This is a genomic window from Parabacteroides sp. ASF519 (assembly GCF_000364265.2).
Lineage (GTDB): Bacteria > Bacteroidota > Bacteroidia > Bacteroidales > Tannerellaceae > Parabacteroides > Parabacteroides goldsteinii.
In genome coordinates, this window is record NZ_AQFV02000006.1 from 576,716 (window position 1) to 634,386 (window position 57,671).

Annotated in this window: 31 protein-coding genes and 2 pseudogenes (1 of these 33 cut by a window edge); 20 read left to right on the plus strand and 13 right to left on the minus strand. The window is 41.1% G+C overall.

Annotation, left to right across the window (positions count from 1 at the left end; genetic code table 11):
* Together C825_RS02320 and C825_RS02325 are read left to right on the plus strand one after the other, a co-directional pair.
* A protein-coding gene (locus C825_RS02320; protein ID WP_010801259.1) for a SusC/RagA family TonB-linked outer membrane protein crosses the window boundary here: on the plus strand, positions 1-1,650 show its final stretch. Its footprint begins 1,671 nt before the window's first position; the window shows 1,650 of its 3,321 coding nt (coding positions 1,672-3,321); the start codon falls outside the window, past its left edge; the stop codon is at positions 1,648-1,650.
* A gap of 12 nt (positions 1,651-1,662) precedes the next feature.
* Positions 1,663-3,324: a RagB/SusD family nutrient uptake outer membrane protein gene (locus tag C825_RS02325; protein ID WP_010801260.1), complete on the plus strand. Its 1,662-nt coding sequence runs from the start codon at positions 1,663-1,665 to the stop codon at positions 3,322-3,324.
* Between the two features lie 281 nt (positions 3,325-3,605).
* Here C825_RS02325 and galA read toward each other — a convergent pair whose 3' ends face one another.
* The 10 genes and pseudogenes from galA to C825_RS02375 form a co-directional block, all read right to left on the minus strand.
* The gene (gene galA / locus C825_RS02330) at positions 3,606-6,440 is read right to left on the minus strand and encodes a beta-galactosidase GalA (RefSeq protein WP_010801261.1); all 2,835 of its coding nucleotides are present in this window, start codon (positions 6,438-6,440) and stop codon (positions 3,606-3,608) included.
* A gap of 16 nt (positions 6,441-6,456) precedes the next feature.
* Complete coding sequence (locus tag C825_RS02335) at positions 6,457-7,404, minus strand: alkaline phosphatase family protein (RefSeq protein WP_010801262.1); 948 nt, start codon at positions 7,402-7,404, stop codon at positions 6,457-6,459.
* A 121-nt stretch (positions 7,405-7,525) separates the two neighbouring features.
* A complete protein-coding gene (locus tag C825_RS02340; RefSeq protein ID WP_010801263.1) occupies positions 7,526-9,940 on the minus strand; it encodes a glycoside hydrolase family 95 protein in 2,415 nt (804 codons plus the stop codon).
* A 582-nt stretch (positions 9,941-10,522) separates the two neighbouring features.
* Positions 10,523-13,183 carry a beta-galactosidase gene (locus C825_RS02345; RefSeq protein WP_010801264.1) on the minus strand — a complete coding sequence of 887 codons (2,661 nt, stop codon included), beginning with the start codon at positions 13,181-13,183 and terminating at the stop codon, positions 10,523-10,525.
* Between the two features lie 26 nt (positions 13,184-13,209).
* A complete protein-coding gene (locus tag C825_RS02350) occupies positions 13,210-13,671 on the minus strand; it encodes a DUF5018-related domain-containing protein (protein ID WP_010801265.1) in 462 nt (153 codons plus the stop codon).
* 34 nt (positions 13,672-13,705) lie between these two features.
* The gene (locus tag C825_RS02355; RefSeq protein ID WP_010801266.1) at positions 13,706-15,451 is read right to left on the minus strand and encodes a RagB/SusD family nutrient uptake outer membrane protein; all 1,746 of its coding nucleotides are present in this window, start codon (positions 15,449-15,451) and stop codon (positions 13,706-13,708) included.
* A 29-nt stretch (positions 15,452-15,480) separates the two neighbouring features.
* Positions 15,481-18,857: pseudogene (locus tag C825_RS02360) on the minus strand (SusC/RagA family TonB-linked outer membrane protein).
* Between the two features lie 167 nt (positions 18,858-19,024).
* Positions 19,025-19,990 (minus strand): FecR family protein, encoded by a 966-nt coding sequence (locus C825_RS02365; protein ID WP_010801268.1) that lies wholly within the window; start codon positions 19,988-19,990, stop codon positions 19,025-19,027.
* A gap of 94 nt (positions 19,991-20,084) precedes the next feature.
* Positions 20,085-20,648, minus strand: coding sequence for an RNA polymerase sigma-70 factor (locus C825_RS02370; protein WP_010801269.1), 564 nt, complete (start codon positions 20,646-20,648; stop codon positions 20,085-20,087).
* A complete protein-coding gene (locus C825_RS02375; protein WP_009860572.1) occupies positions 20,645-21,253 on the minus strand; it encodes an HU family DNA-binding protein in 609 nt (202 codons plus the stop codon). Before C825_RS02375 ends, C825_RS02370 begins: the two co-directional genes overlap by 4 nt.
* Positions 21,254-21,578: 325 nt before the next feature.
* Here C825_RS02375 and C825_RS02380 point away from each other — a divergent pair, with 325 nt between their 5' ends.
* Positions 21,579-22,922, plus strand: a complete 1,344-nt coding sequence (locus C825_RS02380) for a S41 family peptidase (RefSeq protein ID WP_009860573.1) — start codon at positions 21,579-21,581, stop codon at positions 22,920-22,922.
* Positions 22,923-23,251: 329 nt separating this feature from the next.
* On the plus strand, positions 23,252-26,743 hold the full coding sequence (locus C825_RS02385) for a helix-turn-helix domain-containing protein (protein WP_010801270.1): 3,492 nt from the start codon (positions 23,252-23,254) through the stop codon (positions 26,741-26,743).
* A gap of 49 nt (positions 26,744-26,792) precedes the next feature.
* On the opposite strand, the gene C825_RS02390 is transcribed toward C825_RS02385, so the two are convergent.
* Together C825_RS02390 and C825_RS02395 are read right to left on the minus strand one after the other, a co-directional pair.
* Positions 26,793-28,619 carry a SusD/RagB family nutrient-binding outer membrane lipoprotein gene (locus C825_RS02390; protein WP_228100161.1) on the minus strand — a complete coding sequence of 609 codons (1,827 nt, stop codon included), beginning with the start codon at positions 28,617-28,619 and terminating at the stop codon, positions 26,793-26,795.
* A gap of 24 nt (positions 28,620-28,643) precedes the next feature.
* Positions 28,644-31,955, minus strand: a complete 3,312-nt coding sequence (locus C825_RS02395; protein WP_010801272.1) for a SusC/RagA family TonB-linked outer membrane protein — start codon at positions 31,953-31,955, stop codon at positions 28,644-28,646.
* A 369-nt stretch (positions 31,956-32,324) separates the two neighbouring features.
* Between C825_RS02395 and C825_RS02400 the strand changes: the two genes are divergently transcribed.
* The 14 genes from C825_RS02400 (at position 32,325) to C825_RS02465 (ending at position 51,689) form a co-directional block, all read left to right on the plus strand.
* A complete protein-coding gene (locus C825_RS02400) occupies positions 32,325-33,872 on the plus strand; it encodes a PD-(D/E)XK nuclease domain-containing ATP-binding protein (protein WP_044215109.1) in 1,548 nt (515 codons plus the stop codon).
* Positions 33,873-34,365: 493 nt separating this feature from the next.
* The gene (locus C825_RS02405; RefSeq protein ID WP_044215021.1) at positions 34,366-34,797 is read left to right on the plus strand and encodes a 6-bladed beta-propeller; all 432 of its coding nucleotides are present in this window, start codon (positions 34,366-34,368) and stop codon (positions 34,795-34,797) included.
* A gap of 954 nt (positions 34,798-35,751) precedes the next feature.
* A complete protein-coding gene (locus tag C825_RS02410) occupies positions 35,752-36,705 on the plus strand; it encodes a glycosyltransferase family 2 protein (RefSeq protein ID WP_009860581.1) in 954 nt (317 codons plus the stop codon).
* Positions 36,706-36,730: 25 nt separating this feature from the next.
* Positions 36,731-38,026, plus strand: coding sequence for a hypothetical protein (locus C825_RS02415; RefSeq protein ID WP_010801274.1), 1,296 nt, complete (start codon positions 36,731-36,733; stop codon positions 38,024-38,026).
* Positions 38,027-38,054: 28 nt separating this feature from the next.
* On the plus strand, positions 38,055-38,459 hold the full coding sequence (locus tag C825_RS02420) for a hypothetical protein (RefSeq protein WP_010801275.1): 405 nt from the start codon (positions 38,055-38,057) through the stop codon (positions 38,457-38,459).
* 94 nt (positions 38,460-38,553) lie between these two features.
* Positions 38,554-39,750, plus strand: a complete 1,197-nt coding sequence (locus C825_RS02425) for a DUF4934 domain-containing protein (protein WP_009860584.1) — start codon at positions 38,554-38,556, stop codon at positions 39,748-39,750.
* Between the two features lie 115 nt (positions 39,751-39,865).
* Entirely contained in the window at positions 39,866-41,422 is a 1,557-nt protein-coding gene (locus C825_RS02430) for a DUF4934 domain-containing protein (RefSeq protein ID WP_010801276.1), read from the plus strand.
* A gap of 21 nt (positions 41,423-41,443) precedes the next feature.
* Complete coding sequence (locus C825_RS02435) at positions 41,444-42,067, plus strand: hypothetical protein (RefSeq protein WP_009860586.1); 624 nt, start codon at positions 41,444-41,446, stop codon at positions 42,065-42,067.
* Positions 42,068-42,093: 26 nt separating this feature from the next.
* A complete protein-coding gene (gene lepB / locus C825_RS02440) occupies positions 42,094-42,771 on the plus strand; it encodes a signal peptidase I (RefSeq protein WP_010801277.1) in 678 nt (225 codons plus the stop codon).
* A 288-nt stretch (positions 42,772-43,059) separates the two neighbouring features.
* A complete protein-coding gene (locus tag C825_RS02445) occupies positions 43,060-43,614 on the plus strand; it encodes an RNA polymerase sigma factor (protein ID WP_010801278.1) in 555 nt (184 codons plus the stop codon).
* A gap of 59 nt (positions 43,615-43,673) precedes the next feature.
* Positions 43,674-44,867: a FecR family protein gene (locus C825_RS02450; protein ID WP_010801279.1), complete on the plus strand. Its 1,194-nt coding sequence runs from the start codon at positions 43,674-43,676 to the stop codon at positions 44,865-44,867.
* Positions 44,868-45,010: 143 nt separating this feature from the next.
* Positions 45,011-48,403, plus strand: a complete 3,393-nt coding sequence (locus C825_RS02455) for a SusC/RagA family TonB-linked outer membrane protein (protein WP_009860590.1) — start codon at positions 45,011-45,013, stop codon at positions 48,401-48,403.
* Between the two features lie 19 nt (positions 48,404-48,422).
* Positions 48,423-50,309 (plus strand): RagB/SusD family nutrient uptake outer membrane protein, encoded by a 1,887-nt coding sequence (locus C825_RS02460; RefSeq protein WP_009860591.1) that lies wholly within the window; start codon positions 48,423-48,425, stop codon positions 50,307-50,309.
* Positions 50,310-50,345: 36 nt separating this feature from the next.
* Positions 50,346-51,689 carry a BT_3987 domain-containing protein gene (locus C825_RS02465; protein ID WP_009860592.1) on the plus strand — a complete coding sequence of 448 codons (1,344 nt, stop codon included), beginning with the start codon at positions 50,346-50,348 and terminating at the stop codon, positions 51,687-51,689.
* A 124-nt stretch (positions 51,690-51,813) separates the two neighbouring features.
* On the opposite strand, the gene C825_RS02470 is transcribed toward C825_RS02465, so the two are convergent.
* On the minus strand, positions 51,814-52,701 hold the full coding sequence (locus C825_RS02470) for an AraC family transcriptional regulator (protein WP_044215019.1): 888 nt from the start codon (positions 52,699-52,701) through the stop codon (positions 51,814-51,816).
* A 161-nt stretch (positions 52,702-52,862) separates the two neighbouring features.
* Between C825_RS02470 and C825_RS02475 the strand changes: the two genes are divergently transcribed.
* Together C825_RS02475 and C825_RS02480 are read left to right on the plus strand one after the other, a co-directional pair.
* Positions 52,863-54,236 (plus strand): sugar porter family MFS transporter, encoded by a 1,374-nt coding sequence (locus tag C825_RS02475; protein ID WP_010801280.1) that lies wholly within the window; start codon positions 52,863-52,865, stop codon positions 54,234-54,236.
* Between the two features lie 10 nt (positions 54,237-54,246).
* A pseudogene (locus C825_RS02480) lies at positions 54,247-57,533 on the plus strand (tetratricopeptide repeat protein).
* Positions 57,534-57,671 lie beyond the last annotated feature (138 nt).

The following is a 57,671-nucleotide window of genomic DNA, read 5'->3' on the forward strand; positions in this document are numbered from 1 at the left end:
CAACAGAAGCCTTTTGGCGTGACGGTTATGACCAATGGTGGAGATGCCACACGTGAAAACTGGAAAACAACTTCTGTTACATGGAATAACTTGCTGACTTGGAATCGGTCTTTCGGCGAACATAATTTGGATGTATTGTTGGGGCATGAGTTATATTCTTATAACCAGCAATATAATTATGGTTATGGTGAGGGCATCATGCAAATGGGACAGTATGAACTGGAATCAACGACTGCAAACTGGAGCGTAAGTTCTTACCGTAATCGTTATTCTTTGTTGTCTGTTTTTGGCAAGATAGATTATAATTTCCAAAACAAATATTATTTGTCCGGTTCTATTCGTCGCGACGGCTCTTCACGCTTCAGTAAAGACAGTCGTTGGGGTAACTTCTTCTCCGTAGGTGCTTCTTGGAGAATTTCGAAGGAGAATTTTATGGAAGATATCGATTGGGTTGATAATTTGGCGTTACGTGGTAGTTATGGTACTTCCGGTAACGATAAGTTGGTGCCTCGTAATACAAGTAGCGGTACTGCAGGAGATGAAATTTTATATGCTTATCAAGCCTATTATACTTCTGCTGATTTTTATGGTGCTGCCGGATATAAGCCGCGTACGATTGCTACACCTAATTTGAAGTGGGAACGCAACGAACAGTATAATATAGCGTTAGATTTCAGTGTCTTAAGTCGTTTGAGCGGAACGATTGAGTATTATTCCCGTAGTTCGAAAGATTTGTTGTATTACAGGAATTTGCCGTTATCCGCACAGGTAGGTGATGCTGCCGGTTATAACACCAATATGGGAAATGTGCGTAACAGTGGTTTGGAATTGACACTGAGTGCAGTAGCCGTCAAGACCAACGATTTTCAGTGGAACATTGATTTTAATATGTCTACCTTGAAGAACGAGGTGACATATCTGCCGGGTGGCTCTTATACGTATGCGAACCGTGGTGCAACATATAAATTGGAAGAAGGACGTTCTTTATATGAATTTTATATGCCGAAACATGCCGGAGTAAATCCGGATAATGGTAACAGAGTCTATCTGATTAAAGACGATAATGGTGGTTGGAAAACTACGGAAAATTATTCAGACGTCACGATGGACGATTATCAATGGTGCGGCTCTGCGATACCGAAGGCATTCGGTTCTTTGACTAATACGTTTACATATAAGGGATTTGATCTTTCTTTTATGTGGTATGCTTCTTTGGGGTCGAAAATGTACGATTATGTATGGTTGGAACGTACTGCCGGTTTGGATGGAGTAGGCATGATTATGGATCAGGTGGAAAGCAGATGGGAAAAGCCGGGTGATGTGGCAGAATTCCCTCGTTTGTCTTCTGCGAATGCCTCTTTGAACGTAAAAAGAACGGATTTCTTTATTCATAATAATGATTTCTTGCGTTTGAGAAACCTCAATTTAGGATATACCTTACCGAAGGCTTTGACCAAAAAAGTCGGGGTTTCAAATGCCCGCGTATATATTTCAGGCGATAACCTGTTGACGTTTGGTCCTGCCGCAAAACGTCATTCGGAACCGGAAACAGGTGTTATGGGTAACAACTATAATGGTAATACCGAAACAGACAACGGTATCCAGGGGTCAAGACGAGTTTATATGTGTGGTATTCAGGTTTCATTTTAATAAGAGTTTGATATGAAAAGAATATATAAAAATATGAAGTTTGTTGCTGTTGCTCTGTTGGCTTTTTCTTTGAGTAATTGCAATGATGAATTGACAACAAATTCATCGACTGATATAGATGAGAATACGATTTTGGGAAGCACTACGGGGCTGAACATGGCTTTGAATTCGGCTTATAAATATTTGTTGATGGGTGAACAAGGTGGAAGTAGCCAGAACGATGCTTGTTATGCTGGCGTAACCGGTCTGTGCATGTATTACGATTTGCCTGGTGCGGATATTATGAGTACGAAGAACTATGGCGGTTCGGTAGAGGATAGCTATCGCTTGACGGAAGGACGTACACAGGCCGCAGGAGATTATTCTAAACGTATTTGGACGAATATGTATAAGATTATCAACCAGGCGAATATTATTATCGATGCACTTCCGGAGGCTTCGGGTGATGAATCGGAAAAGCCGGTTATTAAAGGACAGTGTTTGGCCATGCGTGGAATTTCTTATTTTAACCTGTTGTTAAATTATCAGCAGACTTATGCGATAGCCAAGGATAAAAGAGGAGTTATCTTGCGGACTTCTTCCAGCGAGCCTGATTCCAAAGGGTTCTCGACTGTGGAAGAATGTTATAAGCAAGTGCTTGATGACTTGACGGCAGCCAAAAGCTTGCTTGCTTCATATGACCGGGAGGAACAATGGAAACTTAATGTGGATGTGGTTTCCGGTTATTTGGCTCGTGTTTATCAGGTAATGGGTGATTGGGATAAAGCTTTGGCTGAGGCTAAAAGTGTTTATGACAAGTATAATACGTTGATGAGCAAAGAGGAATGGTGCAGCGGATTCGATAATTTGTTATCGGATGGTTGTAAAGAAGTTATTTGGGGGCTGAATTTTACTAATTTGTCGAATATTAGTTCGAATACTGAATTCAATTACTGGTATAATCAGGATCCGAGTTATGGAGAAGGTATGACAGACGGTCCGATTTATAGTTTTATCAATTTGTTTGTAGACGATAAATTCGTTCAATTGTTTGATGAAACAGATTTTCGTGGCAGTAAATGTACAAAGACCGAAAGCGTAACGGACGATGATGTTAAGTCGGTAATGTTCTGGCACCGTACAGCTAATGGAGACAAAGAGATTGCTGCTAAATGGGCTTACAATAAATTTAAATATTATGGAGATGCCAATGGTGCTCCGCAGGGACATACTTATCCGGAGTTTTCATTAATGCGTTCTGCTGAAATGTTATTGATTATGGCAGAAGCGGAAGCGAATCTCAATAATACGGCAAATGCATTAACTTATTTGAATACACTGCAGAGTGCACGTAACGTTGCGAAGCCTACAACTACAACGGCTAAAACAGAGTTGTTGGAAAGTATATATGTAGAACGCCGTAAAGAATTGTTGGGCGAAGGGGTGACTGGTATGTATGATTTGTTGCGTTTACAAAAACCTTTGTATCGCTATGGTGCAACAGCTTCAAATCCGGCCGGGCATTTTTCTTTAGGTATGACTTATTTGGATAACTATAATGCAGCAGATGCTGAACCTTATGGATATCTGCCGTCAAATGATTATCGTTTTCTTTGTCAGATTCCTCAGTTAGAGTTTACTAATAATGACGCAATAGATGCTTCAAAGGATCAGAATCCTTTCCGTGGACAATAATAATGTTGGAGTATGTTTTAAAAAGGAAGATGGGATAAATTAAATAACGTTTTCTATAACGGGGCTGGTTTTCATTTGAGACAGCCCCGTTTTTGTTTTTCTTTCTTTGCATCCTGACATCTGACCTGCGAGTCCGAAATTACCCAAGAATACCAGATGTACATTTTCTGACGTAACATAAGATATTTTGATTGTGGATGGATACGCACGGCCATATGGCGATCGTCCTCCTCTGTCATGATCAATTCCGGAACTATCGGGCGTAACCTGGATGATCTTGATTACGGAATCATTCGTTTGGTACGTACCGTCACGTTTCCTTTTAGACCGACGGCTTCGCCTGTCGTGCCGTTCAGCAGAACGCGCAGGTCACATCTCTCTTTTGCGGCAGGGAATTCAACGGTGAAGTCTTCTTGCTTATCTGTCGTTTTTGAACCGATCAGTTGACCGTTGAGCCAGATTTCGGCTTTTCCTGTCAGTTGTTTGAAGAGGATACTTCCGCCTTCTTCCCGATGAGCCTGGTAAGGATTGAATGTCGCACGTAAAATAACGAAATTGGCATTCTCCAGTTTGATCAGGTTGCCGCCTGAAACGGGTTGCCAACTGTTCATATCATTATCGGCTATCTGACGGGTGGCGTCGGGTTTCTCGGTGGAAAGGGGAGAAGCTACCCATCTATTCAGTAACATCGGTGGATTTTCTGCCGCAATGGAGGGGATAGGGGGTACCTGCTCAGCATTGATCGTGATCGTAGCCGGTTTTAATCCCGGAGTAGAGGCTGTCAGGGTGATTGGACCCGAACCTTCTTTGCTCTGTATGATGACCTGTGCCAGTCCGTAGAACAGACTACGTTTATTTCCCTTTTCCGGCTCGTGACAGTTCGGATTACCGTTTCCTACACCGATGATTTCGGCAGGGCCTGTCAGGGTGAGTTCCATCATGTTATTGGCTGTCGGTACGTGACGACCTTTGGAGTCTACAACCTCCACGGTTATCGGCATAGCGTCCCGGCCATCACCTGCCAGGCTGTTACGGTCAGGCGTCAGGCGAACCTGGACGGGGTCTTTAGTTGTCTCTACTTTGGTACGTGAGACGATCTTTCCGTTCTTGTAGCCGATGGCTTCCAGCTTGCCAGGTTTATAAGGAACAGACCAAGTATTCATTTCGTACGGATCTACCACTTGTTCGGATATTACTTTGCCGTTCAGTAATAACTTTACTTTATCTGCGTTGCTCAATGCCATTACTTTGATAGGCTTTCCGATGGAGTCGGCAGGCCAGTTCCAGTGAGGCACCAGTTCCAAGACATCTTTATCCTTTACCCATTGTGCCTGATGCAGGTAATAAGCCATTTTGGGGAATCCGCATAAATCCATGATACCGAAGAAAGAGCTGACTGTAGGCCAGCGATGCGGAGTCGGTTCGCCATGATAATCGAATCCGGTCCAGTAGAAGCACCCTGCCATCCAGGGGCGTTCAGCCACGGCTTTCCAGGCTCTGCGGTGGGTAGCTCCCCAGTCCGCACATTGTGTATCGTATGAATCCATCAGGTTTTTCGACCTGTCTGTTACATATTCACCCCGGATCATAAAGGCGGAACCATCTTCTGAACTGGTCAGAGGCAGGTCCGGGTTTTCTTCGTGGAAACGGTCGTAACTTTCGATCTGATAATTGAATCCTCCGACATCTACCGCCTGCGATACATTATATTCAGAGAAGAATCCTCCGTTCATCGCAGCTGTTATAGGGCGTGTCGGGTCCATCTTCTTCACTACGTCGTACATGCGGCGAACCATTTCAACCCCGTTTTCCGTGCCCTGCATCGGTTCTTCGTTGAAAACGGACCAGAGGATTACGCTCGGACAGTTACGGTCGCGGCGTACTTGCCACTCCAGTTGACGAACATATTCGGGTGAAGTGTTGAACAATCTGTTTTCATCCAGTACCATGATACCCATGCTGTCGCAAGCAGCCATAAATTCTTTGGCAACCGGATTATGAGCAACACGATAGGCATTGACTCCCATCTCTTTTAGTTTGCGCAGGCGGAATTCCCACAAAGCATCCGGAACGGCGACACCCACACCGGCATGATCCTGATGGTTACAAACGCCTTTTATCTTGATATTCTCTCCGTTCAGCCAGAAACCGGTGTTATTATCGAAACGGATCGTGCGGAAACCACATTTGGTTTCGGCTTCGTCCGTTACAATGCCGTTTTGCTTTACAACGGTTTTGACTGTATAAAGAGCGGGGCTGTCCGGTGACCAAAGTTGAGGGGTTGAAACTGTCATTGATAAGTTTGCGATCCCTTCTCCCAATGCTCCGACAGAGAGTTTCTGGGTTTGTGTCGTGATCGATTTGCCATCCGGGGCAAACAAAGAAACTTCTACTTCACTATTGGCAGGTAGTTTACCTGAGTTATATAAGGAAACCTCTACAGGTATTTCCCACTGGCTTTCGGTCTTCTTTACAGGATTGGCAAAGACACCATCTGTGATAATATGCAGCGGCGAGCGTTTTACCAGCCAGGTGTGGCGGTAAATTCCTGCTCCTTCATACCACCAGCCTTCCTGGGCTTCTGCATCTACACGTACGGCAATGGTATTCACATCGTCACCATATGTTGCATACGGCGTGATATCGATATACATGGATGTATAACCGCACCAGTTGCGATGCAGTACGGTTCCGTTAACCCAGATCGTGGCATGTGTGGCAATACCGTCGAACTGTAATTCCAGGTGCTTCCCTTTATCTTCGGGAGACAGTTTGAATTTACGGCGGTACCAGCCGAAACCGCGGTCGTAGTAACCCTGCGAAAGGTTGGCTTCCGGGTTTACCCGTCCTTCGATCGCCCAGTCATGGGGGATGTCTACGATACGCCAGGAGGAATCATCGTAGTTCGGGGAGGCGGCTCCACTCACGTATCCGGCTTTAGCGTTCCGGTAAGTCGCGTTATGTCCTTTAATGACCGGATAGGGGATATCTCCCTTATGAAAACTCCATCCTTTGTCCAGAGACAGAGTTTCCCGGACGGTTGCTTTTTCCTGTGCATACACCTGTAAAGAAAAACTGATACACAAAAGAAGTAGAAGACTTTTGAGTGTTGTCATAGCATTTATTATAGAATTATTTGAATATTGTTTCGATCACTTCACCTGTCCAGGATAAGGGTTGTTTAACCTTGAACAGGTGCAGGATGATAGCTGCTGTGTTCACCGTGTTATTGGTTTCCGTGATCTTGAATCTTTTCTTTATTCCTGGTCCGGCGATCCCCCAGGGGACGATCATTTCATCCGTACTCACTCCGCCATGTCCGTAGTTAATGCCGCCATGATCTGTCAGGAACATGAAGTGAGTATCTTTGTATAATCCTTCCTGTTTCATCTTCTCGATGAACTTTCCGATCTCTACATCGGCTTCCTCAATGGATTGTATGTATTCCGGAGACATCCATTTATGTTTGTGTCCGGCATGGTCGGTATGTACGGAATAGAGGAATACCAGTGTCGGGTTTTTCCGGTTCTCCATCAGAAAAGAAAGCGCTTTCTCGTAGTTCGGCACGTAGGCATCTTCTTCCAGGTAGCTGACTTCATCCAGATACTGTTTATTGTATGGGTAGAACAGGTTGATCCAATTGTAATAGAAAGCTGTTTTTGCCTGTGGAAGTGCCTCTTTCAACACTTTGAATACGGAAGGGTAATATCCTTTGCTATCTGTTTCAATCGCAGGTAATACGAATTTGGAGATTTCCCAGCTATTATCGACTACACCATGCTGTTCGGGGCCGCTTCCGCAAAGATGGCTGGTCCAGTTAGGCAATGTCACCGAAGGCATGACCACACGTGTATCCAGCGAGAGTGAACCTTCGGCCATCAAGGCATCCAGATTCGGAGTTTTTGCCTTCAGGTATCCGTCTACACAGATTCCGTCGAGTGATATTAAAACAATACGTTTTGCAGTAGGCGCATTTACTTTGGCAGTAACTGCCGATACAGGTTGGGTAATGGAGGCAGTTCCTAATGCGACAGCTCCCGCCAGTCCTTTTTTGAAGAAGTTTCTTCTTGAGTTTTTCATATTTTCCATGCTGTGTTTATAAGTATAAGTAAGAAGATCAGTCTTCAAAGGTAGTGGAAAATGTTATTTTGAAGACTGATTCTTTTCGTAAAAAGTACGCAAAGGTTTGCGCTTTCAGTAACTATTTATTCCATTTCCAGATTTCCCCTTTTTTCAAACCGTTTGCCTGCAAATAATTACCGTTATACCAGATACGGAATTTATTCCCCTGTAGCGATTTAACGGAAGCATCGACTATTTGTCCGTTTTCCCATTTTACCGCCACTTCAAATCCTCCCCGGGCTTTTAAGCCTGAGAATTCTCCTTTTTTCCAATCGGCAGGAAGGGAGGGAAGTAATTGAATGATATAACCTCCCTGATCGTACACATGACTCTGTAACAACATTTCGGCTATCCCTGCCGTTGTTCCGAAGTTAGCGTCGATCTGGAAAGGAGGACATATTGTGAAGAGGTTCGGGTTGATGCATTTCTTCATGACATCGTCCAGATTCTCTTTCGCTTTTTCGGCCTGATGCAAGCGGGCATATTGGCTGATGGCCCATGCCGAACTCCAACCGACATAGCCTCTGCGATGCTGGATGCGGTAGTCCAGCGATTTGTTGGCAGCCTCGATCAGGTCGGGAGTTTGCAGCATATTGATCTGCGATCCCGGATGGATGGCGAACAGGTGGGAGATATGACGGTGACCAGGTTCAACTTCAGGGAACTCGTCGGCCCATTCCATGATGCGTCCGTCAGAACCAATTTTCGTATCGGCCAAACGATCTTTTGCATCAGCAACCTGGCGTGTAAAATCATCGTCGATGGATAATTCGCTGGATATCATGGCGAAGTCGTCAAACAGTTGCCAGATAGTTTGCTGGTCGTGTGCCGGTCCCATGCTGATCTGGCTATGGCTGCCATCGGGAGCGACAAACGTATTTTCCGGAGAAACAGCAGGACCGGAAACTAGTTCTTTTGTTTTCGGGTTCTCTGTCAGCCAATCCATATAAAACTCGATAGCTCCTTTCAGTACAGGATATGTTTTGCGTAAAAAGTCTTTATCGCCTGTAAACCGATAGTGTTCACCGATATGTTGGCAAATCCATGCCGGAGCACCGGTGTGCATACCCCAGGAAGCTGCTTCGCCCGGAGAGGTATATCCCCATACGTTCGTGATAGGGTGTACTACCCAGCCCTTCTTATTGTATTGGATTTGTGCGGTCTTGCTCCCTGGTTCAACTAGCGAAGCAATCAGGTCGAACATTGGCAGATGCATTTCCGACAGGTTGGTTACTTCCGCAGGCCAGTAGTTCATTTCGATATTGACGTCGGTATGATAATCGCCGTTCCAGGCGGTCTGAAGCTTGTTTGCCCAGATACCTTGCAGGTTGGCGGGCATAGTACCCGGTCGCGACGACGAGATCAGGAGGTAACGGCCATATTGGAACATTTGTTCATATAGGTGAGGGTCTATCATGCCTTTTCGGGCATTCATAACCTTAATGTCGGTAGGGATCGTATCAGGCGTATTTGTCAGTTGCAGATTTGCTCTTTGGAAATAGCCGGTATATTCTTTTACATGTGTTTCATAAAGCTGATTGTAAGATTTGTTTATGGCTTTATTTAAAGAAACTTCGGTAATACTGCTGAAATCCCGTCCTTTGTAGATGGGATATTCCAGCTTATAATCTGTCGATGCGGTTAAAAACAGAAGAACTTCATCCGCATCTTTCACTGTCAAAGTAGAATCAGAATACGTGACGGAGCCATTCATCGGTACAGCTTTTAACCTTGTCATGTATTGAAGTCCGTCACCTCCTTTACCGTCCGAAAGTGCCCCGGCCATGATCAGTTGCTCGTTTTCCGTATAGGTAGAGTAACGTTCCGGCCGGTTCATCTGGCAAGTAAAAGAGAGTTGCTGCTTTTTATCCGCAGATATTCTCATGACCATGGACTGATCCGGGTGGCTGATAAAGATTTCACGTTTGAAATTTACATCTCCTTGTTTGTAGGAAACCCTGGCTGTCGCATCGTCCAGATTCAGTTCCCTGCGATAATCGGTGTAGGGCGATTTATTATCGAAGTCGATCCACAAGTCGCCCATCGTTTGATAACATCCGAAAGGGGCGTTGCTGCCTTGTCCGTGCCCGGAACCTTTTCCGGTACATATTTGTGTACGGTTTGTCAGGTCTGTGGCTTCTTTATATTTACCGTCAAACAATAGTTGTTTGATTTCTTCTATATGTTTGGCCGCTTCCAGATTGTCGCTATCCTGTATGCTTCCTGACCACATGGTCTCTTCATTTAGTTGGATACGTTCTTTGTGTACATCTCCAAAGACCATAGCACCGAGTGAACCGTTTCCTAAAGGTAAGGCTTTCAGCCACTCTGCATCATCGTCATATCCTTTATTTGGATTATCCGTGGCGGTTGCGTCGGCGGGAGTATTGTACCATAATGTTAATGGTACTTCTTTATGTTCCACGGAACAGGCGGTAAAACATAAAGAAAAGAGGCCTATAACAGAAACTATGCTTCTAATTTGTTTTTTCATGACTTATAAGTTCTTATAAATATAATCGGTGGAATTTCTTCACAGTCTTTAATATTACTTCTGTACGGAGAAAGTAAAATAAAGACTGTGTAAAATTAAGGAACAGACTTCTATTATAGTTGATAAAATGAGATGAATACTTTGCATAATTCGATATTATCAGGATAATGATAGTTGTTTTATTATTGTATAGAGTGCTAGTTGAAATTAAGCTGTATCCATCCGGCTACGTCTCCGTCTTCGGCGATATATGAATCCAGATATCTTGTCCTGTTGGAGTCGTAATTAAAGTAGAACTCATTACCTGCATCAGAATAATTGGCAACCAGGAAGGATATAGCATCGGGTAAAACCCAAGCTCTGGAATGTTGCTTTCCATTCGACTCGATTGTTACGACAACTTCGATTTTTGTTTTTTTTGGTGTATATTCAATGTTTTATTAAAATGGAACTTCTTCGAAATATTGTTGGAGATTTAGGAACAAAAGTAAAGAATTCTGTAAGTATCGCGAGGTATGGTGGTACTTACAGAATTCTTTTTACTTTGTTCTTTACGGGAGAGCAGTTATAGATATCTATGATTTATTGATTATTTAGTTCGAATCGATATTCCTGTTTTACCAGTATATCGGAAATAGTCGGAACGACACAATCTGCCGGAACGACATTTTTCTCGAAATAAATAGGAACATCAGCCGATTTCAGCCCGTCGATACGTATCACCATCGGATTGGTATCGATAGATTCTTTCAGGCGGCTTAAGCTGAGAATCCACTCTGTGCCATCATAGAAGGAGTCGCCGATCAGATTTCCGTTCAGGTAAGCGTTGGCTACATCTCCTTTATAAGAAATATACATACGTGTTTCCTCGTTGCCACAAGTCGCAGCCGGAGCTTTTACTTCATAAAGGCCTATATGTTCTTCAGGAGCAAAGGCGGAAGGCTTGTTCTTTCCGGTAGTTGTTGCAACAGGTTTGTTGTCTGCCGATAACCAGGTTGCATCTGTATTCCAGAGGATACGTTTACCATTCTTCAAAAGAACTTCTATTTCCGCAGTGATCTCTTTTCTATTAGAAAGATTAAATTCGATCGTATTGTTGCCGTTTTGAATGAAGTCGGTTACATTAGCATAGGAATAACTGCCCATAGATGTCGTTTTTGTTTCTTTTCCGTTGATCATACAACTGATTGGATCGGATGATACATAACGTAAATAGGCACGTTCTACTTTTGAGAATGTGTTCAAAGAGAACTGACGTTTTGCTATATTACCTTCTGTTGGACGTATCCACAGGCTTTTTTCCATCGGAGTGATCGGACGGAATTCTGCTTGCAGATTATGCGCGCTGCTTTGGAATGTTTGTTGCTTGAAATTACCGTCCTCATATGTCCATATCTCTGTTGACGGTTGATCGTCAATCAGAGTGATCTTATCGTTATCGTAGATTAATGAGGAATTAGTAATAGCAACAAACTTTTTACCTTTTATCGTACCTTTCCAGATATGATCCGATTCTTCTTCAGTCAGCGTGACAAAGCGTACTGTGGAACCATTTTCTTTTGTAATCTTTATGATACATTCTTTCCCCGGGGTCAGTTGGTTGACGAAATACCTGTCTTTCTCTTTCCGGTAAGAGCCATTCTTTACTTCGATATTCCGGATGTCTTTATTTTCAATTAAATATTCTCCCGGTATGGCATCGTCTTCAAAGAAGAAATAGGTATGGTTGTTGCCTTCTTTTAAGGAACAAACAGGTTGGGTTGTTGAATATTTCAACAGTACATTACTTAGTTCCTGATTGAACGGCCAGAGAAAGTAAGTTCCGTTTTTCACCGTTACTTTCTGGCGTGGTATACGGATAGTCTCGTCTTTCAGCTTTATGGAGAACTGGACATTTTTATAGTCTTTCCGGCTATGTTTGTATAAATAATTGGAACAGAATAGATAACCGGTATTCCCGTTTAACCGGACGGCCCATTGCAAGTTGTCTCTATCCTGGTTAGTGGTAGGCAGGTAAGCGACAGCCGGAGCCAGCGCTGTTCCGAAATCATTCATGAAATAGTTATATTTCTTCGTTTCCTGCATGACTGTACCCAAAGTTCCGAATTCACGGATGGGGGCCTGGTAGTCGTAACTGATGCGAGGACCGGATGATTGGTATGTACTTATTTTCCCGACAGGATTAGTACCACCGGTGTACATATAATATCCCATCATATTGGCTCCGCACCCCAAGCGTAGATTGATGTTTTCTCCCGCCATTTCTTCCGGTACGACGGCACGACGTTGGTAGAATGCTGTGGTTCCAACGCCTATTTCACAGGTGAAGAAAGGGGAGTCATTATTTTCTCCGCTTAAAGATTCTACATCTCCTTCGATCTTGATAATATCGGTACCAATATTGTCAGAAAGACGGTTGTAAGTGAAAAACTCAAAGTTGGATGTCGGTATTTCATCCTTTCCAGATGCAGTCCATGGAGCCTCGATATAGAACCCGGCATAGGGCACGATTTCCCCTTTCGGATACTCGCTGTCCATCCAGTGGGTCATCGAATAAAGAGGAACATCGAATCCTATTTCTACTGCCATCTTTTTCAGGTTGAGAAGATGCGAGACGATCATTCCCGGGCGTACGTATTCGTTTTCCAGTTGAAGAGCCATGACGGGGCCTCCGTCTTTCCATAATAATCCTTTTACCTGGTCGTATACAGCCTGATACCAACGCCGTGTATATTCGAGATACAAAGGATCGTTTGAGCGGGTTATCAGATTTTTATTATTGACGATCCAGTCAGGTAATCCTCCGTTTTTGATTTCCGCATTACAGTAAGGACCGAAACGCAAGTGCACTTTCATGTCCAGTTCCTTGCACAATTCGATAAAACGGCGGAGATTGAGATGACCTTCCCAGGATAGTTCACCTTCAAATTCCTCGTGCAGCGACCAGATACAATAAGTGGCCACAATGTCAATGCCGGATGCTTTCATTTTCAATAAGGCATCGCGCCAGTATCTCGAATCCATCCGGTTATAATGAATTTCTCCCATTACGGGGAGTTGAGGAATGCCACCTTCTTCCAGATACAGGTTATTAATGCGGATTTCTTTTCCAACTGGGCCGAAATGGCCCAGTTGGAGGTATTTCACAGTGGGAGGAGTTACTTTACCCAAATCTATTTTGTACTGGGCAAAGATACTTCCCGCGGCAAAGAGTAGCGCAGATAATAGAATTTCTTTTCTCATTTATAAGTCGTATTTTTATGTGCGTACTACTTATTTAAGTCAGTGATCCTGATCGTCCAGTTAGCATCGTCCCCGTTTCCTGCCGTTACTTTATATACAAATTCCTTTGCGGAAAAGTCTGACGGGAAAATCCCCATTGCGGGAGCATTACCTACCGGGCTAATGCGGGCGGAGGTCGATGCGTCAACGTTGATCGCTAATGTACTTAATGAAACCTGATTTCTGATTTCAGTTGTAAATGTCTGTGTGGCTTCAGGCACTTTGATCGTACAAACGATTTCTTTTGCTTTATTATCAATCGTTTTCTCCGTAGTCATTTCCATTACACGCAGTCTTTGACCACTTTCATCCCACCATCTGTATTCGAAACGGACATTTGTGATGTCATTCTGGTTGTACGTTTCCAGATCATCCAAACCGGCTTTCAGACAAGATGTGTTCAGCGCAATCAATAAAAGTAGAACTAAATAATTATACAGTGCTTTCATTTTCTTGTTATTTTTATAAGACATTTATAATCGGTTACCAACCTTCGTTTTGATCGAGAGACGGGTTGTTTACTCTTTCGCCTTCCGGAACAGGGAACAAATATCTTTTCTTTGTAAAGACACGTTCGTTGAAAGAAGTTTGGTAAGGCAAAGGTATGATTTCAAAACTTTTTCCGTCTTCGGAAATACTGATAGAATGATGTACTTTTGTCAACTCTTCCACTTTGTCTTTTCCATCGGCTTTTCCCCATCGTAATAAACTCCAGTACCTGTCACCTTCATGCACAAGGTCGATGCGACGTTCGCGTTTATAGGCTTTCCAGGCCGCATCAGAAGAGAGATTCAATGGCAACTCAGGCATTCCGCCGTGCACGGTACGGGTTTTATTGATATATTCGATTGCCGTGCTGATATTGCCTTGACGCAACATTACTTCCGCATAATTCAGATAAGAACGTCCCAGGCGCAGAACTATATAATGATAGTAAGTCGGATCTGAATTTAATAGCGGTTTTGCCGTATATACACCTTTGCGGTAAAGATAGCCGCTCAGGGCCATTCCCCAATCGCCACCTGCTTTACTGTCCCAATGCATATTCCCTTTGGTACGCATAGTTACGAGGCTGTTGAAATATCGGCTCGAATCCTGCACGACAGTCGCATAGAAGCGATTGTCACGGTTCTGATAAATGGCAGTTGAGACATAGCCACCGTTCTGTTGATAAGCCTTATAGAAACTGCTTTGATCCCAGTCTTTGGCCGTTCCGTCTACATCTTTGACTTCGTAGTCGTTGACCAAATCGACAGAAGGGAACATTCCGATCCAACCTTCAAAGCTATCATTTAGTTTAGGGTTAGCGATGTCTTTCAGTTTATCGTTGTTAACGTTTGGAACAAGATACTGCATCCATGTATCTCCGAATTTTGTGTTGTTCTCATGTCTGAACTGTGCCAGGATAATTTCTTTGGAACTTAACGCATAATCGAATTCGTTGAACATCTTCTCGTAATCGGTATCCAGACTATATTGTCCGAGAGCGAAAAGGTCTTCGCTGGCTTTCTTTGCAATGTTATAGTATTCATCCTGTCCCGATTCGATATAGGCAGCGCCGTGAAGTGCTACTTCTGCCATTAGTGCATAGGCTGCCCCTTGAGTCAGCATACCAGTTTCAGAGCTTTTTATGGAAACAGGTAGGTTGACGACTGCATCCTGCAAATCTTTTAGAATAAAATCGTAGGTATCTTTGATCGTCTCCGTTCTAGGTAATTCCATCTTTTCCTCCGGATCGAGTACGCGGTCTACAATCATCAGTTTCCCGAATAAACGGGCACGGCTGAAATAAATCATGGCACGTTGCATTTTGGCCTGTGCGATCAGATAACTTTTTTCCTGTTCCAAAAAGGAAGTGTTTTCTTCCATTTTCTGAAGCAGAAGATTGCATTTTCGGATGTTTGCATAAACTTCCCCAGCTTTTTTACTATCTCCACCTGGATAAGGATTCCATCCTACATCGTAGTAGCGGTCGATCTGTTCTTTATTCACATTGGAAGCGCCTCCATCATCCTGGATAACATCATTATCTGTCCATTTATCATTCCAGACTAATTGTCCGGTAGCATAACTCAGCGAAGGATATAAGAAAGCCTGTGCCAGTTCTGCACTTTCCCATACATCATTTTCCGAAAATTTGTCTAACGGGCCTTTATCCAGAACGTCGCTGCAAGCTGTACATCCCATTACCAATGCCAATGATATTGTTTTGATACTTATATTTTTCATATTATTAAAATTCAATTGTTATACCATTATTAAAATCCGACTGTTACACCAACTGAATAAACACGTTGTACCGGGTACCCCCCGTTCGTAGAAGTCGTTTCCGGATCGAAATAGTCTGAAACTCCCGATATTGTGAATAGGTTGGCCCGGTTACATTCACTTTACACATGCTGAGCCAGTTGGCATTTTTCAACAACTTATATTTGAAGTCGTAAGCAAGTGATAAGTTCTTTAAACGCAAGAAAGATGCATTCTTTACCCAAAAGCTGGATTTTTCCTGGTTGTTTCCTCCGTTTACACTTGAGGATAATGATTTTCTCGGGAAGGTTGCATCTCTGTTGTCCTCTCTCCAGTAATCTAACTGATATTCGTTTTTCACGTGGACAGATTCGTCTTTTTTGTTATTGACCCCAAACTCCATATTGCGTTTACCTGTCCCATAAAACAGACCGGAAAGAGAAAATCCTTTATAAGAGAAGGCAAAATCCACACCATAGGTAAAATGAGGAGCGGTAGGCATTCCGTAACGGACTTGATCTTCGGCATCGATTTTACCATCGCCATTAAGATCCTGATAAACAATGTCACCTAACTTTGTTTCAGAAGAAGACAATCTGCGGGGGACGCCCAACACTTGTTCCGGGGATTGATACAAACCATTGTCGATAAGTATGACATCATAATAGTCTGTTTGATGTGTGCTACGTTTATACGGATTCATTAGGGTAGACAGAGCTTCTTCCTGCTTTACCACATACAGATTGTTATAATAGGTCATGTTTGTTCCGACTTCATAATGGAAATCCGAACCGATATTGTCACCCCATCTCATAGACAACTCAAAACCTTCACGACGATGTTCATTCTTCGATTTGATCTGTGGCAACTTTGTTCCCAGCGGAGTAGTGTAACGGTCTGCCGGACTTACCAAACCACCTTTGGTCACATAATAGAAATAGTCGGCAGAACCTTTTAAACGATAGTTGAAGAATGCAACATCAATACCATAGTTTAACGAATTACGTGTATACCAACTTAGTAATTCGGGAGAAGTCAATTCGCCTTCATTAAATCCGGATAGCAAATTTCCACCGATACAAATTGAATTTTCGACCATGTTATAAGTTGACAAATAACCGAACTTGTTTACTCCTGATTCTGTTCCCATTTGTCCGTAGGATCCGCGTAGCTTTAGCAGGTCAATGTTTCCCCGATTCCAGCTTTTGAAGAAAGGTTCTTCTGTAATATCCCATCCCAGTGCGACAGACGGAAAGAATCCCCAGCGATGTCCCGGAGCAAAGTTATCCGAACCGTCGTAGCGGAAGCTACCTTCGATATAATAACGGTTTGCATAATCATATTTCAAACGTCCGACCAATCCCATTCGTCCGCCTTCTTCCGAGTTTCCTGCATTTTGCATGGTCGTACTGGAACCGGCAAACAGCTGATCGACGGTGGTTGAAAGATAATCTCTGCGTGAAGCCCAGAAATTATGACCGGTGTTTTCTGCGGCAGTGAAAACGAATTTAGCATCGATTGAATGAACATCGGCAAACGTCCGTAAGAATGCAGCGCTTAGTTCGAACTGATAAGATTCGCCGAAATAAGCCTCTTCTTTTAATGAAGGTTTTGTTACATCTAATAATGTTCCATCTTTGCCATATTGAGGCGCACGAGCCGAAAGTTTTTTTAAATGGCTAGAATTTACGCGATAGTAAAGCATGGTACCGAGTGACAACCCTTTTACCCAGGGTAATGCCCAGTCTGCAACAAATTGAGTATTCAGATACATTCCGTCGTTTTTATCATATCCGGAACGTTCGTCCATTTCCATCAGCGGATTGTCTGATACCGTACTTAAAGTTCCGTCTTCATTATAAGCTAGATCCAGCGGTGATTTCGCATTCAGGTGATCCCAGATAGAATTAGCGGCAAATGAAGGATATTTTTTCTTCTCCATGGCTGCATTAATGTTTAGAGATACTTTTAGTCCGATCTCATCAAAGGTGGTGTTCACATTACTGCGGAGATTGTATCTTGAATAATTCAGGGCATCAGAGGTATATAAACTACCCTGGTCGAATAAGCCTAAAGACAGGTAATAGTTTATATCTTTCTGATTGCCTGTCATAGACAAAGAATGTCTGTATTCCGGAGCGAAATTGTTTAATCCCAAAGAATACCAATCCGTATTCGGGTATAAGTATGGGTCAGATTGGTTTCTGATAGCATCCATTTCCTCTTTACTGAATTGATGGTATTCACCATATCCGTCCGAGATTGCTGCCTGGTTTTGAACGTCTGCATAGGTATAAGAATCCAGTTTTTTCGGTAAGACGGTCGGCTGACTATACTGTGCGTTGAAAGAGTAGACAATAGATCTTTTCCCCTTACGGCCCTCTTTTGTTTTAACCAAAACAATACCATCTGCTGCCCGTGAGCCGTAAACAGCCAGTGAAGCTGCATCTTTTAAAATGGAGATACTCTCTATATCCTCGGAATTTAAAGTTTTGAACTCCCAGTCTGTGGTAATTATGCCGTCGATAACATATAGCGGATCGCCGCCACCACGGATGGATATTTTAGGTTCGCTACCCGGTTCCCCTCCCTGGTTCTGAACGATAACACCTGAGGCCCGTCCTTGTAGGGTGGATGCAACGTTCGGGAATGGCAGGTCTTGCAGTTTTTCGCCTTTTACAGCTGTAACGGCAGAGACCATTTTCTTAGCCGAAGTGGTTCCGTAACCAATTACGACAACTTCATCCAATGTCTCGCTATCTTCTTTTAACTGGATAGAAAGATCAGACCTGTTTCCAACAGCGATTTCTTGCGTCAGATAACCTATATAAGAAATTGTCAGGGTTGCGTTTTCCGGAATCTCCAGATTGAAACGACCGTCTATGTCTGTGACATTACCGATAGTGGTTCCTTTTACTACGACATTGGCTCCGATAACAGGAGTGCCGGTCGCATCTTTAACGGTTCCTGATATTTTTCTCTTATTCTGATTGATCGAACCTTTTTCCGCTTTCCTCAGGGAAATATATCCTTCGTTAAAATTATATTTGATTGGACTGTTGTCGAAAGCCTCTTCCAATACCTGTGAGACGGGCTTATTCTTTGCATTGACCTGAATTTGTTCCTGCAGGTCGATCTCTTTTTCGCTGTACATGAAAAGATAATCGGTCTGCCTTTCTATCTCATTGATAAATTCTTTGAGTGGCAGATTATTCCTGCTGATGCTCACTTTTGCATTTTGCGAATGCAAAGAGGTTGCACTAAGCTGGAAAATTGCAATTAACGTGAGAACTGTTGTTATTTTCATAATACGAATTGTATGCTTTAATTCAATATAATTGACACAATTGAACAATAGCAATAAGTTTTTTTTCATAACTTTGCTCATAGCTTTAAAAGTTAATACTGTTTTTGAATGTTTGTGGAATACATGAAAGAAGGAAGGTATTGACTTGGGGTGAGTGCTGGTAACACTTGCCCCTTTTTTATACCATTCCTGTGTAATGATCTGGCTTTACTTCATAGGCATTCTATTTTTAGGTGAATATGTTGTATTTAATATATTTCGATCTCTTCGTTATTGATTATCTTATACTGGAAATGATGCACCCCTTGTAACGCTTTCAGGATCCTTTCAATTTCATCACTCTGGCGGAACTTACCAGATACATACTGGTCGATCCGGGCAGATGATTTCACATCGAATTTTACGTTATACCATAACGTGAGATAATCCAGTATTTCCGAGAATTTCTTGTTGCTGAAATAGAATATTCCGCTTTTCAGATATTCTTCGTTGTTGAATGAAGCGGCTGTTTTTATCAGATTCCCATTCGACAAGGATACCATCTCGTTGGGTTTCAGTATAATGTTTTCCTCCGGCTTACTGTTGTTTGTGACTTGTACACTCCCTTTCACCAGATTTGTTTCAAACCGTTCGCTTTCTGAATAAGCAAATACATTGAAGCGGGTTCCGAGTACCTTTATATCGTAACGTTGTGTTTTTACGATAAAAGGGCGTTTGGAATCTTTTGTTACCGAGAAAAATCCTTCACCATCCAGTTCAACCGAACGTTCATCCTTGCTGAATTCATTCGGTATTTTGATAACGGAGCGGGGGCTTAACCAGGCTTCCGTACCGTCTTGCAGGGTCATAAAGATACGTTGACCTTTAGGGACTTCTATCTTTGTATAGAGCGGTGCTTTTTCTTCCGGAATGAATTTGTCGGTAAGCAGCCAGATGTTAATCAGTAAGATGGCTACGACAGCGGCATATTTTGCCAGATTGAGATAAAGCCGGCGAGCCTGTTTCCGGTTGATGCGACTTCCCAGTTCTTCTATTTTGAGTGAAGCCCATTTATCGTCTCCATTCTGTTCTCCCAGCTTTGAAATAGTTACCGTATTTTGCATACGGATAAATTCAGCTTTCTTTTCCGGACTGGATTCTATCTGGTCGAAGAGATCTTTCTTTTCTGTGTCTGAAAGTTCCCCAAGGAAATATTTATCTAGTTGTTCGTTCATGATACTTTATTACTCTTTCTATTAGTATGACGAAATACTTCCGACCATCTACTAGTCGGAAACAGAAAAAAATAAATTTTTTTTGGAAAAGATTTTAGATAATGAAAATAAAGAGAGGGAGGTAGTCTTTCAATTCAACCTTTAATTTACGTATAGCGGTTACGATGTGATTTTGTACGGTATGGACAGAAATATTCAGTTGCGTGGCTATTTCCTCATGCTTTAATCCGTTCATTCTGCTCAGAATGAACACCTGCCGGCATTTCTCCGGCAGGTGTTCAATTGCCTGGGCTAATAAATTTTCTATTTCTTTTTCGGTAAAAATGTTTTCATCGAATTGCATCAAGGCTTCCATCTTCAGTTTCAGTTCTCTGTTCTGTAAACTGTCTAGTGATTCTTTTTTGCTGTCTATAAATGTTTGATGACGATAAAAGTCAATGCATCTGTTTTTAGCCAGTGTGAACAGGAAAGCGTTGAGGTTGGTCAGGGACTCCAGCATATCGCGGTGTTCCCACAAATACATGAAAATATCCTGTACGATGTTTTCGGCATCTTCGATGGATACAACATATTCGCGTGCGAACCGTACCAATTTGGGAAAATATATCAGATATATTTTCGAAAAGGCATGTTTCTCTGTCCCTGAAAAGTTATTCATATTTTTTCCTGTTTATTAATGGGCACATATAATACAGCCTTTCCATATCCCAGCTTTTTTATTCTGCCGTCTTCGATCAGCTCTTTCAGGTCGCGCACGGCTGTGGACCGGTTACATCCGTTTAACCGCATGTATTGTGCCGCAGTGAAAAACTCTTTTTCTTCCGATGCGATCAGCATACGGCCTTTCCGTTGTTCAGGAGAATAGCTTGTAGCACAGGCATCGGAGTCCCTTTCCAGGTCTATAGACTTCAAACGATTTTTTAATTTTTTACTCCCTTTGAAATGCACATTCCCGAAATTTACGGACCAGGAACGTATTTCTTTTTTATCCATCACCGGGCGACTTTTCAGGGAGATGGAAAATGATCCCAGGTCATCTAACTCGACGGTATATCCGTACCGCAGATTTTTCGAAATAACTTTGGCCAGCGCATCCAGCATTCCTTTGGTGGTGGCCGTGGAATAGCCGCAACTATCGGCTATCTCTTCTGCGATCTCCTGTGTATGGATCGTTCCTCTGGGTACAATCCGGGCATGTAAAGGTTGTTTCTTTCCGTCGCCTTTGGGGTTCGGATTCTCATATAACGCATATTTTGCTCCCATAATAGTCGTTGTAAAAAGGTAAATTTCAGTTTAGTATTGCATATCACAGTTGTCTTCCTTTCATATCACAGTTGGATTCCGTTTGTTTCACAGATGGATTTCTTTTGTTTCACAACTGTGATACGAAAAGAGGATTTGTACAAATGTATAATATATCTCGGGAAAATCACTCTGTCCGGCAGGTAATTTTTTATTCCCGGCGGGTAATTGGGATTATCTTCGGGGAACTTTCGATGAAATGAATTAATAAGATATACTGTCGGATTATAGAATTAATGCCTATATTTGATGAGATTCAAAACATGACTGTAAATCCGGTGTTATTATGAGAAACTTGATAATAAGTATTTTGATGTGGTTATCCTTTATAGGATGTTCTGATAAGGATGGGTTGTTAAGTCCGGCTGAGATGAAAGAGGATATCCGGTTCTATTTTCATATGATCAGGGATATTCATCCGGATCCCTATCAACGTTATGATTCGCTGACTTTTGTCAGGCTGGAGGCTGAGATGATAGAATCTTGTTCTGAGCCTATGGCGAGAGAGGATTTTGGATTCAGGTTGATGAAGACCCGTAAATTCCTGGATGGGCATGTCGGGGTTTTCGATTTCTTTTCTCCTCCGGGGCGCTATCATTTTCCGACTGTAGAATTTCAGGGAAATCTGATGTTGTTAGGGAATGATACTTTATTGGCTGTGAGAGATTCTTTCGCTTCTTATACAGCCCTGGATGTAGATTCTATGATTCCGTGGGACCAGCCTTCGAAAATCCGAAATGAGAATATGAATTTGTTGTTGAATTTGTTATTGTCTCCAGCAAATAAGAGTACAATGACCTATACCGGCGTATTAAAGACTGCGAATGGAACTCGCGATACGCTTATTTGTGTGGATACCCGTAGGGTAAAGAAGAATCCTATTTATACCCAGCCTTATTCTTCAAAAGTTTATCCGGAAGATTCAATAGCGGTTCTTTATTATAATAGTTGTATGATTTATGGCGAAGAAGATGTGAAGCGTTATAAGGAATACGTGGATACCTTTTTTGACGAACTGAAAAGTAAGGGGATAAAAACGTTGTTTATAGATGTCACGCATAATGGAGGCGGATCGGATGGTAATAATTCTGTCATAATAAATCATTTAAAAGCAGATGCGTTTACTTCCAAAGTAAGGATGACGGGTAAGAAAGCAGGGGTGGAGGAATTCATCAATTCAGATCTAATCAAGAAGTTCTTTAATGAGAATCAAGAAGAAAAGAATTACTGGATGGAGACATTTGGGAATCCTATTATGGAAAAGGGTGTTGCATTTCTGGAAGAATATACGCCAGGCAGGGAATCCGGTTATGATGGAAATGTTTTTGTGATTATGGGAAATAGAACGTATTCTGCCGGAGCTGATTTTTGTTTGACAATAAAATTGTCGAATGCAGCCATATTAGTAGGGGAAAAGGCAGGTCAATATTATCCGATTTGTGGAAACGTTATCAAAGGGACTTTACCTAACTCGAAGATAATATATCAGGTACCTTCAACAGAGGGTTTTCATGAACCGGAAACTTTATTTGAGGATGGGTATATCTGTCCGGATATTTCATATCCGCTGAAGGAAGAGATGGGGGTGGAGGATTATAAGAAGGTGCTTAGTATTTCTTCAGCATCTTGATTAATTATATATCCGGAATTTTGACACAGTCCTAGCAGAACTATGTATAAAAATAACAAAATATAATAAGATTATTTAAAAATACGTTAAATTCATTCATATTGTAGTCTAAAATTTAATATGTGAACCAAACTTAGCCATAAGCGGTGTTATTTTTTTCTTGTTTATTCATCCTTTTTTCTTTTTAGGCATGAGTTCTGCTAGGACTATGTTAGTTAAATAATGTATAATATTGGGCTTCAAGATATTAGATGTTTTTAAGATACGGGAGAGGATGATGATATGGAGCTTTGTTAACTTGTTCGCTGTATTAATATTAAGCAGATTTGATGGATAGAATCCGTTTGGCTATTTGGACTTTTATGCTTCTCTTATTCTCTGTTACTATATGGGGAGACGAAATCTATTTCCGGTCTTTGGGTGTAAAAGACGGATTGTCTCAGCCTTCCTCTATAGCAATATGGCAGGATCGGCTGGGGAGAATATGGCTCGGTAATAATGCTGTAAATTGTTATGATGGCATATCTACTAAAGTAATTCGTTTGTCTGAATATTTCCCGTCTCTTGAAGATGCCAATATTCATAATTTCTGTGGAAATGATTCTACACTATATCTTTTGGCAGAAAACAATATAATCTGTATTGATTTACAGATAAGGCAACCTTTCATGCCGGAGATTACAGCAACGGCTATTTGTTATTCGGATAATCAGCTTTATACTGTTGAAGGACATTCACTTTATAGATGTAATATCCGGTCGGGAGAAAAAGAGGTTTTGTTTTCTGATGAAAGATATGTTTTTACTCTCATAACTCCGATTGGTGATAATCAGTTTTGGATAGGGACGACTACCGGTGTATTGAAAGTTGATCTGACGGAAAAACGGATTATAACCACCTGTTTTCAGAAAGAGAACATAACTACTCAGTTCCTGGACTCGGAATCTCGTTTGTGGCTGTCGGCTAAATCAGGTTTAGCTGCTGTTGTTTCACTAAATGGTGAATCTATCGTTTTTAATGACTCGGGAGGTTCTTTCATTCCCTATATCCATTGCTTTACTGAGGATACACGGGGGATAATATGGGTGGGAACTTTGGCAGGTCTTTATAGGATAGAAATGAAAACAAATGGTATTCCGGAAATAATGAGTAACCAGCCGTATATGGCGGAAACTTCGATTACTGCATTATTTACTGATCGGCAAGGAAATTTATGGATTGGACCCTATTATGGTGATATCCGGTATGGAAATATAGATTTGGATGATTTCAAATGTTTTTATAGCGACGAAAAAGTTGAGGATCGTCTGCATGGAACTGTTATCGGTTCTATGGCTGAAGATAAAGAAGGTAATTTGTATGTAGCATCTGAGGGCAGTGGTATAAACGTCCTGAATAAGAACAGGGAAGTAATCCGGCATATCACCAAGACTACCCACCGATTGCCGGATAATAAGATTCGTGCACTGTGGTATGATGAGCAGACGGATAACCTGTTTATCAGCGTCTATAAAAATGGACTTTATGTGCTTGACAGGAAAACAGGCCGTATCAAGCAGATCGATTTTTCGTTTTTCGATTCGGCTTCTCAGCTGACAATAGAAGATATTGTTCCTTATCGGGATATGCTGGTGTTACCGTCTACCCAGGGTATTTTTAAACTTGACAGGGAAAATCTGCATACCTCTTATTTGTTGGATGATTCGTTGCTGCAACAAAAATGTTCCGGAAATATTCGTACCGTATATATTGATGACAAGGACCGCTTATGGGTGTCTTCACTGGAAGAAGGATTGTTTTCTGTAGATCTGAAATCGCAAAAGGTAATCTCTCTCTATGGAGATGGCTTGCAAAAAGGAAGTCGTATTCCCAGTGCCGTTAATTCGATTTGTGGTGATTCCAGGAATGGTTTATTCATGTCTACCCTGAATTCCGGACTTTTATTATATAATGAGGAAAAGAATGATTTTTCATCTTATAGGGAACAGGATCATTTTTTACTGAGTGATGTATGTTATAGTGTAACCCGCTCGTTTTACAGGAACCTGATCGTAACAACAGACAAAGGTGTTTCTATTTTGGACATGTCGGTAAAAAAGAAACCTCTTTCTGCATTTCATATTCCTTTAAGTAATCTGCCTGCCCCGCTTTCTCTCAGTGGTGATTGTGGCATTTATGTCTCACCGATGGACCGGAATGTTTATGTGGGTACCATATGCGGATTATTTTCTTTTAATGAGCAGAATCTAAATCGTCCGGGTAGGAATTACTCTTTGTTTTTCTCTTCGATCTCTGTGAATAATCAATTGTTGACACCTGCGAATTCGGATTTTCTTCAACAGGATATCGCCTTTTCCCGAAAAATAAAACTGCCTTATAACCTGAATACGATTAGTCTTACCTTTTCGACAAGTAACTATCTGCTTTCTAATTACGGACAATATGAATATAAGATGGAAGGTCTGGATGAACTGTGGATAACGACTTCCAACAGGACGATTACTTATTCTTCCCTGCGCCCCGGTAGGTATAATCTGATTGTCCGCGAGCTGGATAATCCTCAGAATGAAGTTTTGCTGGAAATTATAATTATGTATCCGTTCTGGCTTTCGTGGCCAATGATATTACTGTATGTTTGTGTAACGATTTCTATTATAGCCAGGCTGGTTTGGTTCAATAAAACAAAGACTCGACTGATGCTTTCCCTGGAGATGAAAAAGAGGGAGGTGGAGCAAATGGATAAATTGAACCGGGATAATCAGCAGTTCCTAACTAATATTTCCAATGAGTTCAGAAAACCTCTGACTGTAATTATTGCTATATTGAATAATATTGTTGCTGATGCGGCAGTTGTAGCCGGTAAAAACCGAATCGGGAAAGTATTGAAGCAGGTTGTTTATTTGCAAGGGTTAATTACCCGGTTACAGACGTTCAACAGAGAGGAACAGGAAGACGTTGCGTTTAGTTTCGGAAATCCTGTCTACGATGCGGAATCGCCTGTGGAAGAGGTAATTGGAACAGAAGATAACACTCTTTATACGATGTTGATAATAGACAGTGACAGCGAGATAAGGGCTTCGCTGAAAGAGACATTTTCGTTTGCCTATCGTTTGATTGAAGCGGAGGATACAAAGGAGGGTTATTTGATCGCATTGAGAGAACTCCCGGATATTATTTTGAGTGAGATCGATATGGCGGACGGTTCCGGGATAGAATTGTGCCGGATGATTAAGGCGCATGTAGATACATTACATATTCCTGTTATTCTGATGACTTACCAGCCATCTCCGGAACAACAGATTCAAAGTATTCGTTCCGGTGCTGACGATTATGTGGTCAAACCTTTTTTTATGGATTTACTTCAGCATAGATGTAATTCTCTGGTAAGAAACAGTAAACGTATTTTGTCAAGGTATATCAAGCAGAAAGAGGAACAGGATTACGTGCCGCTATTGGCAACTAACGTACAGGAAAAAAGACTGTTGGATACGGCTACCCGTGTTTTGGAAGAGCATCTGGAAGATCCGGAATTCGATATAGCCCGCTGGGCTAAATGTATGGGAATGGGGAGGACCAGTTTGTTCAACCAGATTAAGATGGTTACAGGAATGACCCCGAACGATTATATTGTTTCCTTTAAAATGGACCGGGCTAAGCTTTTGTTATCAGATGAGTCTTGTTGTCCTATAGCGGAGGTTGCCTATCGTCTCGGGTATTCTGATCCGATTTATTTCAGCCGTACCTTTAAGAAGCATGTAGGGGTATCCCCCATGCAGTACAGAAAAAATATGCTGGTGTCGCAGAAAGAGGAAGTATCCTAAAAAACAGAAAGCCCGCCATATGGCGAGCTCTCCTCTTTTCAACTCCCTATTACTCTTTTTCTATCTCGATGAAAGTGTCTCGATAGTAAGATTCAGATCTTTTGTCTTGTGGTACATAATAAATGGGCGAAGAATAGTTGTTCTCTGCTTTTACTTTAGCAAAGTTCTCTGTATTGTTCAATTCTTCGGAATCCGGATATTTTATACGTTCAACCTGCGGTTTGATATTTGTGAAATACGGCGGGAAGTTAACCGGTTCCAGTTTCGGATGGCGGGTTCTGCGCAACTCTGTCCAGCATTCGTTAGGAGCCATCAGATTCAGGTGGATATACTTCTGCTGCATGATAATTTCTATCTGATCATCCAATGTTTTAGCTTTCTGGTATTCTGCTTTCAGGAAATCTCCATATGTCTGAACAATTTCGGCAGATGGTTTTTCCGGGAAATAACGCGGATAATCTGTCGCACTTGATACTGACAGGGAGTTTATATAATACCATAAGTCTGTTGAATGAGTCATAGCATCACTTATATGTTCACCGGCTGTTTTACCGGTTGAAGCATAGTTTCTGGCAGCTACTTCTGCCAGGAGCAATTCTGTTTCAGCCAGCGAGAACATATAAACCGGGAAATTAGCGTAGTAATAAGTAGCCGGGTTATACATGGATACGCAGTTTATATCGTAGTAACTCAGTGTACCTTTGGCATCGCGGTATGCAGTATTGTTATTGATATAGGATTTATGACGTTCCCATGTTCCTTCGTCGATATAATCCGGGCGCATGTTTTCTTCACTACCGGCGGCAATAGAGTCGTAAGCCGGCTGGTGGTATAGGTTGTCCATGCGGATACCACGATAGTCGTTGTAACGTGTCGGAGCGGCTATGGCCGGCAGACGCGGGTCATCGATTCCCGGTTCATATTTCAATCTGTTATGGTTCATTCTTTCGAGAATCACATTGGGGATGAATAACGAAGTAAAGCGTTCGAACCATCCACGGTTGATAGTACCGCCTCCCGGTAAATCTTTGGCCGGATTGGTAGGCAAAAGCCAGATCATATCTTTGGTGGGAAGTCCGTCCTGTATCGCTGATGCAATCTGAGTTTTTGCGTAGGCTTCGTCGGCAGCAGACATGCGGACTGCAAATTTCAATCTCAATGCATTGATATATTGTTTCCATAACTGAATGTCTCCTTTAAAGGCGACATCTTGTTTGGCAAAAGTAGCTTTTGCATCCGGAGACATTTTATCATAATCGGCAACTATACTTTCCGATATTTCTTTCAATTCATCGAGAATTGTTTTGGTAACTTCCAGAGGATCGTCATACTCTGCAAACAAAATTCCCTTGTTTCCCTGAATGGCGTTGTAATAAGGAATACTGTTGAAAAAGTCAATATTGCGGAGCATGGTATAGTCTTTCATAACAGTAGTCAACTGGTAATATACGTAGCTGTTCGTTAATGTTTCTCCCGTATATTCTTCTTCGACTAATTGCTTGAAGATTGACCAGGTTTTCATTTTGGTATACATATTATTAAAATAATTACGTATACCGTTGTCTGCCGAGAATCCGTTACCGGTGGTTACATCTTCAAAATCCTGGTAAATACCGGCATAATTTTGTGTAGTAGGTCGAACACCGACCTGGGCATAAGCTGTAACACCGGCACCTGTCAATGACCACCACCATTCTCCGTAGTCCTGTACATAGACTTGCCATTCGTAAAGCGTTTTTGTGAACAGGCCGGCAGCCAGTTTGTTTTCCGGCGCCTGGTAGTTTTCAGGGTTGTAGAAATCTTCTTCCAGTTTGTCCTGGCAGCCGGACAATAATAGTGAGGCTGCCGCCAAACCCGTTAATAATATATTTTTCATAATTCCTTGCATTAAATTGTGTATTTAGAAACTAACTGAAACACCGATACCGAAACTTCGGGTAGAGGGGAAGAATGAATATTCTTCGTAAGAGTTCGTACCGAGCGTTGATTCTGCATCAATATTCGGAATAGCCTTATAGAGGTAGAACAGGTTACGTGCTGTAGCTGTCAAAGTCACTTTTTGCAGTTTAGCCTTTTCTACGATTCTTTTCGGAATGGTATAGGAAATACCGATTTCGCGGAACTTGATATAGTCATTCTTATAGATATTATCCGGTTGCAGATCGGCCGACATGTCATGGATGAATGTAGAATAGTATTCGTAGGCACTTAGGATGATATCATTCTTACTGCCGTCTTCCTTCACACCGTTGAGGATAAGACCATCATGATATACCCGGTTATCCTTGGCTCCGGCAGGGGCTGCTGTGTTGTGTTCACAGGGAACCTTTACGTTCTGTTCGTTGATGTAGTAAGCCAAACCGCCATGTTTCTCGTCACGATAAGGCAAAGATTCCTTTGACAGACCGTTACCGATAAGGTAGTAGTTGGACATAGATAACAGAGCTCCACCGAATTTGTAGTCAAATCCCAGGTTGATATTGAAGTTCTTATAGTAGAACGATGTATTGAAACCACCGATGAAAGATGGATTGATGTTGGAGTTTTTCTTGAAACCGGCATCATAATCCAGTACATAGAAACCATTCGAGCTTACAACACGGTTGCCATGTTCATCTTTCTTATAATCATAGGTAAGTAATTCACCCATTGGCTCACCTACTTCGGCCACAACTTTGTATCCTGTTCCGCCACCGATTAATTTCTGTGTAATACCCGGATATAACTTCTTCACCTTTGCATACTGATTTGCTGCAGTGAATGATACATCCCAACGGAAATCTTTGCCTACCAGCGGAGTCCCTTTCAGGAAGATTTCATAACCGTAGTTATGTACGTTACCGGCATTAATCCTGATTTCGCTGTATCCGGAAGTGGATGACAGAGGAACGGACATAATCTGGTCGTATACATTATTCGTATAATAAGAGAAGTCGAATTCAAGTCTGTTCTGATCGAAGAAGCGTAAGTCCATACCGATTTCATATTCTCTTTTACGTTCAGGTTTCAATAAACCGGAGAATAGGGCACTTGGAGGTGTTACGATCGAAGCTTCGGTTTCTGCAATCTGTCCCAGGCTGAAGACGTTGTTTGCAAAGTAGCGGGAAGCAGGACGACCGGCATCGGCCCAGGCCATACGTATCTTACCGAACTGCAATTGCGGGATTGGAATCTGGTCTTTGAAGTTCCAGTTGAATGAGACACCCGGATAGAAGTAGGAGTTGTTTCCTGCGGGTAAAGTAGAAGCCCAGTCATTTCTTCCGGTAATTTCTACATAATAACGTTCGTCCAGGGAGAGAGTCACACCGCCGTAAAGACTGTAGAGGAAGTCGGAACCGCGCGACATACCTCTAACCTTCCCTTTGTCGCCAGCGCCTGGCCATGAGCCTTCATTATTCAATGAGTACCAATCCGGATAAAGCATGTCACCGTATGTTGAAACGTTAATGCTCTTATCTTCATTGCTGCGGTAACCTCCACCGAAGAAAGCCAGTACATTTAAACGGTCTTTCATGAAATTCTTGTCAAAATTCAACATTGCATCGTAGTTCTGTACTACATAACGTTCTTCTTTCCTAGAATATTTACCACCGACCACGTTGGGCTCCGCCTGAGTAACTCTGGCTTTCTGGTTATATTCAATATCCGTATAGTCGATACCTCCCTGTAGCACAAGGAATACATTTTTATGGAAATCGAACTTACCTTTTAATGATGTGATCATGTGAAATTTATCATCCACATTCCTGTTTTCGCGTTGGTGCCACAGCAAATCCATGATATTGGACCCATAACTGCTCATAGTCAGATCTTCCTTGTTCCGTTTGTATCCGGAATCATCTTTATATAGTCGTTCCAGCGTTGAAAATGGTTGGTCTCTGTTGATACCGTATGAAACGAGACCTCCGATATTAGGATAACGGTTTTGGGTGACAATATTATAAAGGTTTGAATTGATTTCGAAAGTAGCAAACTTCGATGCGTTCATTTTTCCGGAGAAACTGAGGATATTCTTTTTCTGTTCAAAATTATCCAGAATACCCTGATATTTATAATTGGTATAGGAAACACGCATATTTCCCATTTCATTACCTCCGGCAATGGCGACGTTGACGTTGTCTGAATAGCCTTTACGGAAGAAATCCATAAAGTTATCCGGCTGTGCTTCGTAGTTGATAATATTACCGTCTATATCCATGATCGGCTTGCCGTCAAAAGCGGGTCCGAAGTTGAAGCGGGAAGTACCCAGTCTTCTCATGGAGGTTCCATCGGGCAATTTACCTGTCAGTTCATCATAAACACTTGTTCCCGTACCGAATTCATTCTGAAAATCAATATAAGAAACCGGTTGTTCAACGGTATACTGGAAAGAGGCCGTTACTCCTAAACCTCTGGTATTGGCCCCTTTTTTGGTTGTGATCAATACAACGCCGTTGGCTCCTTCACTACCATATAGAACGGATGCTTTCGCTCCTTTCAGGATTTCCATTGATTCGATATCTTCAGGGTTAATATCATTGATACCAGCGCCATAGTCGAAAGAGTTCAACGGGTCATAACCACGGGTTGCCATAGATGATTCCTGGTCATGAATGGGCACACCGTCTACAACGAACAACGGGCGTGTCTTGGAGGATGATTCCAGACTGGCTGCTCCACGAATCTTAATGTTTACACCTCCGGTCGGACCTGCTGCACTCGACTGGATACCAACACCGGCAGCTTTACCATATAGAGATGTTAAGGGGTTTGCTGCCTTACCGGCAAGCGTGAATTCGTCTCCTTTGATGGTTGTTAATGCATAACCAAGGCTTTTATGAGAACGTTTCATTCCGAGGGCGGTAACAACGACTTCATCGATAGCTTGCGAGTCTTCCACCAATTTGATATCCAGATTTTCCTGTCCTTTATAGGCGATTTCCTGTGTCGTATAACCCAGAAATGAAATTTGTATTATTTCGCCTTTTTTGACTCCATTCAGGACGAATTTTCCATCGCTGTCTGTTATGGTTCCTTTAGAGGTACCTTTTACTGCAACTGATGCTCCGGCTACCGGTCCAAGATCGTCTGCGACGATACCTGTAACTTTCCCTGATTGCTGATTAACTTCAGAAGTTTCTCCTATTGTCCCTTCGGATGCGAAGGCATTCCAGGCAGATCCTAATGAGGCCACCAGCAATAATGCGCTGATAGGTCTGTAGATCTTAAACATAACAATTAATTTAATTAGACATATAATTAACAAACGTTTTTTAAAACGTTGCAATGTATGCCTGGAATAGGAAATGGAGTTGTTATTAATTGATATTTAACTTGTAACAAAAATACAAGTGTATGATTTTACATAGGGTTTGTACTAAAATTACAGGTTTTTATACTTATATGTTAGGAATAGCTGTAGTGAAAAATAAATATTATTAATATATCCGAAGAGATTCGTAAAAACAATTGGATGATTTCATTTGCCCTATATGCTAGTGTGGTCGTTGTGTACAAAAGGAATGGAATTATCAGTCAGAATGTCTTGTATTCGGTAAATATTTTTACCTTTGTTTATCATGACAAAGTAAAACATACAATTATGGCTGTTATTTATCCGATTGGAATTCAGAATTTTGAGAAGCTACGTAAAGATGGATATCTTTATATTGATAAAACTGCTTTTGTACATGAATTGGCTACGACAGGGAGTTACTACTTTCTGAGCCGTCCAAGACGTTTCGGCAAAAGCCTGCTGATCTCAACGCTGGAAGCTTACTTTGAAGGTAAGAAGGAGCTTTTTGAAGGGCTGGCATTGGAAAATCTGGAAAAGGATTGGATAAAACATCCGATTTTGCATATAGACCTGAATACGGAAAAATACAATACTCCGGAAAGTCTGGAGCGGATATTGAACTTTACTTTGTTGAAGTGGGAAAAGCTGTATGGGACCGGAGCCGGTGAGACTTCTCTTGCTCTGCGTTTCCGGGGAATTGTTGAGCGTGCGGTTGAACAAACCGGTCAGCGTGTCGTGATCCTGATCGATGAATACGACAAACCGATGCTCCAGGCAATCGGGAATGAAGAATTGCAGGCGGCTTACAGAAGTACGTTGAAGTCATTTTATTCGGTCATGAAGACCATGGACAAATATATCCGTTTTGCCTTCTTGACCGGAGTGACGAAATTCGGAAAGGTAAGTGTGTTCAGCGATTTGAATAATCTGCAGGATATCAGCATGGATAAACGTTATGTAGATGTTTGTGGGATTTCGGAAAAAGAAATTCATGATTATCTGGAACCTCAGTTGCATGAGCTTGCTAAAGCTAATAAGCAGACGTATGAGGAAATTTGCCAAAGACTGGAGCTGAATTATGATGGGTATCATTTTGTTGAAAATAGTATAGGAATCTATAATCCTTTTAGTCTGTTGAATACGTTTAAGACATTGAAATTTGGCAGTTACTGGTTTGAGACGGGAACTCCTACCTATCTGGTCGAATTGTTGAAACGGGCAGAATACGATTTGTCAGAAATAGGCAGGGAAGAGATAGATGCGGATGTATTGAACAGTATCGATATAGCCTCTTATAACCCGATACCTGTCATCTACCAAAGCGGTTACCTGACCATCAAAGGGTATGATGAGGAATTCGGTATGTACACGCTCGGCTTCCCCAATAAAGAGGTGGAAGAAGGTTTTATGCGTTATCTGCTTCCTTTTTATACTACCGTAAAAGAGGGTGAGACAGCTTTTCAACTGAAGAACTTTGTAACGGATCTCCGCAAAGGCAATCCGGAGGGTTTCCTTCGTCGCTTGCAGACGTTTTTCTATGGTGTACCGTATGAATTGACCGGTGGGGTAGAGCGGTACTATCAGAATGTTCTTTTTATAGTCTGTAGACTGATGGGTCTTTATGTCCAGGCGGAATACCACACCTCTTATGGTCGTGCGGATATGATTTTGCAGACGAAGGATTATATCTATATCTTTGAATTTAAGTTGGATGGTTCGGTGGAAGAGGCGTTGCAACAAATAGAAAGCCAAGGGTATGCCCGTCCGTTTGAAATGGATAGACGGAAGTTGGTAAAGATAGGAGTGAATTTTGATTCCCGAACCCGAAGCATGGATAAGTGGAAGATATCATAATATGACTGTTAAAGAGTTGTTTAATACTATATATACGCAATATTACGCTAAATCATTCCGGTTTGCAAACCTGTATGTCCGGAATGATTTGGCTGCCGAGGATATTACAACCGATAGGTTTGTCTGTATCATGCATTTATTCTTATCGAAGCATTTTCTCTATTTTTAGTGGGGTCATTTATTTTTTCATGCGTTTGTATTAAAAGGATCTGTGTAATGTTGGTTCTTTAATTATGACTGAAGCTTCAACAAGATGTGAAGATGGAGGGAAAGAACAATGTTCTTCAATGGACTGTGGAGAATTTTGGATCAAAATGGCTCAAGTCCATGGTGCACCAGCTAAATAATAATTAGGGGAAAGGCTGTTCTGATAGAGCTTGATTTTAGAGCGTTATCTATATTAGAACAGCTTTTTCATAAAAAATGCTAAAAGTAAAAGTAGTATGTTTATCTATATCGAGAATGTCCGATTATTGGAGATCCTTCCTGTTCCTTGGTTATTAAGGATGAGAAAGGAGAAATCGTAAATAAATATTATCCTCTTGTTGAAAAATTGTCATATATCAATGATTGTATTTTTCGAAAACTTGATAACGAGATTCTTTTTGTAGAAGATATGCGTGATTCTATTTTTTCTTTGAGAGGAGATAAATTAACTCCAAGATATTTTGTTGATTATAAGGATAAATCAATGAGTAAGGTAGATCGTAAGAGTATTTTAAAACGAACTAGGGAACCTCTTATTGTTCAACAAGAAAATTTACAATCAGCTATTGATAAGGGATTTAAATATTGGCAGAAAGAAGGACTTCTTACTGCTGAAAGAGCCGAAGAATTAAAGAATATGATTGAGGAACAATTCCCTGACCGAAATAACATTGGTGAGACAAATCCTGTACTCTTTTTGTTGAAAGTAAAGAAATAATAATTATAAAATCGAAAATATATGAAAAGGATTTATTTATACATTGCTATTCTGGTCAAGCAGACTTTATTCCCCGGAAATGTACCTGTTTTTTCCCTAAAGGGCAGCTGCCGTTTCTTTATATCCTGCCTGCTTATTCCCTTGAAGGTAGTAGTTGTTTCCCTATAGGCCGGATTTTAGTCACTATGTAATTGCGTATAGATAACTATGTAACGTCACATATATAACTATCTATTCATTATACACGTTTCAGCCTTCAGGAGCTTCCTCCCTTTGATAATCAGATCATAATCCTGAAGGATGAAAATAGTTGGCAGAAATACAATCTGACAACTATTTTCAGGACGCTACAGTACATATTTTACCTCAATGACACGTTTTATTATCATTTCAGGATAATACTTTATAAATCAACGCCTTGAAGTGGATGAAGGCTGAAAGATAAATATATGGATCCCGCTTGTAGGAGCCATTTTAAATACCAGCTACAGTCATTTGCAGTAGTTGCCGCGGTTATGAAAAATCACTGCGGCACTTATTTGAAATGGTTGCCTACCCATTCTGAAAAAAACGTAAACTTTTCGATAAAAAGACGTAAGCTTTTTCTCTGAAGGTTTCACCTTTTTCTATAACCGACTCAGCAATTCCTGTATATCCATTCATTTCAATGGATATACAAACCTTTATCCTTATTATTTTCCCCCCAACATGTCAAAGAACGCTAGGTCGGAACGGCTTTGACATGTTGGGGAGGGAACCCGTAAACTGATCTATCGTGCGATTGACCGTATCCGTGAAAAATATGCCCCGGTATTATTTTATTTATTCTTGTCGAAGCATTTTTTTTATTTTTAATGGGGTCATTTATCCTTTTTCATGCGTTTGTATTAAAAAAGCATCTGTGTAGTGTTAGTTCTTTTACGGATGGTATACGGATAATTATATTTAATGCTTATGAAAAAATCACCCCGGAATATATCCATTATAATTCCTTGCTTCAATGAAGAGGAATGCATCGATATGCTATATCGGAATTTGCATCCTGTATTGGATAAATTACTTTTCCCTTATGAATTAATATTTGTTGATGATGGAAGTACAGACCGCACTTTAGAGATCTTATTGTCTCTATCAGAGCAGAACCCTCATGTTCGTTGGTTAAGTTTTTCCCGGAACTTTGGACATCAGAAAGCATTGAAAGCCGGTTTGGATTATGCACAGGGTGACGTCGTTATTACTATGGATGCGGATATGCAACACCCCTCATCTCTGATCTCTACTATGTTAACTTATTGGGCGGATGGATATGATATCGTGGATACGATTAGAATAGATAACAAACAGTGCAGTTATTTCAAAACGATTACTTCCCGTTTTTTTTATCGTCTGATGGATTTTTTGTCTGATATTGCGATAACAGAAAACGGTGCAGATTTCCGTCTACTCGACAAGAAAGTTGTCAAGGTTTTGCGAGATTGCCGTGAAGAATACCTGTTTTTGCGGGGGATGGTTTCATGGGTTGGTTTTCGCCGGATACAGATACCTTATCAGGCAGGGATACGCTATGCTGGAACAACAAAATACTCTTTTAAGAAAATGGTCTTGTTTGCTGTTTGCGGGATAACCTCTTTCAGCATCCGTCCGTTACGCTTGGCTGTTCTTTTTGCTGCTTTTTTCGCATCACTTTCCGTTGTGGAAATTATTTATGTATTATATGCTGTTTTTATTTCGGGGCAGGCTGTGACAGGCTGGGCGTCTCTGGCTATACTGATTTCTGTGTTGGGGGCAGTAATCTTATTAATGCTCGGTATTATAGGAGAGTATTTGGGTAAAATGTTTATGCAGTGCAAGAACCGTCCTGAATATATTGTACGGTCGGGAAATTGTTCGTCATCTTTTAATGTGTAACCGGCTAAATATAAATACTATGAATATGCCAACAAGAATAAAAAGGTATTGCCCTTTATTTTTTATACTGGTGATGACGTGTATCGTTTATTATCCTTTGCCAGAAAATGATTTTCTGTATTATTGGGATGATCAATGGTGTGTGATTAATCCGTATACTTCCGGGGGACTTACCTGGGAGAATCTGTACCGAATTTTCACAGAAACTCATGGTGGTCAGTATTCACCCCTGAATGAAATAGGCTATGTACTTATTTATTCATTATTCGGGTACTCTCCGGCGATATTTCATCTGGCCGGTTTGGGAGTACATCTGTTGAATGTCGTATTGCTTTACTTTTTTCTTTCCGGTCTATTGACTCAATCATCCCGGCTTACGACGATGTACAACAAACAAATCGTTTTTCTGGCTACTTTGTTATGGGCAGTCCATCCGGTCAACGTAGAACCGGTTGCCTGGATAAGCGCATCCAAAGTTCTTGTTTATACATCATTTTATTTAACGGGACTTTTATGCTACTTAAAATTTATCCGTACGGAAAAGTTAAGTTATTATGTGGTAACTCTGGCTTTAGCTCTTTGTTCCTGTTTAGGGAAAGAACAGGCTGTGGTATTTCCATTATGTTTATTACTGGTCGATTTTGTAACAGACAGAGGACTGCTTCGTCTGAAGACATGGGAAGAGAAACTGCCATTTCTGCTGCTGTCTCTTTATATGGGAACCATCCCCATGCTAGCACAAGGGTTCCGGCGGGAAGAGCTGGATTATCCATTGATTGACCGGGTTGTCTTTGCGGCTTATTCCTTAATCGAATATTTGACAAAATGTTTGATACCCATTAAATTGTCTTATTTGTATCCTTTCCCGATCTTACCGGGATACGCTATGCCTTTCCATTATTGGTTTTATCCGGTAGTCGTTGTTTTTGTCGTTTGTTGCATTTATCTGTTACGACAAAAAAGGATCATTATTTTTACTTCGTTATTTTTCCTGATACATCTGTTATTTGTACTTCATATTATACCTATATCACGATTTGCGATTGTGGCTGATCGATACCTCTATTTGCCGGGTGTTGGCGTTTGTCTTCTTATGGCCTATTTGTTTGTGACGATCATACATTTAAAAGTGAAACGTATTCAGTTCATGATGATTGTAGGGTTGATTCTCTATTTGTGTTATTTGGGCTGTTACACGAATTATTATGTCAGGCAATGGAAAAATAGCGATAGTGTGAAAAAGGAACTTCGGGAGTTGATAAACGAGCGAGAGGATATAAAAAATATGCAGGAGTTACAGCAACTCATGCGTAATCAATAAGTAATAACAATTAAAGTTGGAGGTAAGCATGACAAAGAAAAGCTTTCTGAAAATCGGTGGAGCAATGCTCCTTTTGGCAATTGTGTTAAACATCCAATACGCCTGGAGTGGCTATGGTGTTAAGGATCATCCGCTTCATTTAGAAGTGTTGGGGCAGAGTAATGATACCGGAACGAGTGGTGATATTGAGACACATCCTCTTTGGTCACGGCTAGCATCATCATGTACAATGGATGTTGAAGGGGAACCTGGTTCTGAGGTTTCTGTTTTTGGAATAAAAGTTAAAATTAGAGCTGATGGGATTGCTCCTATAATTGTTAGTGATGCTTCAGTAAAATGTCAACGTGGAGGTAATGCACAATGTACTCCTTTCTTTTGTGCGGACTTTTGGAAACAAATGACTGAAATGTATGGTACACCTGCTACGCAGTAACTTAGGAAAGATACTGCTCTGAAAGCAAATCGGTTTTATAGAACTGATCATTTTAGAGCAGTATTTATTGGTATAAATGCTAAATAGTAAAAGTATGAAGAAAAATATATTGTATGTATTGTTGATTTTTATATTTATTGCGTGTGATTTAACAAAAGAAGATAAGAAAAATACTGTGAGAGGAGATATCGTTTCTATACCGATAACGGAAATGGAAACTGATTACGGTAAATTATCCGATTTTGCAGAGGATATAAAAATGATTCCTCTTGAATTTTCGGGTGATTGTATATTGGACAAAGTTGAAAAGATTGTGATGTCTGACAGTTGTATTTTCATAATGGAAAGATATAATCAAAAGGGTATTTACGTTTTCGATCATAGTGGAAAATATTTATATAGGGTTGGAAATTGTGGACAGGGACCTGACGAATTTGTTGATTTATCTGATTTTTCGTTGAATGAAGAGCAACAACTTATTTATTTGTATGACATAATGAGAAAGAAAGTTCTTATTTTTTCTTTTGAAGGAGATTTTATAAAGGATATACAGATGAATTATTACGCAGATAAGTTTGAGTATCAAGATAACTTATTTTACCTATATAGGGAAAGTCCGGTTATGGGTGATCCTGCTTATTCTTTGGTAATCAAAGATGATAAAGGAAAAACGATTAATAAGTATTATCCGCTTATTAATAAATCTCCATATATTCATGATTGCATTTTCCGAAAACTCGATAATGAAATTCTTTTTGCAGAATACATGCGTGATTCTGTTTTTAGTGTAAGAAGTGGAGAGTTAACTCCAAAATATTTTATTGATTATAAAGATAAATCAATGAGTAAGATAGATCGTGAAAGTATTTTGAAAGGAACTCGTATGGCTCTGACAGTTTTATTGGAATGTAAGAAAATGGCAGGTATTGAGGATATATTTGAAATAAACGATAAAGTATTTATTAACAATACCAATGTAGTTGTTCCTAAGTTTACGGTTTATGACAAGAAGACACAAGAAGTCAAAACATTTAGCTATATACTGAATGATTTTTTGTTTATCGGTTTTGATCATCCTATTGGTCAATATAAAGATAATTTGATATCAATTGTTGGACAAGAAGATTTTCAAACGGCGATAGATGATGGTTTTAAATATTGGCAGAAAAAAGGTATTCTGACTGCTGAAAGAGCTAAAGAATTAAGGGCGATGATTGAGGAACGTTTTCCGGATCGGAATAATCTGGGGGAGACTAACCCGGTACTCTTTTTGATGAAAGTAAAGAAGTGATGGTTAGATAGGGTTGATAATTTATTCGTGTTATTTGGGCAATTAAAAAATATGTAGGAGTTACAGCAACTCATGCGTAATCAATAAGTAATAACAATTAAAGTTGGAGGTAAGCATGACAAAGAAAAGCTTTCTGAAAATCGGTGGAGCAATGCTCCTTTTGGCACTTGTGTTAAACATCCAGTACGCCTGGGGTGGCGATGGCGTTAAGGATCATCCGCTTCATTTAGAAGTGTTGGCACAGAGTAATGATTCTATTAGTACTGGTGGAGACGCAGGTAAGGGAGCTGGTACTGACACTGGCGTTCTTTGGACTGAAATATCAGAAGATTGTTTCGTAATTGTCACAGGTGCAGCTGACACTGTTACTGCTTTTGGATTACAATTCAAAGTTGAAGCTGATGGGTATGGAATCTTATCTGTCAGTAATGCTTCAACAAGATGTAAACCAGGAGGAGATAAGCAATGTTCTTCATCACCTTGTGGCGAATTCTGGATAGAATATGCAAAAGCCGATGGTGCAGCTGCATCAATAAAAGAAGAGCAAAAGAGAACAGAAATTGGAGATATGGTTTCTATACCGATAACAGATATGGAAACCGATTATGGTAAATTGTCTGACTTTGCAGAGGATATAAAAATGATTCCTTTAGAATTCAAAGATGAATGTATTTTAGGAGAAATCAGAAAGGTTGTGATGTCTGACAGTTATATTTTTATCATGGAAAGAAATAATCCAAAAGGCGTTTATGTGTTTGATCATATGGGGAAATATTTGTATAAGATCGGGAACCGTGGGCAGGAACCTGAAGAATTTGTTGATTTATCCGATTTTTCATTGAACGAAGAGGAACGAGTGGTCTATTTGTATGATTTAATGCGAACGAAAGTTCTTGCTTTTTCTTATGAAGGAGATTTTATAAAAGATATACCGATGAATTATTATGCTGATAATTTTGAGTATCAAAATGGATTGTTCTATTTGTATCGGGAAAATGTGGTTCATGGTGATCCTTTATATTCTTTAGTTATCAAGGATGATAAAGGGAAAACGGTGAATAAGTATTATCCGGTTATTGAAAAACTATCAAAAACTAATTATTGTGTTTTCCGAAAACTGGATAACGAAATTCTTTTTGCAGAAGATTTGCGTGATTCTATTTTTACTATAAGAGGAGATGAGTTAACTCCAAAATATTTTATTGATTATAAAGATAAATCAATGAGTAAGGTCGACCGTGAGAGTATTCTTAAAAGAACTCGTCTTCCTCTGACAGTTCTATTAGAGTGTAAGAAAATGGCAGGGATTAAGGATATATTTGAAATAAATGACAAGGTCTTTATTAAAAATAAGCATATAGTTATTCCCCAGTTTACGGTTTACGACAAAAAGACACAAAAAGTCAAAACCTTTAGCCATATATTGAATGATTTTTTGTTTATAGGTCTTTCTCATCCAATTGGCCAATATAAAGATTATTTGATATCGGTAGGTCCGCAAGAAAGGTTGCAGGCAGCTATTAATATAGGTTTTAAGGTTTGGCAGGAAGAAGGACTTCTGACTGCTAAAAGAGCAAAAGAATTAACAGCGATGATTGAGGAACGTTTTCCGGATCGGAATAATATCGGGGAAACTAATCCGATGATCTTTTTATTGAAAGTAAAGAAGTAACAACTATAAAATTGAATCTATATGAAAAGAATCTATTTGTATATTGCTATTCTGATTTCCGTGGTAGCGAATATATTTTTAAATTTTGCCATGAAAAAGAATGACAATAAAGTCGTTTCACAGAATGAAATAGTTTCCGACGAGTATTTGAATGAAGAGTTGGGGAAGGCCTATTCTTATTTAAAACTGAACGGGAAAAAGTTTGAGAATGTAACAGGGACATTGGGGTATCAGGATAAAATGATAGGACGCATGGGACTGGAAACATTGATAAGAGGCTATAATGTCGTTTTCTATTTTTCGGACTTATCATGCTCCTCTTGTATTATGGAACAGCTGAATTCATTGGAAAAACTGAAAAAAATAATCGGAGGGAGGATGCTGATCATATCGCATTTGCCACGAAAAGATGTGCAAAATGAACTGCTACGATTGAAATCGGAAATACCGGTATTTTATATGGATGACAAGTATGTATCTGTGTTGGAGGAGTTCAGCAAAAATCATCCGGCGGCGATAACATGGATGATTACAGATGATTTGTTTATAGTCAGCTCTTGTGTGACTGATAGCCATACCAAACATTTTAATTCGGAATTTTATGATGCGATCGTACGATTCTTTAAGTATAAGGTAATATACTGAAAAATAAGTGGTAAAGTCATATTTTGATGAAAAAGGTCATTGCTGTTATTTTATTCATACTTTTTTGTCTTTTTATCCGGATTGCAGTAGGAGAGTTATGTATAGTACCTTCCGGTAGTATGGAACCGACACTCCTTTGCGGTGATAGGGTTTGGATAGATAAGATTACGTATGGAGCACGTTTTCCTGCTAGATGGGCGGATATTCCGGTTATCAATGTTTTTACATGGATACGCCCGTTGCGGAAAATGGACAGGAACACTCATTGGAAGTACAGGCGACTTCCTGGAATAGGCTATCCGGAAGTGGGTGATATAGTGGTTTTCAACAGTCCGGAAAGTACGGACCAATTATTAGTAAAGCGAATCACTCGGATAAAGAAGAAGAATGATACTTTGCATGTCAGACGGGACAATTATTTGTTCCTGAGAAAATTAATTGCAGAGGAAGGATGTGATGTGAGGATGAGAAAACGTTCTGTCTATATAAATGGTATTTGCGATTCTATTTATAGGCTCAAACGTACTTATTATTATGTTGAGGGAGATAACTCAGCCGATTCAAGGGATAGCCGGTGTTTTGGATATATTCCGGAAACCTTAATTGTGGGTAAATTTAATTACGTACTGTTTTCTGTTAACAATCTGGGGAATAAAGGCAAAAAGATTAGGTTTGGACGCTTTTTTTATAAAATAACCAGATAGGTCCTGATTCTTTTATCTCACATTGTTCCTGCCAAAGAGTTTGTTTGTAATAATCAACGTAGTTCTTGTAGAACGATGGAATTATAAATTACAAAATAGGTAAAAAGTATTATATCCTTTATAAAGAATGATATGTAGAAAAAGAGATTTTGGCACAAAAAGTGACCTCTTAGCTTGATTTTTTATACCGAATCAATAATATCTTATACATCTTTGGTCATTGCTAATAAATGCATTGTTCTACAAGAACTATGGAATAATGGTCCATTGCATAATAAATTAGGAAAAATGTTGAAAACAAAACAATGTGACTATAAAAGACTATATGAAAAATATGTAGGTCAGATGTATTCATATGGTAAGGCACTCGGTGTTGATGATGATGCGTTGTATGATTTGATTCATGATGTATTCCTACATTTTTTTGAACATCAGAATGAGATTGTCGATAATGATAATGTAAAATATTATCTTTTCCGGTGTTTAAAAAATCGAATGATTTCTGAAAAGCGGAAGGAAGTTACTATGGAAGATATCGATGAATCAGATGATTATCTGTTTTCTATAACTGTGTCCGGACTGGATTATATAGAAGAAGAGGAGGAGCGAAAGGAAATTGCCGAACAAATTGAAAATATGTTATGCAGTCTTACGGGACGACAAAGAGAAGCCATTTATTTACGCTATATGCAAGAATTAGAGTATGATGAAATTGCTGTATTACTGAATCTTACGACTAAGGGGACACGCAAATTAATATATCGCGCAATCGAACGTATGCGTGAGCAATATGGTCCTGTTTTATTTTATTTTTTTCTTTCCGATCATTTTTTTCCATTTTAATGGGGTCATATTTCTTCTTTGTGCGTATTTATTTAAATGAATACTCATAAAAGTAAGGAATGAGCGATAAACAAATACCAGAAATAGTACATAGATTGTTGCATGACCATAGTTTTGTCATGTGGTGTATGGTACCGACCCAAGAGTTGGATATTAAATGGCATGTTTGGATAAAAGAACATCCGGAAAACCAGCGGGCTATTGACGAAGCACGTTTAATATTAAGATCAGTACGGTTGAACGAGTATTCTATTCCGGATGAAAAATCAGAACAAATTTGGCTGAGGTTACAAAACGAAATGCAGCAAAAGCGTTTTAAAAAGCATAATCTATTTATGAGATATGCAGCGGCTTGTGCTGTTTTTGTAACAGTTAGTTTGGCAGGATACTGGTTAATGGATAGAGGTCTATTTTCAGGAAATAATCTGATGACAGGTATCGGTATGGCTATTGACACGGTTCATACGGAGGTTACATTGATAACAAAGGATCACAAAGTCATAAATGTGGAGGACAACACCTTGATCTCTTTCAACTCTGATGTAACGATGAAAAATTCTCCGGATGAAGAACTCGTTGTAAAAAAGATTGAGGCTGAAGGGATTGAAAAGAATATTGATGAGACAGTGATGAATACGTTGGTCGTACCTAAAGGGCGCCGTTCTTCATTATTACTGGCTGACGGTTCTAAAATTTGGATAAACTCAGGGAGCGTGTTGCGTTTCCCTTCCCGGTTTGAAGGTGACGATCGTACTATCGAAGCGGAGGGGGAGATTTATATCGAGGTCGTAAAAAGTGGCAAACCTTTTCATGTGAAAACGGCTAGTTTTACAGTCAATGTGTTGGGGACTAAATTCAATCTTTCCGCTTATGGTGACGAGCAGGCACAATCAGTTGTTTTAGTAGAAGGTAGCGTGATGGTTGACACAAAGGAAGAAGAAAATATACAATTAACTCCAAATCATAAGTTGACCCTTCAGCCTGATAAACACGAAATTAATGAGGTAGATGTTTTAGACTATATCTCCTGGAAAGATGGCGTACTTATTTTTAAAGGAGAAACAATGGAAAATATCCTGATGCGTTTAAGTCGTTATTATAATGTGCAAATTGAATGTGCTCCTGGTATTGCCCTGCGGACAAGTTCCGGTAAACTCGTCTTGTTTGATAACATAGAGCAGGTCATGGAAACTTTTTCAATGCTTTATAATGTTCATTATCGCTTTGAATCAAATACATTACTAATAGAATAATAACTTAAAAAGAATTGCCTATGGAATATAGAATATGAAAAACGCTTGAAATTAAAAGCCCGAACGATGGGCAAGATCGTCCGGACTTGTCAGAAATTTAAATTTTCCAATTAAAAATGAAAAACCTAAAGACATACAAATGTATGAAAAAAATCAGACATATTATTGTATTACTGCTGAGTATGGGTATAACCTGTGCTTATGCAAATAATGAGTCGTTTATTTCGATAGAACAAATACTGGAACAAAAACAGTCCACTATGCTGGACGTTCTTAAATTCATAGAAACCGAGACCGGTTATGTGTTTTTCTATTCCGATGAGATCAAAAGCGAGTTGAATAGAAATGCGCAAACTGGAGTAGTGAAAGGTTCTATACAAGAAATTCTTAATCCGCTGTTTGAGAAGACAGAACTAACTTATCAGATAAATGGTAACCAGGTGGTGGTAAAAAGAAAAGCGGTTTCCGGTCCTGTTTCTTTACCTGCTGTTTCGCAAAAGAAAAGTATAACGGTAACCGGGGTTGTCAGCGATGCGACCGGTGAACCTTTGATTGGGGCGAATATTTGGTTGAAGAACAGTTCTGTTGGGGCTGTTACTGATATTGATGGTAAATATTCAATTAAGATAGATGGTGTCGGCGGTGTTTTAACTTTTTCATATATGGGTATGAAAAGTGTGGATATTGCCGTAAATAACCAGACAACTATCAATGTCACATTGGCTACTGATGATGAAGTTTTGGATGAGGTGGTGGTGGTCGGCTACGGTCGTCAGAAGAAAGAAAGTGTGGTTGGTGCTATTTCTACCGTAGATGTAGCAAATTTAAAAATGCCTGGCTCATCTATTTCCAATGTACTGGCCGGACAGTTGGCTGGTGTTGTAGCAATGACCCGTTCGGGAGAGCCTGGAAAAAATAGTGCTGCTGATTTTTATATTCGTGGTGTATCTTCGTTTAAAGGTAGTTCTACTCCATTAGTGCTGGTTGATGGTATCGAACGTGAACTGGACCTGGTAGATACCGATGATATCGCTTCTTTTTCTATCCTGAAAGATGCTTCGGCTTCAGCTGTGTATGGGGTACGTGGAGCAAATGGTGTTATTCTGATCACAACTAAAAAAGGTAATCTCGGAAAACCCGTTATTAATGTGCGTGCCGAAGCAGGTATAACCAGTCCTACTAAGATGCCAAAGATGGTTAATTCTGCACAATGGGCTGATTTGTATAATGATATCCAGCCGGGATATTACTCTCAGGATGCAATTGATAAATATCGTACCGGTGCTGATCCTGATCTGTATCCGAATGTGAACTGGATCGATGCACTCTATAACGACCTGGCTTCCAACCAGCGTGTTAACCTGAGCATTACAGGTGGTACCGATATTGTGAAATACTATATTTCAGGCTCTTTTTATAATGAAAGCTCTATTTTTAAAAGTGCCGGTAATTTGTATGACTATAATTCGTCTGTTCATTATGATAAGTTCAATTTTCGTGCTAATGTAGATTTGGCTTTAACCAAAAGCACGACATTAAACCTGAATTTGGCAAATATCTATGAAAAATCGTTTGGTCCGGGTGATAGTGATAATGATAACCGAATATGGGAATATACCTATCTGGTATCACCCAACGCTTTCCCTATTGAATATTCGGATGGAACGATTGCTGCTCCGTCAACCGATTCCGGTTATAATCCCTGGAACATGCTTGTGCACTCCGGATATCGCGAACAATTCTGGAACTCTTCGCAATCCCTGATAGGATTGACACAGGATTTTGGAGCTTTATGGGAACCCTTGGAAGGATTAACCGGTAATTTCAAGTTCTCATGGGATGCATGGAATACAACGATTCAACGCCGTAGCAAAGAACCAACCCAGTATCATGCAACTGGAAGAGATGAGAATGGGGATCTTATTTTCGGTTCTCCTGTCCGTACAGGTAGCGGAGAGTTGTCATACGCTATCGGTCGTGACGGAACAATGACTACTTATATGGAAGCTTCATTGAATTACGACCACTTATTCGCAGACAAACACCGTGTAGGAGCGTTGTTCCTTTATAATCATAAAATACATACACGTACGCAGGAAGGGGATAAATTTAAATCTTTACCTTATAAGAACCAAGGTATTGCCGGACGTGTGACCTATGCTTTCAATGATACGTACTTCGCTGAGGCTAATATGGGTTACAACGGTTCAGAGAATTTTGCCCGTGGACATCGCTTTGGCTTTTTCCCTGCTGGTGCTATCGGTTGGATGGTTTCGAATGAAAAATGGTTCAAGCCGCTAACAAAAGTGGTCGATATGCTGAAACTGAAGGGTTCGTATGGTATAGTTGGAAATGACGATATCGGAGGAGAACGCCGCTGGGTATATGAATCGACTATTCTGGTAGGTAATGATGCTGGAGCAGGCCAATGGAATTATGGTTCCGCCGGAGCTAATGGTGGCGGAGGTATTCGTGTTGGAGATGTGGAGAACTTATCTGCATCCTGGGAAGAAGCTACTAAGATGAATGTCGGAGTTGAATTGTCATTACTCGACAAAGTGAGGGTACAAGCCGATTATTTTCATGAAAAACGAACCGGTATCTTTCTTCAGCGTGCCGGCTTACCGGCTATTGTAGGTTTATCGGTTATTCCTTATACGAATATCGGGGAAACAATGAACCAGGGATTCGACGGTACGGTTGAATATACACAGAAGGTCGGAGAGGTATTTCTGACCGGACGTGCCAACTTTACTTACAACCGGAATAAATTGCTGAATAACGACGAACCGGATTGGGAATATAAATATCAGAACAAAATCGGCAAACCGTTTGGTTCGGGTGGCAATTTGCAGCCTTTTGGATTAGTTGCCCTGGGACTTTTCGAAAGCCAGGAAGAAATTGACAATAGTCCCAAGCAATCCTTTGGTGAGTATAGGGTCGGCGATATCAAATATCAGGATATAAACGGTGATGGTCAGATCGATTCACAAGATAAAATCGCTATGGGATTTACAAACCTGCCGGAAATTGTATACGGTTTCGGGGCTACCGCACAATGGAAGAATTGGGATGTGAATGTCTTTTTCCAGGGTGTTAGCCATGTAAATTTCTTTTTAAGCGGGTCTACCATTAAAACACCATTTGGTTCCGGAAATATGGAACGTGCTGCCATCAATGAAGATGTGTATGATAAAGTATGGCGTCCGGGTAATACGGCTGAACAAAATGCTGGTTCGATTTATCCCCGGTTGAGCTGGAGTGGTGCTGTCGGATCATCTAATAATTCACAGACATCCGATTGGTGGATGCGTGACGGTAGTTTTCTGCGCCTGAAAAATTTTGAAGTGGGATATACGATGTCAAAAGGGTTAATGAACAAAACGTTTATCAAATCGTTGCGTTTTTATCTTTCGGGTAATAACTTGTTGACATTTAGTAAATTCAAACTTTGGGATCCGGAAAAAGGGAATGGTGACGGCTCCGGTTATCCTCCTAACAGGGTGATTACCGTAGGTTTAAATGCTAATTTCTAATTCATTAAAAAAGATATATATGAAAGTCTCGATAAAAACTTCTTTTCAAATCATTTGTTTTGCTGTGGGGGTAATATTCTTTTCCTCTTGTAATGATTTTTTGGACAGGCAGGAAGATGAAAAACTGACCTTCGATAAAATATGGGAAACTCGTAATGATACAAGGAGTTATTGGCTCAACTCGATGAGTTTTCTTCCTGATGATGCCGGTGACTTTACGAATTTACCCTGGCTGGGAGCCTCTGATGAAGGAACTGTTACTTATGCCCGCGAACTTCGCTGGATCAATTTCGGATCCTGGAATGCAAGTAATGTCCCTAATTATCAGATGGATCGCTTTTATAAGGGAATTCGTGAATGTAATATTTTTATGCAGAATGTAGATAGATGCTCTGATCCTATTGTCACAAAAGAAGAATTAGCCCAGTATAAAGTGCAGAGTCGTTTTGCCCGTTCTTATTATTACTTTCTGATGATGCGTATTTATGGTCCGGTCTTCTTGTTAGGTGACGAACTGTTGGATTTTACAGCGTCTACGGAGGCTCTTTATCGTCCGCGCAATACATGGGAGGAATGTGTGGATTATGTTGTAAGTGAAATGGAAGCTTGCATTAACGATCCGGCTATGGCTGAAAGTTATTCGGATGCGGAGAAAGGATTGGCTACTAAAGGTACTTGCCAGGCTGTTATTGCTCGTTTGAAACTTTATTCGGCACGTGATTTATTCAATGGTAACAAACTTTATAGTTCTGTAAAGAATCCGGTTACCGATCTGTTTCCCGAATTGTCAGGTGTGAATCTTTTCCCGCAAAATTATGATGCCAATAAATGGTTGGAAGCAGCAAAAGCAGCAAAAGTGTTAATTGATAATCCATTGTATAAATTGTATCGTGCCGGTGACGGTTCTGACCCATATGCTAATTACTATGGTATCACACAGGAATATTGGAATTCAGAGCTTATCTGGTCTACAGGGTATAAAGGACGTTATCAGTTAGGAGTACATACAGTACCGACCGGTATTTCCGGAACTGCTTATGGCGGTGTTGGACCGACACAGCAGCAGGTTGATGCGTATGCTATGAGTAACGGACGTTATCCTATTACTGGATATAACGGAAAAGAACCGATTGTTGACAGAAGTTCGGGATATAGTGTTGATGAGTTCGAAAAGACGACATGGAAATATCCGGCTTGGGGAGGTGCGGGAGAATATGATTTGACGGCTCCTAATATGTATAAAGATCGTGAACCCCGCTTCTATGTGTCTGTATTTTTCGGGGATAACTGGTGGCATCACGGCAGTGGAATGACAAAGATTTCTTTTGCGAAAGGTGCTAACAGTAATAAATCGCATGACTATCCTAAATCCGGATATCTGGTTAATCGTTTTTATGACCATACGCTTAATTCAGCGAGTGGACAATGGGGAAATATTGTATTTCCGACTTTTCGTCTGGCTGAAATGTATCTTAATTTCATTGAAGCGGTACTTGAATGTAAGCGACACAATGTTGCTATGCCCGGAGGTTATGAGGCGCAGGCAATGGAAGTGTGGGCTGATTTGCGTGATCGTGCTGGGTTGGCTCCTATTACTGAAGTTTACCCCAACGCTTCAACAGAAAAGTTGATCGAACTTTGTCGTAACGAGCGCCGGATTGAACTTGCTTTCGAGAATCATCGCTATTTCGATACGCGTACATGGATGATAGCCAAAGATGTTGATGGTGGCCCGATGTACGGAATGAATGCACAATTTCCTGGTAGTGGGGATGTGACTCCTGACGGTTTCTGGGAGAGAACGGTTTTCGAAACACGTGTGTTTGAAGACAATCATTATTTGTATCCTTTCATACAAAGCGAATTGGATAGAAATAAATTGTTAACCCAGAATTATGGTTGGTAATAGAAACCATTCTTACGAATCTAAAAAGAATTATTTATGAAAAAGATTTTAATGATATCGCTTTTGTTCTCTTTAACTGTCGGTTTTGTGGCATGTGATGACAATAAAGATGAATATCTGAGCGACTATAGCACAATTGTCTATTTTAGAAACAGCGGGGAAATACCGTTGACACTCTATAAGACTGGGGAAGATACGGAGTATCAACTAACTGTTAATAAATCAGGCTCAGACCTGGCAAGTGTGACAGATGTAGAAGTGGCAGTATTGGACGATGCGGCTCTGGATGCTTACAATGCACAAAACGGGACTTCTTACGTCAAGCTGCCGGAGAATTGTTACCAACTTGCAGATAACCGGTTGGTGTTCGGTTCGGACAATTTATATAAAATGGCGAACATTGTTTTTAAGACGGATCTTATTTACAACTTGCCGGCTGGTACGAAGTATGTGTTACCCGTTTCTTTGGTAAATTCAGCCGATTCTATCAATTCGGAAAAAGATAAGACTATTTTGATACCATCCGTAGAAATACCTTTCGTTTATTTCGAGCAAACTGGTTTTGTTTCGAATACATTCACCGACGGAGGGGATACGCAGGCTAAGTTTACATTACCGGTCTCTATACCGATGGTTAGTAAATGGACGTTCGATTGTACGGTAGGAGTAGACGAATCTTTACTGGAGGAGTATAACAAAGAGAATGAGACTAATTATGCCATATTGCCACAAAGTGTATATTCACTAAGTAACGATGGAACCGTGTCGTTCGTTCCGGAAGAGAATTCGAAAGATCTGGAGATAACGGTAGACCGTACGAAGCTGGAGTATGGAAACTTTGTTTTGCCGTTACGATTGATTGATTGTTCGAAAGACGGATTTGTGATTGATGCTGCTAAAAACGCTTGTTTATATGGTATTTCATATGTACCGGACGAAAGCAAATTGAAAAAAGTGGAATTGACAGCCGATATGCTTTCTTCAAATGCGGTTGAGCCGTCGGAAGGTTCATTGGCAAATCTGTTGGATGGAGATGTGGAAACTTACTTCCATTCTGCCTGGAGCGTTGCTGTGGAAGGTTCTCATTACCTTCAGGTTGCATTACCGGCAGAGACTACTGCGTTTAATTTCTATTATACGACACGTTCGGCAAATGGCAGTGCCGCACCGGCAAAGATCATTATTGAAGGAAGTCTGGATGGTGTATCTTTTAATAAGATAAGCACGCTGACCGATGGACTGCCGACTGGTGGTAAAGAAACTTATAATTCGAAGATTATGGTAGGAAAGCCGTTTAAGATTATTCGTTTCTCTGTTCCGGAAAATGCGACAGGAGGTAATTTCTTCGTATGGAGTGAATTTGGAATGAAGGTTTTCTAGACTTTATTTCCCAGACATAAGTCTTTTGTTATTAAAGGCGGAAGTATGGTTCATTAGATTCCATATTTCCGCTTTCTTTGTAATTGTTCTATGAAATAATCAAATGCTGTAACTTGAAAAATACTTACCCTTTCTTCTGCTTCTTATACTCCCTCGGTGACATCCCCATCACCTTGCTGAACAGCCGGGAGAAATAATAGGTATCTTCTATCCCTATTTTATAACAGATCTGGTTTACCTTCATATCCGTAAAGTCCAGTAGCTGGCAAGCCTGTTGTATCTTCAGTTGGTTGAAATAAGTCAGGGGGGCATATCCGGTACGTTTGCTGAACAGGACGGAAAAATGGGAAGGGGAATAGCCTATATGGGTTGCCAGGTCTGCTAATGTTATTTTCTTTTCCAGGTTTTCTTTCATATAGTGGATGGCAGCGGTAACGATATCGTTCTGATCCGATTCGTTACGGGCTGCCTCACGATATTGTTGGAGATAACGTAAGGAACCTAAGTAATAATGAAAAGCAGAACAGGCATACAATAAGTTTTCATGGCTGTATCCCATCTCCAATGTGCGGAATATCTCTTCGAAAAGATCATTCCGGTTACTGATCCGGGACTGGACGCTCGGTTTTATTTCGATCGGACGGCTGGCCTGGCCGGCAAAGTAAGAGGCCAGCTTCCCCTTGAAATGTATCCAGTAAATGGTCCAGGGATTCGTATCATCCGAACCGTAGGCATGCGTGACTCCGGCTGGCAGGATAAAATACTGGTTGGCTGTGACCGTATATTCCTGGTCGCCGCAACGGAACCATCCGGCTCCCTCTATACAATAAATGAAGACGAACTGGCAGATCGGCTCTTTCCGTTCACGGAAATGATGCAGGGCCTTCGGGTAATAACCGATGTCCGTAATGTGCAGGATCGATGAAAGCGCGTCTTTCTCCATTTCTTGTATAATAGATTGGGGTAATACAAGGGCCCGTTCTCCGCTAAAACCGTCTTTGAGTTTGATCATGGTACTGGATTTATAGATATGCACAAAGATATGTTATTTATATTATATCTTGTTGTTTTTGGAATGTAAATCGAAAGATTGTCCATCTCTAAGCCAGTTTTATCTATTTCACTATTAACCGGAAACCTGTTTCTTTGCACCATAACTTTAATACTAATGTCATGAAGCGAACAACAGCTTACTTATTACTTATTTGCCTGGTCTCAGCTATGGGCGGATTATTATTCGGTTACGACTGGGTAGTGATCGGAGGTGCCAAGATATTTTATGAACCCTTTTTCGGACTTGAAGGCTCTGCCGCTCTTCGTGGGTGGGCGATGAGTAGTGCCTTGATCGGTTGCCTCGCCGGTGCGTTGCTTTCCGGTGAATGGAGTGATAAGTACGGACGAAAAAAGATGTTGATTATCGCTTCTTTCCTTTTTGTACTGTCTGCCTACGGAACGGGGGCGGTCGACAGTTTTAACTGGTTTATCATTTATCGTATAGTCGGTGGATTCGGTATCGGTATCGCTTCGAACATTTCGCCGGTATATATTGCTGAGGTCGCTCCGGCCTCTGTCCGGGGAAAGTTTGTTTCCCTGAATCAGCTGACGATTGTTTTGGGTATCCTGATGGCGCAGTTGGCTAACTGGCAAATCGGAGAGTACTTTACACAGGGGGGTGAAACGTTGAGTGCCAACAGTATCGAGTGGGCCTGGCGATGGATGTTCTGGGCGGAACTGATTCCGGCCGGATTGTTCTTTATCCTTTCTTTTATTATTCCTGAAAGTCCGCGCTGGCTGGCAACCGTGCAAAAGACGACTCAGGCACGGGCTATCCTACTACGTATCGGTGGAGAGCAATATGCCGATCAGACATTGGACGAACTGGCGCAACTGACCGATAAGAAAGAAGAAAAAGTAAACTGGGGGGCTCTGTTAAAGCCGGGTGTTCGGAACGTGCTCATTATCGGAATCGTATTAGCGATCTTCCAGCAATGGTGCGGTATCAATGTGATCTTTAATTATGCTCATGAAATCTTTTCGGAAGCCGGTTATGCGGTGTCGGATGTCTTGATGAATATTGTAGTGACAGGGGTGACTAATGTGATCTTTACTTTTGTTGCCATCTATACGGTTGACAAATGGGGTAGACGAAGCCTGATGTTTGTTGGTTCGGCAGGACTAGCTGTTATCTATGGAATATTGGGAACCTGCTATTTCTTTGAAGTAAGCGGTTGGCCGATGCTTCTGCTGGTAGTGATGGCGATTGCCTGCTATGCTATGTCTCTTGCACCGGTGGTTTGGGTGGTTCTTTCCGAGATATTCCCTGTAAGGATACGCGGGATGGCAATGGCTATCTCCACATTCTTCCTGTGGGCGGCCTGCTTCCTGCTGACTTATACTTTCCCGATATTGAATGAAGCGGTGGGTGCTTCCGGAACCTTCTGGTTGTATGGTGCCATCTGTTTGAGCGGATTCTTCTTTATACGTGCAAAACTTCCTGAAACAAAAGGAAAAACATTGGAAGAACTGGAAAAAGAATTAACAAAATAAATATACTGAAATGAGTGAAAATGTGAAAGTGTGGGAAGAAGATATCCTTCTTCCTACTTACGGTATTGGCAAAGCCGAAAAGAATCCGATGTTCCTGGAGAAGCGTGTTTACCAGGGAAGCAGTGGAGTGGTGTATCCTTATCCGGTAGTGGAAAAGATTGAAGATACCTGCGAAGAAAAGAGTTATCATGCTGTTTATCTTGAAAACGAATATATCAAAGTTATGATCCTCCCGGAGCTGGGCGGACGTGTACAGATGGCATACGATAAAATCAAAAACCGTCATTTCATCTATTATAACCATGTGATTAAACCAGCTTTGGTCGGTTTGACCGGTCCGTGGATTTCCGGTGGAATCGAGTTCAACTGGCCGCAACATCATCGTCCGAGTACGTTCCTGCCGATCGATTATACGATCGAACGTTGTGCCGACGGCAGTGCCATCGTTTGGGTGAGCGAGCGTGAACGTATGTTCCATCAGAAAGGGATGGTCGGTTTTACCCTTCGTCCGGGACGGGCTGTCCTGGAGATTCAGGGAAAACTGTATAACCCGACACCGATACCGCAGACTTTCCTTTGGTGGGCGAATCCGGCTGTGGCCGTAAATGATGCCTATCAATCGGTGTTCCCTGCCGATGTAAATGCCGTGTTCGATCATGGTAAACGTGATGTGTCACGCTATCCGATTGCTACCGGTACTTACTATAAGATGGATTATTCGGCAGGAGTGGATATTTCCCGTTATAAGAATATCCCTGTTCCTACCTCTTATATGGCAATCCGTTCCAACTATAATTTTGTGGGGGATATGAGAATGATACACGTGCCGGTGTGCTTCATGTGGCAAACCATCATATCTCGCCGGGTAAGAAGCAATGGACCTGGGGTAATGGCGATTTCGGACAGGCCTGGGATCGTAACCTGACAGATTCCGACGGCCCTTATATCGAACTGATGACCGGTGTCTATACCGACAACCAGCCTGACTTCACCTGGCTTCAGCCTTATGAAGAAAAAACGTTTACCCAATACTTCATGCCTTATCGCGAACTGGGTGTGGTGAAGAATGCCTCTTCCGACCTTCTGATGAACCTGGAACCCGATGGAAAGGGCGCTTTATTAAAAGTTTTCGCTACGTCCGTGCAGAATGATTTGCATATTGTCGTGGAGAAATCCGGAGAGGTTTGTCTGGATATTACCCGTGATATTACTCCCGAAAATATACTGGAGGAATTTGTTCCGGTTGCAGATTTGTGCGATGTGAAAGTCTGTATCCGTAACGCAAAAGGGAAGCAGATGTTATACTGGGAACCGGAACCCGATGTGATTAAGGAAGTACCCGAACCCGCCAAAGCGGCTCTTGACCCGAAAGATGTGCGTACCACCGAACAGCTGTATCTGACAGGCTTACATCTGGAACAATACCGCCATGCCACTTATTCGGCAACTGATTATTATGAAGAAGCACTTCGCCGTGATGCGACTGATGTACGTAATAATAATGCGATGGGGTTGTGGTTGATTCGTAAAGGTCAGTTTGCCAAGGCAGAACCTTATCTGCGACAGGCGGTGAAAACACTGACGGAACGTAATCCGAATCCTTATGATGGCGAGCCATTATATAATCTGGGTCTTTCTTTGAAATATCAGGGGAAAACAGAAGAAGCATATGACTTTTTCTATAAAGCCTGTTGGAATGCAGCCTGGCAGGATGCCGGCTACTATTCCCTGGCTCAGTTATCGGCAGCACGCGGGGATTGGGAAGAGGCTCTCTATGAAATAGATAAATCTTTACTTCGCAACTGGCATAATCTGCGGGGACGCCATTTGAAAGCGGCTATCCTTCGCCATCTGGGACGGAAGGATGAGGCACTGGCTTTGATTGAGGATTCTCTACGTATCGACCGTTTTAATTTCGGTTGTGGTTTTGAAAAATATCTGATTACCGGAGTTGAGGCTGACCTGAAAGGATTGCTCGCTCTGATGCGTCCGGAGGCCCATAATTATGAAGAACTGGCCTTGGATTATGCATCTGCCGGCTGTTGGGAGGAAGCATTGATGGCGGCTGAAACGGCTATCGGCCAAAATGTTTCGGGACAGACTATGCTTCATTATTATAAAAGCTGGTTCCTGATTCAACTGGATCGTAAAGAAGAGGCCTTGGCAGCTATCCGTGAAGCGGAACAGCAATTGCCTGATTGTTGTTTCCCCAATGTATTGGAGGCAATTCTTGCTCTACAGTCTGTTATCGGGTTTGCAACAGAAACTCCGAAAGCCTTGTATTATCTGGGTAATTTGTGGTACGACAAGCGTCAGTATCCGGAAGCAATCACCTGCTGGGAGACTTCCATGCAGCAGGATGATACCTTCCCGACCGTCTTGCGTAACCTTTCCCTGGCTTATTTCAATAAGCTGAATAGGCAGGAAGAGGCGGTTACTCTGCTTGAAAAGGCTTTTGCGCTCGATATGACGGATGCCCGTATCCTGATGGAGCTCGATCAGTTGTATAAACGCCTGAATTGTTCGCATGAAGATCGTCTGGCTTTCCTTGAAAAGCATAAAGACATAGCTTTCCAGCGTGATGACCTGTATCTGGAATATGTCACTTTACTGAATCAACTCGGACAATATGAAGAAGCAATCCGTATGATCGATGCCCGTAAGTTCCATCCGTGGGAAGGGGGAGAAGGCAAGGTCCCGGCACAATACCAGCTGGCTCGTGTAGAATTAGTAAAGCAGTTATTAGCTGAAAAGAAATATGAAGAAGCTCTGGCCTTGATTGAGGAATGTTTCATCTATCCGCATAATCTGGGCGAAGGCAAACTATATGGTGCACAGGAAAACGACTTCAATTATTATAAAGCCTGTGCTCTGTCCGGCTTGGGACGTAAAGAAGAAGCGACGGAATTATTCCTGGCCGCCAGTATCGGAAACAGCCAACCGGCTGCCGCTATGTATTATAACGATCAGAAACCGGATAAGATATTCTATCAGGGACTGGCTTTACGTAAGTTGGAACGTGAAGAAGAAGCTCGCGGACGCTTTAATAACCTGATTTCTTATGGCGAAAAGCATCTGTATGATGTCTTTAAGATGGATTATTTCGCTGTATCCTTACCTGATTTACAGATATGGGAAGACGATATGAATAAAAAGAACCGTATCCACTGCAATTACCTGATGGCATTAGGCCACCTGGGATTAGGTAATAACGAGAAAGCAATGAAATATTTCGATATCGCTGCCGAAATGGATAATAACCATCAGGGAGTTCAGATACATCAGAAGATGATCTGATCTTTTCCGATGGCATGAACAGTGCTTTTCATAGTGTATGAACAGTACTGTTCACGGTATATGAACAACGTTGTTCGTGCTATCGGAACAGCATTGTTCATGCCTCTTGAAAAAACTGGTTTTTTATGGCATTTTCGG

What these genes read in the sequence shown, in the direction of transcription:
- C825_RS02460 (WP_009860591.1), top strand. Translation starts at nt 48,423, where the DNA reads ATGAAAGTCTCGATAAAAACTTCTTTTCAAATCATTTGTTTTGCTGTG.
- C825_RS02340 (WP_010801263.1), bottom strand. Translation starts at nt 9,940, where the DNA reads ATGAAAAAACAAATTAGAAGCATAGTTTCTGTTATAGGCCTCTTTTCT.
- C825_RS02400 (WP_044215109.1), top strand. Translation starts at nt 32,325, where the DNA reads ATGGCTGTTATTTATCCGATTGGAATTCAGAATTTTGAGAAGCTACGT.
- C825_RS02325 (WP_010801260.1), top strand. Translation starts at nt 1,663, where the DNA reads ATGAAAAGAATATATAAAAATATGAAGTTTGTTGCTGTTGCTCTGTTG.
- C825_RS02335 (WP_010801262.1), bottom strand. Translation starts at nt 7,404, where the DNA reads ATGAAAAACTCAAGAAGAAACTTCTTCAAAAAAGGACTGGCGGGAGCT.
- C825_RS02375 (WP_009860572.1), bottom strand. Translation starts at nt 21,253, where the DNA reads ATGGGAGCAAAATATGCGTTATATGAGAATCCGAACCCCAAAGGCGAC.
- C825_RS02385 (WP_010801270.1), top strand. Translation starts at nt 23,252, where the DNA reads ATGGATAGAATCCGTTTGGCTATTTGGACTTTTATGCTTCTCTTATTC.
- C825_RS02425 (WP_009860584.1), top strand. Translation starts at nt 38,554, where the DNA reads ATGAAGAAAAATATATTGTATGTATTGTTGATTTTTATATTTATTGCG.
- C825_RS02345 (WP_010801264.1), bottom strand. Translation starts at nt 13,183, where the DNA reads ATGAGAAAAGAAATTCTATTATCTGCGCTACTCTTTGCCGCGGGAAGT.
- C825_RS02420 (WP_010801275.1), top strand. Translation starts at nt 38,055, where the DNA reads ATGACAAAGAAAAGCTTTCTGAAAATCGGTGGAGCAATGCTCCTTTTG.
- C825_RS02395 (WP_010801272.1), bottom strand. Translation starts at nt 31,955, where the DNA reads ATGTTTAAGATCTACAGACCTATCAGCGCATTATTGCTGGTGGCCTCA.
- C825_RS02450 (WP_010801279.1), top strand. Translation starts at nt 43,674, where the DNA reads ATGAGCGATAAACAAATACCAGAAATAGTACATAGATTGTTGCATGAC.
- C825_RS02380 (WP_009860573.1), top strand. Translation starts at nt 21,579, where the DNA reads ATGAGAAACTTGATAATAAGTATTTTGATGTGGTTATCCTTTATAGGA.
- C825_RS02415 (WP_010801274.1), top strand. Translation starts at nt 36,731, where the DNA reads ATGCCAACAAGAATAAAAAGGTATTGCCCTTTATTTTTTATACTGGTG.
- C825_RS02390 (WP_228100161.1), bottom strand. Translation starts at nt 28,619, where the DNA reads ATGAAAAATATATTATTAACGGGTTTGGCGGCAGCCTCACTATTATTG.
- lepB (WP_010801277.1), top strand. Translation starts at nt 42,094, where the DNA reads ATGAAAAAGGTCATTGCTGTTATTTTATTCATACTTTTTTGTCTTTTT.
- C825_RS02435 (WP_009860586.1), top strand. Translation starts at nt 41,444, where the DNA reads ATGAAAAGAATCTATTTGTATATTGCTATTCTGATTTCCGTGGTAGCG.
- C825_RS02410 (WP_009860581.1), top strand. Translation starts at nt 35,752, where the DNA reads ATGAAAAAATCACCCCGGAATATATCCATTATAATTCCTTGCTTCAAT.
- C825_RS02350 (WP_010801265.1), bottom strand. Translation starts at nt 13,671, where the DNA reads ATGAAAGCACTGTATAATTATTTAGTTCTACTTTTATTGATTGCGCTG.
- C825_RS02430 (WP_010801276.1), top strand. Translation starts at nt 39,866, where the DNA reads ATGACAAAGAAAAGCTTTCTGAAAATCGGTGGAGCAATGCTCCTTTTG.
- C825_RS02475 (WP_010801280.1), top strand. Translation starts at nt 52,863, where the DNA reads ATGAAGCGAACAACAGCTTACTTATTACTTATTTGCCTGGTCTCAGCT.
- C825_RS02370 (WP_010801269.1), bottom strand. Translation starts at nt 20,648, where the DNA reads ATGAATAACTTTTCAGGGACAGAGAAACATGCCTTTTCGAAAATATAT.
- C825_RS02355 (WP_010801266.1), bottom strand. Translation starts at nt 15,451, where the DNA reads ATGAAAAATATAAGTATCAAAACAATATCATTGGCATTGGTAATGGGA.
- C825_RS02465 (WP_009860592.1), top strand. Translation starts at nt 50,346, where the DNA reads ATGAAAAAGATTTTAATGATATCGCTTTTGTTCTCTTTAACTGTCGGT.
- galA (WP_010801261.1), bottom strand. Translation starts at nt 6,440, where the DNA reads ATGACAACACTCAAAAGTCTTCTACTTCTTTTGTGTATCAGTTTTTCT.
- C825_RS02455 (WP_009860590.1), top strand. Translation starts at nt 45,011, where the DNA reads ATGAAAAAAATCAGACATATTATTGTATTACTGCTGAGTATGGGTATA.
- C825_RS02470 (WP_044215019.1), bottom strand. Translation starts at nt 52,701, where the DNA reads ATGATCAAACTCAAAGACGGTTTTAGCGGAGAACGGGCCCTTGTATTA.
- C825_RS02445 (WP_010801278.1), top strand. Translation starts at nt 43,060, where the DNA reads ATGTTGAAAACAAAACAATGTGACTATAAAAGACTATATGAAAAATAT.
- C825_RS02365 (WP_010801268.1), bottom strand. Translation starts at nt 19,990, where the DNA reads ATGAACGAACAACTAGATAAATATTTCCTTGGGGAACTTTCAGACACA.